A 52,304-nucleotide genomic window follows, 5' to 3' on the forward strand; every position below is an offset into this window, starting at 1 on the left:
TCACCATGGTCGGCGGGGTGATCGACGAAGAGTCTGGTCTGTTGACCTACGCGGTGGGTGGGCATTTGCCGCTGCCAGTGCTGCATACCCCGGCGCACACCCGTTACCTGGAAGGCCGGGGCCTGCCGGTGGGGCTGTTCGACGAGGCCACTTATCAGGATCTGGTTGTTGAGCTGCCACCGCAGTTCAGCCTTAGCCTGATGTCCGATGGCATTCTGGACCTTTTGCCGGGTGATACGCTCAAAGATAAAGAAGCCGCCTTGCCGGAGATCGTCAGGGCAGCAGGTGGCAGCCTGGATGGGCTGCGTCAACGATTCGGATTAGCTACGCTTGGGGATATGCCGGATGATATCGCCCTATTGGTGTTAAGCAGGAACCTTCAATGAGTACCGGTAGAATCCAGTTCGCCGAGCAGAGCGGCACCTTCGTACTGAAGTTCGTCGGTGAAGTGCGCCTGACCCTGTGTTCGGCCTTGGATGCGACGATCGAGAAAATTTTCACTGCGTTGAACTTCTCGGCGATTGTCATCGACCTCACCGAAACCGAGAGTATCGACAGCACTACCTTGGGCCTGCTGGCCAAGCTGTCGATCCTGTCGCGGCAGAAGGTCGGCCTGTTGCCGACCGTGGTCACCACCAACCCGGACATTTCCCGGCTGTTGCAGTCGATGGGCTTCGATCAAGTGTTCAACATTGTCGATCGCCCGATTCCTTGCCCTGAGTGCCTGACCGACCTGCCGTCGCAGGACCAGAACGAAGACGTGGTGCGTTCCAAGGTACTGGAGGCGCACAAGATCCTCATGGGCCTGAACGACTCCAACCGCGAAGCCTTCCATGACCTGGTCAATGCGCTGGAGCGGACCTGATCGTTAACCTGCGCCGGCCCATTCGCGGGCTTGCCCGCTCCCACAGGTGCTGCGTAGTTTTCAAGCGGTACACCGCCCCTGTGGGAGCGGGCAAGCCCGCGAAAGGGCCGGCACAGGCAGCAGAATTTCTCGAGCAGACTATTTTCCGCCAATAAACTCGGTAGCCTCACCCCCACCAGCATCCAGCTGATACACCCGTGCCGGCCGCCCCTGCTCATCAAAGAACACCTGCCCCAACCCCGCACCGTTCCACAACCGCTCCCCGGCCTTGCTGTGGCTCGGCGTACGTGGCACTACTTCCATCTCCCGACGCTTGGTAAACCAGTTCAGCGGCGAGCGTGGCGCATACAGCCAGCGGTTGAGCCGGTCGAGCACGTCGAGCAGGCGCCGGGGGAACTCGTTCTTGATTCCGCTGCTGGTCACCTGCCACAAATGCGGGCTGCGCTGGCGGTGGCGGATCATTACTTCATAGACAAACGAGTAGTGCACATCCCCGGACAGCACCACGTAGTGGCCCGGCGTACGCGAGTGGCGGAAGATGTTGAGGATGACCTGCGCCGCACCGCGGTGGGCCATCCAGTTTTCGGCATCCACCAAAAGCGGATACCCCAGCCAGCTGAACACCTTCTGCACGGTCTCGATCAGCTTTACGCCAAAAATCGGCGCAGGCGAGACGATGACCGCTGATGGGTGGTCGAGCAGCGCGTGCTGCAATTCGCTAAGCGCTTCCCAGTCGAGCAGGCCGGATGGCTTGGCCAGGTTGCTTTCGCTGCGCCAGCGCCGGGTACGGGTGTCCAGCACCAGCAAGGGTGGGTTTGTTGGCAAGCTGAATTGCCAGCCCTGAAAGCGCAGCAGATCGCCGATCAGTTCATCGCGGGTTTGGCTGTTCGACGCCTGGCATTGCCTGACCAGTGGCTTGCAGCCGTCCGGATCGTTGCCCCAGGCTTGGCACAGCAGGTAGCCGAGCAGGGCATTGCCGATGATCCGCCGTGAAAACGGGTGGCCGTAGGCGGTTTCTTCCCATTGTGCCGAGAGGTTCCAGTCATCGGTGATGTCGTGGTCGTCGAAGATCATCAGACAGGGCAGGTGGGCCATCACCCGCGCCACCTGGCCGAGGTTCTCGGCAAACGCCTGAATCAGCGGCAGCTCCTGCCGGTAACGCGCCTGGCGCTGGTCGCTGAGCCCGTCGGGCATGACCATGTCCACCCACTGCCAAGGCACGGGTGACCAGACCAGCAGGTACATGGCCATGACTTCGGCGAACGTCACCAGGTGGTTGTCGGCATTGCTGGACGAAAAGATCGGCTTGCGCTTGCCGCCGAAAAAGCGCTCGCGCAGGGTGTCGTTCGTTTCCTGCGCCGGCAACAGGTCGGCGCGGTGGTAGTAGCTGGCCGGGTGCTGGTACAGCGCCTGGCTATCAGGCACCACTGCGCCATCCAGTTGCTCGTCGAACAGGCCCAGGCGCTCGATCAGGCGATGGATAGCACGCAGCATCGGGCCGGCAACATCGTCGGCGTACACCTGGTCGCCGGTCATCAGTAGCACGGCCGGGCGATCTTCGGGTTGCTTGCAGGCTTGCAGCAAGCGGTCGGCGCACAGCAGGCCATCGATGGCGGGGTGGTGGGGCTTGCGGCAGGAGCCGTGCAGCAAGTGGTCGAGCCGATCGCGCAGCACCAGGCTTGGGCGCTGGGTGCCGGGGTAGAGCAGATGCGGCCCCCATCCAGCGATGCCCTGGCCATTGATCAGCAGGTCATAGTCGAGCTGCTGGTTGCGGGGTAGGGCATTGTCGAAGTGGATATCCAGCAGGTGGATGAAGGCGTGCTGGCCGACCGGGACGACCTGGCAATCCACCGTGGCCTCGCTTGCCGGGAGGATGAATTCGGGTTGCAGCGGTTGGGTAGCGACCAGCCAGATGGCCAGGCGCTGGGGTTCCAGGCGGCGCAGTACCGGGCCGGCGAGTACGAGGGGCAAGGGGGTAGAGGAGGTCATCGACAGCTCGGGTGGCTTATCGGGCCCCTTCGCGGGTAAACCCGCTCCCACAAGTACAGCGCCAATTTCAGGCCTGCGGGTATGCGTGTGGGAGCGGGTTTACCCGCGAAGAGGCCCTGGAATTCAATTCACAACTAAAGCTTGGCAAAACAAAAACGGGCGGAAAATGCTGAACACTTCCCGCCCATCAGGCAAACCGGATATGTATCAGGCTTTTTCAGCCATCAACTTCTCCAGCTTCTCCTGGTCCCGGGCAAACTGGCGGATACCTTCGGCCAGCTTTTCGGTGCCCATGGCATCTTCGTTCATCGCCCAGCGGAACTGGCTTTCACTCAACTGCTGCTTGGCCTCACCGGCATTGCCCGGCTTGAGCACGCGCGGCAGTTCACCCTGATCGTCGCTCAGTTGCTGCAGCAGTTCGGGGCTGATGGTCAGGCGGTCGCAGCCGGCCAGTTGTTCGATCTGGCCGAGGTTGCGGAAGCTGGCGCCCATCACCACGGTGTTGTAACCATTGGCCTTGTAGTAGTTGTAGATGCGCGTCACCGATTGCACGCCAGGGTCCTCGGCGCCCACGTAATCCGTGCCGGTGCTCTTTTTGTACCAGTCGTAGATACGACCCACGAACGGCGAAATCAGGAACACCCCGGCATCGGCACAGGCCTGGGCCTGGGCGAAGGAGAACAGCAGGGTGAGGTTGGTCTGGATGCCTTCCTTCTCCAGCTGCTCGGCAGCGCGGATGCCTTCCCAAGTGGAGGCCAGCTTGATCAGCACGCGGTCTTTGGAGACCCCGGCTGCGTCATACAGGCCGATCAGCTGGCGGGCTTTGTTCAGCAGCGCCGGTTCATCGAACGACAGGCGTGCATCCACCTCGGTCGAGATACGCCCGGGAATGACCTTGAGAATGCCCGAGCCCACGGCCACCGCGAACTTGTCGCAGGCCAGGTCGACATCGCCCTTGGCATCGGCCTTCACCTGCTTGAGCAGGTCGGCGTAGCCCGGGATGGCGGCAGCCTTGAGCAGCAGCGACGGGTTGGTGGTGGCATCGACCGGCTTCAGGCGGGTGATGGCATCCAGGTCCCCGGTGTCGGCGACCACGGTGGTGAACTGCTTCAGTTGTTCCAGCTTGGAAGTCATGGGCGTGCTCTGTCCTGTGCATTTACTCGACATTACCCGAGCCCCGACAGCCGCTCAAGGGCCTGTAGAAGCGGGCTTGCCCACGAAGGGCCGTACGTAAGGTGAAGATTCGAGTGCCCGGCTGCCTTGAGGTTCCACATACTCGTCTGAGCGGCCTTGTGTCGCGACAGGGCGCTCCTACAACGGCCGTGTCGCGTGCACGGGTAGTATCACCGTCCTTGCAGCAACTCCACCGCCTGGTCAAACACTGCCAGCGGCTGCGCCGCCTTGTGAATGTCTGCCGAGAGCAACTGACGGAAGCGCCGCGCCCCCTTGAACCCTTGGGCCAGCCCCAGAATATGCCGGGTAACGTGGTGCATCGCGCCGCCACTTTCCATGTGCGCCACAATATAGGGCCGCAATTGCGCCAGCACTTGGCTACGGCTGACCACCGGCGCATCGCTGCCAAACAGCCGCTGGTCCACCTCGGCCAGCAGGTAAGGGTTGTGATACGCCTCACGCCCGAGCATTACGCCATCAAAGGTTTCAAGGTGTGCCTGGCATTCTTCCAGGGTCTTGATCCCGCCGTTGAGCACGATCTCCAGGTCCGGGAAGTCTGCCTTCAACTGCGCTGCTACTTCATAGCGCAGGGGCGGAACCTCGCGGTTCTCCTTCGGCGACAGTCCTTCCAGAATCGCGATGCGCGCATGCACGGTAAAACTCCGGCAGCCGGCTTCGCGCACCTGGCCGACGAAGTCGCAGAGTTCGGCATAGCTGTCGCGGCCATTGATGCCGATGCGGTGCTTGACCGTCACGTGTGTCGACACCGCATCACGCATGGCTTTCACGCAATCGGCCACCAATGCCGGGTGAGCCATCAGGCAGGCACCGATCATGTTGTTCTGCACCCGGTCGCTCGGGCAGCCGACATTGAGGTTGACCTCGTCGTAGCCCGCGTCCTCGGCCAGGCGTGCGCAGGCGGCCAAATCGGCGGGCACGCTACCGCCCAGTTGCAGGGCCAGCGGGTGCTCGGAGGCATCGTGGCGCAGGAAACGGTGGGCGTCGTTGTGCAGCAGGGCACCGGTGGTGACCATTTCGGTGTAGAGCAAGGTTTGCTTGGACAGCAGGCGCAGGAAGAAGCGGCAGTGGCGGTCTGTCCAGTCCATCATCGGCGCAACAGAAAACCTCCTAACTACCGTATTGCCTGAGTTTCCGGGGTTTTCTGCTTGTTTCTGTGGCATTTCTCTATCTCTGTTTTTTGCTACTTTGTTCCGGTTTTTGCTGGTTTTACTACTGCTGTTGCTACAATGTAGCAACTCCAATCAGCCGTGTAGCAAATCATGGGAACCATCACGCAGCGCAAGCGCAAGGACGGGTCTTCGGGCTTTACGGCCCAGATCCGGATCATGAAGGAAGGGAAGGCAGTTTATCAGGAAAGCCAGACGTTCGACCGGAAGGCGACGGCGCAGGCCTGGATCAGGAAGCGTGAGGCCGAACTGTACGAGCCGGGCGCCATTGAGAAAGCCAAACGGAAGGGCGTGACGGTCAAGCAGATGATTGACCAGTACCTGGCCGAGTACGAGAAGCTGCGGCCGCTGGGCAAGACCAAGCGTGCAACCCTCAAGGCTATTGGTGAAAGCTGGCTTGGCGAGGTTGCAGACCAAGACCTGACCAGCCAGAAGCTGGTTGACTACGCCATGGACCGGATCGAGAAGGACGGCATCCAGCCACAGACGGTTGGCAACGATCTGGCGCACCTCGGTGCCGTACTGTCCGTGGCCAGGCCGGCCTGGGGCTATGAGGTTGATCCGCTGGCCATGCCTGACGCCCGGCGCGTATTAAAGAAGCTGGGCGCCGTGACCAAAAGCGTTGAGCGCAACCGCCGACCGACCAGGGATGAACTGGAAAAGCTGATCAGGTACTTCCAGAAGGTGCGCGATGCCAGGCGCCAAGAGATCGACATGGTGCGGGTGGTGGTCTTCGCGCTGTTCTCCACCCGGCGCCAGGAAGAGATCACCCGGATTCGCTGGGCTGCGCTCGATGACCAGGAGCAATCGGCGCTGATCACCGACATGAAGAACCCGGGCCAGAAGTACGGCAACGACGTGTGGTGCCACATGCCCGACGAGGCATGGCGCATTTTGCAGTCCATGCCAAAGGTTGCCGACGAGGTGTTTCCGTACAACTCCAGGTCGATATCGGCGTCCTTCACCAGGGCCTGTCATTTCCTTCAGATTGAAGACCTTCACTTCCACGACCTGCGCCACGATGGCGTAAGCCGTCTGTTCGAAAAAGGGTGGGATATTCCGCGTGTGGCCAGCGTGTCGGGCCACCGGGATTGGAACTCGATGCGGCGCTATACGCACCTGCGGGGGAAGGGAGACCCCTATGAGGGGTGGGAGATGCTGGAAGAGGTTGTAACGGGCCCCGTTATCGAGGCCCAAAAGAGGGTCAAGAGACACGCCTGAGGCCGCGACCCATGAGCTTGTCCTGCTCAGCTTTAGCCTTCTCGCGCTGGTTGTCGATGTAGGCGGCCAGGTCCGTCAGGTGCACACCGCGTGCGCCTTTCTGGCTGGGCTCCATCCACACCAGCGGCAAGTTGATTTCGCCCCGGGCCACCTTGGCCTTGAGCTTGGTTGGGGTGATATCGAAGTAGTCCTTGCAGACCAGGTCGATTGGGATGATGGCCTGGCCGTTGTACTGGGCCATCAGCAGGAAGGCGGTATTCATGTTGGTCTCCACGCCGCCGGTGGCGGCAGGTTGGTTATTCGTCTTCGTCTTCGTGTTTGTCGGAGCGGCCTGTTACTTCAATGGCGAAAGCTCGCCACTTCTGTTGATCGGCCTCACTCATTTCGCCCCATGGCCCTGCGCAGTCCTGCTCTACCAGCTCGCCCGCCTTGAGCTTCAGCGTCCCGCAGTTGCTGCCGATGTCCTCGTCAGCGAACACGACAGTGATTTCTTCGGTCGGGTGGAGGGCAGAAAGCGCCTTGAAGACCGGTAGCGGCGAGCTCCAGGCCGTGTCGAAGCGCAGTCGGCAGCCTTCAACGTCGATCTTCTGGCTATAGGCGTTCCATTTGGTGCCCCAGGCTTGCCGGGCGAAGTCCATGCAGTGCATGAATCCGGTCTTGCGGTGGTTGCGCAGCATCTGCACAAACTGCTCAAAGCTCTCGTCGCTGAGCTTTGTAACCGTGGAAGTTTCGCGACTGTGCCGCTGCATGTCCGCAACCAAGGGGTGGTCGCTCAGGGGTAGATTGATAGCTGCCTCAGCCGCGGTTTCTGCTGCGCCGCATATACCGTCCCAGGCGAACTCACCTTCAAACTTGATGATCTTGCCGAAGTCGATCCGGCCTTCTTCGTTGATCAGCGACGTGAGGACGTGATCTGGCGCGCTGACTTTGTTGGTAACGTGGTTTGGCATGGCAATAGCTCTCCATGCCCGCGCATGTCGGCGGGCTTGAGTTGTAGGGGGGAGGGGGGGTTAAGGCTGGGCGTTTCGTGAAAGCGCGTGCGCCAGGTGACGGGCATACGTGGAAACGGCGCGCCAGTAGGCGGCCATCGGACCCTTGCGGCGCAGCCAGGAATTTTCAGCCTCGGCGTCGGCCTGGGCGCGCAGTTCGCGGAGCACTGCTTCTATCCGCGCACGATCTTGCGCGGGAAGGTCCAGCAGGGCTTGGCCTGCTGGCAGCTTCAGCAGCGGGTTGATATAGCCCATAGGGCCTCTTGGCTGATTGTGGCCTGGTGAGCGCTCATCGCGGCCCCCTGTAGATCAGGTAGGCCATGAGTAGTGGTGCTGCGATCGGTATCAGGAACATGGCATCAGCTCCTTCGGCACCTGGACGGTATCGCCGCGGATGAGTTCGACGATGGACCGGCACACCGCTACTGGCGTCGTATCCCCCCAGCCTTCACCCTCACGGCACGAGCCAGTCCGCCACGTGATGGCAACACTCTCGCCGTCCGCGCTACGCTCCACCAAGCGCACGTACTTGTCTTGCAGGGCGCCGGCCAGGGACCAGTCCTCCCACGGGTTGTAGCGTTTGGTGTGCTCGATGGCCTGGCCCCGGTACCGGGCGAACACCCGCCAGGGCACACCGTTGTACCCGGGGGGCTCCAAGTACACGTCCAGCCCTTCAGCCTTGCCGACTGCCCATCCGAGCGCCTCGCCGACCAGGTCTGCCGTCTTCACTTCGATCAGGTCGTTCATGGTCGCATTGTCTTTGCCGCATCACGATCCGTTACGGAAAACAGCTTGTATCCCTCCGGCGTGTTCTCTGGTGAGCGCGCGGCATCCATTACAGCGAGGATGTCGGATGACCCGATGTCATCCGAGCTGACGCTGAAAATCCGCTTGCCCGCCTTGGGGTTGGTCGAGAAAGCGTGGGCCAGCGAGTAGCCGATCACGCGGTATTCCATGATGAATGTCGTCACAGCTGATACCTCTCATCAATCCAGCGCCCAGGCGCCAATGCGGGTGTAGGTTCGGGTTGTGTTTCGTGCGGGGAGAGCTGGCGCTGGTTGCCGGCCTGCAGCTGGCTGTCGGGGATGATGCAGCTGATGCCGACGCCGTTGAGCACGTAGCAGGTGACGCCGCGCTTGCTGTCGTGCTGCACGTCGATGAGGTTCTCGGTTGCGCTGGCGCCGGTGGCCAGCAGCAGGAGGCAGAAGGCGAGGCGGATCATGGCTGAACCGCCGGAAACTCTATCAGCGTCGTGCTTCCTTCCTCCGGGTATTCATCGGTCGCGATGTGCAGCCCGTGGACTTTGTTCCCATCGTCGTCCAGCACGTAGCCGACCCACAGCCGGCCATCGGTGTACTGCCCAAATTGGCCACCTTCTTCCTGGTCGGTGTCGCCGCAGTGGAAATTGATGACGCCGATGAGGTCCTTGCTGAGCAACATGCTTTGCGGTACTAAAGCGAAGCCGTCCGGCACGCGGGGCTGCTGCAGTATTTGGCGCAAGTTGCGTACCTCTTCGATCAGGGCCAGAGCTACGGCCGGGTCGGCCAGGACCAGGTAACGCTCATCGGTTCCCAGCAGGTCGGCGTCTTCGATCATTCCCTTCCAGCCGTGGGAGCGGATCACATCCTCGGCAGCGGCCTTGGCGGCGACATGCAGAGCGTCCAGATCGATGGAGTCGAGAGCAGTTTTTTCTACAGGCAAGGTCGTTCCTTGGCCGCCATATCGCGGCAGTGAATAGAGGGGAGAGGGGTTAGGAAGAATGGTGATGGCCAATAGTCTGATTCAGATCACGAAACAGGCAGGTGCGGTTGCTAACCGCTTCGGTTTGGCTATGGTAGGGTGATCCATACAACTAACGTCGAAGGAGGACGGCATGAGAATTCGCGGTGATGTTTTTTGGTCTTGGGCTGACCCGACGCTTCACCATAGGACTCATGACGAAACACTCGACGATGGAACGTTCATAGATGTCCAAGTGCGACTGTCGCGCACGGGCAACACGCAGATGTTCCTCGGCGTTTATGCGGCGGGTGGAGCTCCCCTCCACGAAGAGGCGTTCGACTCTCGTCCAGGCGAATCGATGACCAGGGCATTAGCGTGGGGCGTGGGGCGTGCTCGCCGAATCGCCACCGAGGGCCTGGCTGCAACGAATAAGCTTGCGGCCTGCTCGAAATAGAGGAGCGAGGGGTTACAGCTGGCGGAGTACAAATGTGCTCCGCTCAGGGATTGGCGCCGGCCAGTTCGGTCTTGCCGCCACACGCATCGCACGCGCGGTCAGTTGGTTGCTCCACCTGGCATGCTTGGCACGACCAGGTCGGCGAGCTTGGTCCTGCGCTGGCGGATAGGGCGTCAGCGATTCGGCGGGGTCCGTAGGCTGCGTCCTTCAGCCTGGCGTCTGCGGTGTCGACGCCTTGTCCACTGGGGCCCGGGTCATTTTCTTGTCTTCGTCCTGCAGGTCTGGCAGGGCGAATAGCGGCGCGCCGATCAGGTGAGCAGCCATCCGGATCAGCTTGCGTGAGTTGTCGCGCAGCAGCGTATCCCGCTCGGCCAGCCTTGCGAGCAGTTGTTCAACTTCAGTGGCAGCTCTGACAAAGGCGAGGTCCGACTCTACAAGCTCCGTTCGGAGCCTCTCATGATCGCCAAGGCCCGCGCATGGGCCCAGGGTAACCACTGGCAGGCCCATAGCAGCTGCATCCCGCTCTGCCTCTTCTTTGGTCCACCAGAAGGCAGTACCAACCATCCAGGCTATAGGCTCGGGGTGGGGCTGCGGGGCTGGCTCATTGCAGGGCTCGCAAAGATGCTGGATGGCTTGTTCCTGAAGTTCGTCGAGCGGCATCTGCAGAAGGGCGACGCTGTTAAGCCACTCGCGCGGCACGCTTACCATATCGATGATCCCCTCGATATGGTCATGCTGCTCGATGGTGCTGGATCGGTTTTCTGTGGGCATGGGTATCTCCTGCTGGCAGCGTCAGGCCGCCAGGCGCTGGTAGAGTTCGATGAGGTCGGATGCGTTCGCCGCGACAAGGGCCCGGGCTTCGTCCTTGCAGACACTGTTGCCCAGCAGCTTCACCTGGTCAGTCTTGCTGATGGCTTTCCAGTACAGCTGGCCGGTCACTTCATCGAGGAACAGGCCTCGGTCGATGATGTAGTCCGGTCGGAAGCCTTGGGCGCGTTTCAGCTCGTGCGGTTGCAGCATGCGCAGGGTAATGTCGATCAGCACGTAGTCACCGACCATGACGATATCGGCGTGCTCGGTGAAGTGCTGCGGCAGGTATTTTCGGAGGAACGCCGCGCACTTGCGGGCACCGGCCAGTTGCTCATCTGTCAGCGTGTGGCTGTGCAACTGGACGACTTCGACCACAGCCATGCGATCCTTCGACGGGATCGTGTGGACCGGCTCACGAAGTGAGATCCCGTCCTTCTCGGCACCGTAGTACTTCACCATGTAGGCAGTGACCAGACGCTGATTTGAGCCTTTGCCCAGGACGGTCGAGAACGGATCGTCCGCTGCACGGCCGTCGCCCTTGTAGAAGCCGCCGTTGGCCTGCTCCAAGTGGGCGGATGCAATAGCGTGGTGACCGCTGTTTTGCGTGATGCAGCTGAGAGGGCCGTTTGCGGCAGCACCCACGCAGCCTTTGCGTAACGTTCCCAGGGAGGCCGAAACCAGTGCCTGCTCGCCGCGATTGGCGCCTGTCACCGTCATGGCAGGGTCCGTGGCAGGGTAGCCTGATCGATCGCCATGGTGCGTCAGGTGTGTCAGATGGGCGCCGACCAACGCAAAGTGGCCTCCCTTGACTTGAGCAACTTGGGTTCGCAGTGGCTCAAGAGTGTCGAAAGTGCGCTGGGTCGACCCATTCGCATGCTCAGTAAGGCATCCCGCCATCGCCATCGTCGGCTGAACTAGGGCGTGATGGGTGCCGCCACCGCTTATGGTCGAGGCCGGCTCAGCGACGCTGTGCGTGCTGGTATGCGACTTCGAGGTTCCGCGTAGCGGGACTATGAACGGGTCGTTGCAGGCCAGGGTGTGCCGCCACAGGCCTTTGGCGATACGGTTCATTGTGTTTTCGACCAGAGCGTCGTCCCGGAATATCGTGCGGCCCTGCAGTTCCCAGTCGATGCATTCGGCGGCGGATCGCCAGGCCTGCTGACCCTTGCCGGGGGTCTTGTGATGCGTCGGCGCGGGCCAGACGATTGGCTTGCCGTCGCGCCGGGCGATGCCGTACAAGCGCTTGCGAATCGTAGGCGCGCCTTGGTCGGCTGCGACGCGCACCTGGTGCTCGAAGTTGTAGCGCAGGCCGCGCACCAGTGCTTCCTTGGGTACGTGGTCGCCGATCTCGGCCAGGATTTCGGGCAGGTCCGGGTGATCCTCGGGTATACCGCTGCCCAGCACGTTCACGAAGGCCTGGAACGTCCTGCCTTTCTCGGCCTTGATCGGCAGTCCTTCGTCGTCGAGCGGCCCCCAGTCGGCGAACTCCTCGACGTTTTCGAGGAAGATCAGGCGCGGGCTGGTCTGGTAAGCCCAGCGGATGATCACCCAAGCCAGGCCGCGAATTTTACGGTCGCGTGGCTTCCCGCCTTTGGCCTTGCTGTGGTGCCGGCAGTCGGGCGATGCCCACAAGATGCCGACCGGCTGACCTTTGGTAGCCAGGATCGGGTCAACCTCGAATACGTCCGCGACGTAGTGCTCGGTCTTCGGGTGATTGGCACGGTGCACAGCCAGGGCGATTGGGTTGTGGTTCACCGCCACATCCGGCTGGCGGTACGCCTCAGCGATTCCGCTGCTGGCGCCGCCGCCGCCAGCGAAGAGATCGACAACCAGCTCCTTTTCGAAGGGCAGGGCGAGGGAGGTCATACAGGTCATGTTGTGGTCCTTGCGTGCAGGCGCCGCCCTCGCCGGGGAGGCGTTATCGTTGAATAGGGGAAGGCGCTGGCGGACAGCGCCACGTAGTGAATGAACTTTTGCGGAAGTTGATGGCTCTGAGCGATTCCCGCACTGCACAGGGCAATGCGGCCTCTCAGAGATCCAGGCATGTTTTCGGATGAGTTCTTCGTTGCTTACGTTGTGGCAGAGGTAGTCCTGGTCATGGCGGCCTTTGCTATTGGCGTTCATCTGACGGAGCGCTAGCAGAGGATGCGATGCGCTGGCGGGTCAGCCGGCGGCGCGAACCTTACATGCATGTGCCGCCCATGCGGGGCCGTTACGCTATAGTGGCAATTTGGTGTCAGTTGGAGTATTTGTGGTCCTCCAGTACAAAGAGATGAATCCCCGATGGACCGTGAGCCAACAAACCAGGAAGTCGCAGCAGTTCTCGGAATTGATGAGGATCAGGTTGATAAGTACCGTCAGGAGGCTGTGCTATTGGGCGACGGTTCCTGGCTGATCCACTTTTCCTACGACATGCCGCGAGAGCTGCGGCACAGCTTCACTGGTAGCTTCACGGCGATCGTCGAATGCGTGACATCCTGTGTGGATGCTCGCTCAGTCGACTGAGGCTGGCGGGCAGCCTTGGAGGTCAGGCTGCGGCGCGAACCTTGAAGGTCAGCATGGCGGTGGCGTCGTCGTTGAAACACTCAGCCAGTTCTTGATAGGCCCGGTACTTGGCCTGGCTACGAGTGGCTGCCCAAATGCGCCGCACGTAGTGGCGGGCATCGCCCAGCATGTAACGCACGTCATCCCAGTCGTACATGCCGTTTGTTAGGACCTCCCACTGCTTGAGAGGCAGCTCTTCAGCCATCTCGCCGTACTGCATCTCCCAGGTGGGGTGGTAGTTGCGGATGCGCTTCTTCGGGTCGCTGTCGAGGATGACGCCGATGTAGTGGCCGCGGTCGGCCATGATCACGCCTGGCTCGCCATTGGCAATCACGCGGCGCCCAATCTCGGCCGGAACGTCGTAATGGCGGCGAACGTAGTCGCAGTTGTAGTCGCTCATGGCTTTCTCCATGCATGCGCCGCCCTCCGTGGCCGGATGCGGTGCGAGTTGAATAAGAAATGGTGGCCGCGTAATATCGCCGCTAATTACGACATCGCTTTGCAGTGATGCTCAAAGAGCACGGGCTAACAGCTCGCATGAAACACAAGCTCTTCAGCGGTTTGTCTGTCGCATCGGGCCTAGTGACATTGGTGGGAACTCCATTACTTGGTGGTGAACCCCTTATCAACCATATTGACCTAGGAGCGGCGTTGATGGTTATGACAGCAGGATTTGGGTGGGGCGGGGCGGCGCTGGGAGCGATCGATATCCAAATTGCGGAGGGTGAGGAGAGTAGTGCAGCTGCCGGACAGTTCCGCAGGGGGTTAAACTCCTCCCGCTCCCACCAATTTCAATCTGGGGCGACAACCTCGTCGCCCGGATCCTGCTGAATCATCAGCATGCTCTTCCGGTTGAACCCAGCGCCACAAATGCCACTTACAGGCTGTGGCGCTGGCTCTTGTCACTTAGCGTCGAAGGTACCCAGGGACAGCTTCGCGGCGGTACCGACCTTGGCGTCGAGCACGGCCTTGAACTCTTGGGCGATGGCTTCGCGCTGGGCCTCTTCGCCGATCCAGCGCAGTTTGAGCACTGGTTGCGCGCCGCCGGTGATGACCGAAACGCGCAGGCGGATCACTTGCTCGGCCAAGCCTTCAAACGGAATTACCTTGAAGTCCAGCCAAGCCGGCAGGGTCTCTTTGCTGCTGGCCTCAATCTGGTCCATGGTGCTGCGGCTGGCGCGGGTCTCGCCGACTGCGTGATCGCTTTCCGACGAGGCCTTCACGGTGATAGTGCGAACTGCGGCGATCGCTTTGGCGATGGTCATGGTCTGTCCATTCTCATCGGTCGCCGACAGGTGCTGGTTCCAGTCTTCGATCCAGTCGCTCATGGCCTTCTGCACCAGGCTCTGGCCGCACACCGCCTGAACGGCGGCGAACGCAGCAGAAGCCTTCAGGCGCAGCACGGCGCGGTCATCGGCATGGCACGGCTCTTCGGCGGTGCCGATGTTGAACAGCACGATGCAGCTCATGTTGTCCTGGTCGATGAAGCCGCGGGCTGCTGGGGCGGAGCGCTCAACAACGTAGGCGCTGTAGTCAGCCAGCGAGTGGGTGGAGTAGGTGCCACGGAAGCGGTTGCGGCCTTCCTGATAACGCTCGAGATCAACCACGTTGAAGTTTTGCGGCACGACGACCACCGGGCCCAAGGCCGGCAGATCGCGGCCTACTGCGGCAATGGTGTTTTCCTGGATCAGTTCGAGAGCTTCTTTGCTGAGGGACATGCGCTATTCCTTGTAGGTGCAGTGAGTTAGGAGCGTGGGTGTACTGGTGCTTCGTCCCGGTTGAAGAGCTGGTCATGCTTTTCGGGGAAGAGGGAAATGTTGCCGCCGGTGCCGACGTACATCGGCGTGTCGAGGCTGGTGTTCTCGCTGCGCGTGCCGCGCTTGGTCGGCACTTTGTAGTCGAGCTTGTGCTTGATCTTTACCTGGTGGGAGTCGCCGATCTGGCTGAAGTCCAGGGTTATGGTGATCTTGCCGGCCTTCCCATGGTCGACAACCCCAGCGGCTACTTCCGAAAGGGCGTGACCAATTTGGCTGGCGAAGGCGCCGCCGTTGAGCTCCTGCAGGAACTCGGTGGTGTCAGTGGGCTTGGACATTGCTGCGTCTCCTGATGGGCGATGCCGCTGGGCGGCAGAGTGATGTGCTGCTGGCGCCGGCCGTGCCGGACGCGCGCGTTGATACGTTTCATGCTTTCTTTGTTGCTCGCTTCTCGGCAGTAGTTGGGAAATCGATATCGAACTCCCGCAGTAGCCGGCCCAGCTGCTTGAAGGAAATTTGCAGCTCGCGCACAACGTCTGCCCTGGACATCCCGACATTGCGGTAGGCAATGATCTTTACTGCCTTCGCCCGGTCTTCAACGGGGTCGCTTAGTTTCTTGCCCAGGTTGCTCATGCCGTAGTTCGGATCGCGCTGGAACTTGAACTTGCCTTGTGCGGCAGCCCGCCCGAGCGTTGCTTGGGCGAGGCCGGTGTGAGCCATTGCCTCTTTGTAAGTCATGGTCTTCGCCAGCTCGCGAAGCTCATCAAGCTGCTTCAGCCGAGCAGCCACCAGCTTGTTGACTGGGGCCGCGACCGATGCGCGCATTGGCTCAAGGTCGCGATGAGGTCGGTGAGGCACGTACTCGAACCCGGGCAGGGTTTCGACGGAGCCTCCGCTGCCAAAGAAGCTGTCGATGCTGGCGGTGAGCTGGGCCAGAATTTGGTCGCGGCTGTTCGATTGTTCAATCATTGCAGGCCGCCTTGCTTGCTTGCTGCGCCTGCCTCCATCGCATCCACAAAGCGCATGGCTGTCCGGTAGCTGTAGGCGAAGCCCTGCTTGGCGCCGGTGGCGATCTCCAACACATCCCACGTCGCGCCGTTGCCGCATGCCTGGTAGCGGGGTGCTGTCTGACTGATCTTGGCATGGGCCTCGGCCCTCACTGACTTGCTGCGCTCGAGCAGGGCCGCGAGCACGGCAAGCTTCTGCTCGAAAGCAGGGTGCATTGCTGTCTGCATGGGGTGATCCTCGGGTGGGTCAGGCGTGGTATTCGAAGGCCTCGGCCTTGCGAACGATTCGAACTTGGGCGGTGCGGCGCTCTGGCGCGCGGCGGTCGCGGCGCATCGGGTCGCTATCGTTGATTGCTGCATGCATCGCAATGAGGCAGGCGAAGAAGATGCAGAGCGGGCTGATTATTTTCTTGTCCCAGGCCTTCATCACCGCGTCCAACCGCCGCTTGGCTTTCAGCTTGTAGATCGCTCGTTCAATGCCGTTCGCGACGGTGCCTGGCGACACATTCATTAGTCGTGCGATTTCCTTGGTGGTGAGGTCCTGGGCAACCCAAAGCAGAGCTTCCAGCTCGCGAGGAGCCAAGAGCATGCCGAGGTGGCCAGTCCATTTGCCGCGAGTGATCGTTTCCATGAAGTGTCCTCGGTGGGCTGCATTGGTCGTGACGCTCGCTGCCGCGTACCTCCCGGACCAGGGGAGGGCGAACGCCACGACCGATGCAGCCTGGTGATGGGGGACCAGGTGGATCGTGCCGTCTTTCCGGCTGTCTGGGAGTCAGATGATTGCTGCCAGTGTCCGCGTACCGTCGGCGTGCTCGGTGGCGATGTGCAGTGCTGGAGATGCGTACCGGCCGCGCTTGATTAAGTTTAATGCCTGCTGGAATGCCGGATTGGGATTGCCTTTGTCGTCTGGTGTCAGGCTCGAGCAGAGAAGGCCTGTGCAGTCTTCGCCGTTTGGCCCTACTCCGTCGTGACCAATATCGAAACTGGCGATCATCGCGATGCCTTCTGCCTTGCAGATCTCGATGATCTGAAGCATCAGCGGGCTGATTTGGCTGTCGTAGATTTCTTCTTTGTTCACGGTAATGCCCTCGGGTTGATTTCCCGCCTGGCCCTGTCGCCAAGGCCAGCCAGTGAAATCTGATTTCCGCTCCATGCTTGTTGCCGCGGCTATCCCCACCTGGCCGGGTCACACATTTCGTGTTCGGTGTTCTTCCCGGCTGGCTGCATGGTTTGGCGTCCTCCCATGAGGGGAGTCCGGCAGCTATCCAGAGGCTGCGTGGTCGACGACTTAGCTTGTCCCGACCCAGGTGATGGCCTGGGTGCGTCGAGGTGGTCACGTCTGGTTGTGTAAAGAGCGGTCGACCCTAGGGTCTTCTGGAGGACTTCGCAGTGCCTCGATGGGTAAAATATGCACCAGTGCAATTACCGTGTCAATGCACTGGTGCATAAATTATTTTCAACCGATTGGGCTCCTCCGATATCTGGCTAGGGATTAACTTTTCCTACATGCTCGGTTATGATCTAAATGTGCTGGATGGATATACAGTAAAAGGAGTAGCGACATGACCAAGCAGAAAAAGTCGACAGCACAAGCACGCCAAGAGATGACCGCGTTGGAACGCCTGGGCCTGAGAGTCTCATCGATGATCAATCACCCGATCGCGCAGGCTCAGCGTTGGGTGACGATCCATCGCCTAGACACGGATGGAGACATGGAGTGGGAGGAGGTGATGGGACTGCTGGCCGAAACGCCGGAATTAGACCTGACGTTCAACGACGATGAAAGCGTGACGGTTCGGTGGGAGCCGCAGAGCGCCGAGGATCGTGACGACCTGGTCGTTGAAAAGGATAGGGAGGAGGAAAGGGTAGAGGAGGAGGCGCCTTTCTAGCGGCCGGAATCTATAGCCTGCCCACCCATCCAGCATGGATGGAAAGCCAGTAGCGACTTCTATGGTGGCGTAGTACGGTCCGCCTTCAACAACCCACCCGGTTCGTTGCCTCCAATCCCACGGACCGGGACTCTCATGACCTGGGAGGTCGAATGGAAGTCGCTCGAAAGATCAGCCAACAAGAATTGGATAACGCCCTAGTAGCCTTCGCTCGCTACAAAATTGGAGAAATCAAAATCTTCGACTTGGAGCAGGCGATGAGCTTTGAAGCTGGCGAAGCCTTATCCCAAAGCGGGCTGGTCCGGTTCTCGATAGCCAAGATGGTATCCGGACGGTATCGCATTAGCGATGAAGGGGAGAACGCCATCACACCGGCTGGTCGGGATCGCCTGGAGGTGATCCGCGTCTGATTAGAGGCAAGCTTGGCAACGGCCGCAGATAGCTCCTGCGGCCATCTGCAAAACACAGGCAAAGAAAAGCCCGCACTGCTATGCGGGCTAACGTAGGGAAGCGGATGAGCCCTCACTGTGCAGGGTAGGGCGCGAAAAAAGCGTGAAGGCATGAAAAAGCCCGCCTCGGCGGGCTCAGTCTCCTTTGGGCTGCAGTCGCTTCAGGAGGGCTGCCTTTTGCTTTCGCTCATTACTTCGATTGATGACATATGCTTCAAAGTCAGTGGTTCGCTTGCTTTCTGCTAGAAGCATCCACGAGCTAACAATTGCGAACGTAAAAGCCGCCCCGGCAAACCGATAAATCCACAGTGAATACTCTGCGCCAGCCTCAATTGAAGAGAAGAAGAGAGAGGCCCCGACTGCAATTGACAGCAATGAATAAAGCATTACCAGCTTATGTATTGCTGAAACTTTCCTGTCAATTTTGGGCTCAAGCCTGCGTTTCTCCTGGCGACTGAAGCTTTTCAGCTTTCGAACATCTGCTAGCTTGCTCAATACGCCCATTGCAATTGGAATTGGCGAGGCAAGCACCGCTATCACTCCGACTGGGATTATGCTTTTGTCTTGAGGTATATATGGCTGGCATAAACCAAGCACATAGGCGCCAAGCACACAGGCCGGTACAAGTACCGTTAGGCGCTGAGCGTTAGTCTGTGCTTGAGTTATGATTTTCACTACTCGGTACTCTCTGTGGTTGAGTCGATTTCACTAGAAGAAATTTTAGTGTTCAGCCACCTGTGCATTTCGTGGAACAGAGAACTTTCATTTATAAGGCCGCTTGGAAGGTACTCAACACTGACATTGCCCGACAGCTTGAGTTCATCCCCCGTAATTTTGCCTCCACCTTGCAGATTTATCACCACATCGCTGGCTGGGCTGTGGCGCAAGCTGGTTGCAATTGAGTCTATCACCTCTTGTCCTGTCTTGGTCGTCCTTCGATTGTAGGTGATCTCCAAAGCGAGGTGGATATTGGCCTCATCCAGCGACTCTTGCAGGTTGAGCCTATCCAACAAGCCAGGTGCTACTGCGCTTATGATAGCAGCTGCTACCCCTGTCGGTTCAAATCGTACCTTGCTCGCATGGACCTCGTCGACCGCCATGTTGGGGCCAGCCGGAGGAGTGGAGCTCTGTACGGGATGGGACGGATCGACCGAAAGCTCGGTCGTTAGAGGAGCTCCAAAATGGATACTTTTTGCGGGGGTCTTCTCCATTTTTTGGAAGACAGACTCGGCAGGCTTGTCACTGAGTACCAGCATTGATCCCGCCGCCAGCGTAGACGTACAGCTAGTAAGCAGCCATGTCAGGTGGGCCTCAAGATGGCGGCTTTGTAGAGCGGAGGACTGTAAGATAACCATGTGGTTATCTAATACGCCGAAATAAAGTATAGACTCGACAAACTCGCGGCGTTTTCTAATCGAATCGTCTTGATGCGAAGGAGTGGAATTATCATCGGCTTGATCCTGTTTTTTCTCGGGGATTTCATCAGACGATAAGGAGGCAATAGAGTAAAATTCAGCCTCGTCGTCTACAGTTATATATGGTTGCTGCCTACCTTTTTCAAGGTATACCAGCTGGCCCACGCTCATGCCATTGTGCTTAGTAAAGCGGTTGACAAAAATTACAACTGTATCTTCTTCGTTTGCCTTTTGTTGTCTTTGGTTTGGCCTCTTTATTGATCCCGATTCTCCGAGAGCACCGTCAAGCAGTGACTGCAGGTTTGGCGAGCCAGAAATTACAACATTCTTATAATGTATAGTCTTCTGTTTTTTTACAGTGCTCATAGGATCCCTCCCCAGGTCTCCATAAACAGTAAGTGGCCACTCTAGGAATACTTACAGTTGAGTTTTGATTTCGTGGGTGATTTTTTTGCATCTTTTACCTTCTGGCCTAACCAGAAGATTTTCCCCTGCCCGCTAAGTCAGGTGGCTGAGCTCAGCAGCAACCATCTGTGCTTGCCAAAGCCTTCGCTTAGAGAAGATCATCAACGCCAAGTGCGGCAGCTGTCGCGCGCCTGTCCTCATCCCGTACGACAGAAACGTCAATTCCCGCGCCCTCCGCGAGCATTAGCTGGTAAGTCCAGGCGTCCAAGCGATGCGAGCGTGCCTGTTTCTCCAAGGCCTGCGTCAATCGCAGGTACCGAAATTCAGCCAGGCTCATCCCGCAGAGACCATCTTCGCTAATTTCGTCGCATTCCCTGGTGATCTGCGGGTTAGCTGCGAGGATGATGGCAAGTGCGTTTTGGTGGATCTGTTCTCTGATAGTCATTCCTTTGTCCTTATCACTCGGCCGGACTTCACTTCGTCCGCATACCCTACCAGCCGATCAGCCAGCTCATGCAGCTTGCCCACGCGTTTCATCGCCTCCAGGAACTGGGCTTCCTCACCGCCTTGGGCCTTGTGAAAGATCTCCAGCGCCGCGCTTTCCAAGGCGAAGGCAGCATCCTTCAGGTCTCGGCGCAGCTGCTGGTTGGGTTTGGTAAGGGTCATGGTAGGGACTCTGCCTATCGGCAAGCTTCTGCACCGACGTAATCGGCGATGGAGCCGGGCACAATGGCACCCATTCGAGAGTCAGGCTGAGAGGTCTTCATCTGCTCCAAGGTTTCGCCGGTACCAAGATACTTCACTGTGCGATCTGCACAGTTATAGAGGCGACGAGAAAAGGATGTGCCACTTGATCCGACGCGCTTCGTAGTGATCGTACGCTCATTGCCCGAGGCATCCCGGGACAAGACCGTGTAGGAGGCCTTGGAGTCGGATGGCACGTACAGTGATGCTGCAGCTGAAACCGCGGGAATCAATGCAAAGCCAAGGACAGCCAAAATCATTCGCGACATACAATTCCCTTTCTAGTGGAGCGTGCAACAGAGCTGCATGCTCGCTAATTCCTTGCCGATGGTCGTGTCTCGCGGAAGGTTCATACCAGATGTGCGTTCCAGACCAGCAGCACCCGGGCCTGGATGTAGGTCTCATCAACCCGAATGTCTTCAGGCGGATGATTCGTGTTGTCCGAGATCATCTTGAAATGGTCGCGACCCTTCTTCTGAAGGCGCTTGATGTACTGATGGCCCTGGTGGGAGAAGTAGTAGATCCCATCGCCCACGAACTCACGGATGCTGATGTCAACGACCAACGGGTCGCGACTCTTGATGGTTGGGGCCATGGACTGACCGACACCCGTTATGAGTTTCAGATGGAAATGCTCTTTGAACTCGACCCCCATCTCTCGCAGGTGAGTAGGGCTCACGCGGATGTCCTGAAGCATTTCAGGGAAGTCGTGAGCCACCTCACCATCGCCCATTGCTCCGCGCACGTCGTAGTGAGCGATCCAAACTTCGTCCCCAACCTGTCCCGGGCGATCGAAGTCGACGGCAATGACATTGGAAGCGGCTTGCTCGGCAGACTTCTCCTCAATGGCTTCAGCAATTTTCTGCCGAGCATCCAGAGAAAGGCCTTTGCCATGCTTTGCGAGCATCTGCTTAACGATCTCGGCAGTAGACAGGTTTTTGCGGTCTCGGGCCTCAGGCTCGGCCTCGCCTAAAGGCTCGTAGCCTCGCAACTGATCTGTGGTGATTCCAAAAAAATCGGCAAGAGGTCGCACCTGCTTGTCAGTCGGCTCTTTGATCCCTTTTGGGCCTTGCGGCTTGAGAATTCGGGAAATGGTCGACTGCCCGACGCTAGTCCGGCTCGACAGCTCAATCTGGGTGATGCCGTCTCTGGCCATCAGTTGAGCAAGGATTTTATCTATCGATTTATGCATAGGTGCAATGCTGCCTCCCAGCAGTGCATAGAGCAATACAGCGGATCGTTGACATGTATGCACTGGTGCATGATGATGTGCATATCTACAAAGGAGGCAGCCATGAGTGCTACCGATCTTCCGAAAAAACTGGATGCATTGCTTGGCTCTGGCATGACCTACAAGGCCATCGCAGAGCGTGCCAAATGCGACATATCGACAGTCTTTCGCATTCGCAATGGGCAGATCAGCAACCCGAGCTACTTAGCCGGTACCGCGATAGACCAAATGCACGCTGAGCTGACCGAAAGTGGCAAGCACAGCCCAAAGAAATCCGTCGCCTAACCATCCCAACCGCAAGGAGCAGTACCCGTTGGGCCTGTGGAAGCGGAAACCAGATGTTGCTTGGAGTGGTTTAGGCCTCGACTGGTCGTGAGTCGAATTATCCGCTAGCTGGCATTGCGCCAGTAGATGACCGAAACACCTGCGAATCCATCCAGTACAGGAATCGCAGGCGAAAAAAAACCGCCTGGCAGGGCGGCTTTCTCTACAACTTGACACGAGTTGAAGCATGACAAACATCGTCCCACTTGACAAGTCCAGGGGGTTCACCCGGATGGACAACCAGCTCATGGATGGCCTGCTGGCTATCGATCTCCCTGCTCGGGAGATGAAGATTGTGCTGTACGTGGCCAAGGCCACAATCAACTTCGGGGCTGGCGCCCAGCGCCTCCCGGCTACCGATATTGCGAAGGCAATTAACGTTCACCCTGACTCCGTCTCGAAGGCTGTTTCTAGCCTGCTGCGCCGCCGCGTGCTGTTCCGTGAAGGTGGCGCACGGGGTGACATCGGCTTGAACGACCCGAAAGACTGGGTCTACGTCATTGAGCCGAAACAGACCAAAACAGCCGACTCGGCTGAAGTGGTCCGAATCGGCTCAGAGTCGAAACAGACCAAAACCGCCGACTCCCTTCTTTATTCTAAGAAAGAAACCCCCTATGAAAATCTTCCTTCGGAAGATGTTTCATCCCCCCCCGAAGGGTCGGTCGAGGGCAATCTCGAGCCTGAGCCAAAACCTGACCGCAAGCCGCCATTCGGCTTGACCCAGCTGATGGCCGACAACCCGCATCAGATCCCCAGGCAGCTCCTGATCGACTGGCTTGCCCTGCGCAAAGCCAAGCGCGCCGCTGTCAGCGAAACAGTATGGGCGACCGTGAACGACGAGTTGGCCAAGTGCGCTGAGGCTGGGCTCACGGCGGTAACCGCTATCACTGAGGCCCTATCCGCCGGCTGGCAGGGATTCAAGGCCGACTGGGTGATCAACCGCGTGAACGACAGTCGACGCAAGGTTGCCCCTGCCAAATCTAACCACCACGGCTTCTCTGGCCGCGATTACACCGATGGCTTGATTCCTCGGGAGGACGGTTCTTATGCGTTCTGAGAAGGTAGTTCATTTGGCCAGCATGGCCACGCCGCAGACCACTGCGATGGCCATGTGCGAGGATCACGGCGAGTATCTGGCGACCGTTACCCATGTCCTGAGTCGCACATTTCGGTCGCCATGCCCGGAGTGCAAGCGGCTGCAAACGGAGAAGGAAACTGCGCTGGCGGTGGAGCGTCAGCGTCATGAGCTGGCCTGGAAGCTTGGTGATGCCTTGATCCCCAAGCGTTTCAAGGACAAGACGTTCGCGGCCTACCAGGCCAACAACCCCGGTCAGATCAAGGCCAAGGCCCGCTGCCACCTGTACGCCGAAGAGTTTGAGCAGAACCTGGAGGCTGGGCGCTGCATGATTCTGGTTGGCAACCCGGGCACTGGTAAGACTCACCTCGGTGTATCCATTGCCCAGGCGGTCATGGCTTCAACCGGCCACACAGCGGTGTACCGCACCATTGGCGGCATCCTGCAGTCCATCCGCGCGACGTTCGACGGGAGCTCCGGCCAATCCGAGGGCAGCATTCTCGATGGTCTGATCAAGCCCACTCTTCTGGTACTGGATGAGGTTGGAGCGAGCAGAGAGACTCCGAGCGAATTCGAGCTTAGCCGCCTGTTTTCGATCATCAACGGCCGCTACGAGAAGATGCTGCCGACCATCGTGATCTCCAACTTGGGTGTCAAGGAACTGCCCGCAGCGATGGGTGAGCGCTCTGCCGATCGACTTCGCGAGGGTGGGGTGATCGTGCTTCCGTTCACTTGGGAGTCGCAGCGCGGCAAGGAGGATCTGTGAAGATGCGGCAGACCAAATTGACTAAGGCCGCGCGCGGCCGGGAGTGCCAGGTACGCATTCCTGGCGTGTGCAACGGAAACCCGGAAACCACCGTTCTGGCGCACTACCGCCTGGCCGGCACCTGCGGCGCGGGTATCAAGCCGAACGACCTGCAGGGCGCCTGGTCTTGCAGCGCGTGCCATGACGCTGTCGATTCGCGCAGGAAGACCACGTTCAGCCACGAAGAGCTGCGGTTGATGCACCTGGAAGGCGTAGTGCGAACGCTCGCCATCCTCGTGAGCGAAGGGAAGGTGACCGCATGATCAGTCCAGCCATGATGTTCAGCGGCATCCCGATCTATGTCAGCGAGCACCTGCCAAGGACGAAAACCGTTCGCTGGCAGACAGAGCGGAAGTGGTGCCACTGGAAGAACGCTCCGGCCCTTCGTTACCGGAAGCGTGCGAAGGAAGTCCCTTGCGACACGATGATCATGTTGGGCGGCCGGGCGTTCGTCTCACCTGAAGCCCTGGCGAAGATCCAAGCCCAGCTGGGGAGGGCTGAACAGTGAAGCCGGCGATCATGAAGCCTGTACGGGCCAAGAAGCCTCGGGCGAAGCCTGTAGACCGGGAAGGCCCAGAGCAGGCCGCGTTGATGGAAGAAATCGCGCTTCGCTACCCGGACGTATTCGAGCTGATCTACCACGTACCGAATGGCGGCCACAGGCACAAGAAGGTTGCTGAAAAGCTGAAGGACCAGGGCGTGAAGGCCGGCATCCCTGGTCTGGTGCTGCCGATGGCCCGGGGCGGCTATTTCGGCATGTACATCGAATTCAAGGCGACGGTTGACCCCGCGCCCGTCTCGCCCAGTCAGCAGGCGTGTATCCGGCGCCTAAATGATCAGGGCTATCTCGCCATCGTGTGCCGAGGGCACTTCGACGCTATGGAGCAGCTGCGGGCCTACTTGCTGCTGCCGAAAACGGAGGTTGCAGCATGACCAACACCGCCGCTGTGAAAATCAGCGATGCAGAGATTCGCCGGCAGGCCGCCGGCCAGGTGCGTGACCTGCGCGCTCTGGGCAACCACGGCCTGTATTTTCGCTTTCACCGTTCCCGGGAGCGCGGGTCTTGGTACCTGATCCACAAGGGCAAGTGGAACCTGATCGGCTCATACCCTGAGCTGAGCGCTGCCAAGGTGGCCGCTGCGCTGCCTGATATCCGCCTGCGGCTGGAAGCGGGTGAGGGTTCCAACCTATCGAGCTGGGTGCTGACCGGCGAGTTGCTGGCCTGGTTCGCTGAGCGCATGTCCCGCGACCGCAACCTGTCGACCAAGCGCAAGAGCACGGCGGCGTCGGCTATCAAGCAGCACCTGGTGCCGCGGCTCGGCCAGATCCCGCTGGCCCAGATCGACAAGGCGCTGCTCGACCGCGAGCTGATGTGGCCGCTGCAAGAGTCGTTGTCGATCGACTACGTGCGCCTCGTGTTCCAATTGCTGGCCTTGGCTTTCCGGCAGGCTCGCAAGCTCGGCAAGATCAGCTCGAACCCCATGGCCGGCATCCGCTTTGGTGATTTCTCCAAGGCCAAGGTCAAGGTCAAGCCGTCGCGCCTGCGTGGTGTGCACCTCGACGACCTGATGGCCCGCATGAAGAGCACGCTGGCCAACCGGCCGCAGCATGGCGTGCTGGCCCTGATGATGTTGTGCCACGGCACCCGACTGGGCGAAACCCGCCTGGCCCGCTGGAGCCACATCAGCCTGGCCGAGCGAGAGTGGTTTATTCCCGCCGAGCACACCAAGACCAGCGTGCAGCACCGTCTGCCACTGACCGACCAGGTGCGTTTCCTGCTGATGGCCTACCGCGAGATCCAGCGCAACGAAGGCTACGACGGCGAGTTTCTGTTCCCGGGGCGCAAGGGCAAGCCCATGAGCGAGGCCAAGGCATCCGCCGTGTTCACCGTGATGGGGCAGGGCGAATGGACCAGCCACGACCTGCGCAAGCTGGCCCGCACCGGCTGGGCTGACCTGGGTGTTGACCACCTGGTGGGTGAGCTGCTGATCAACCACGCGATGGGCCACAACGTAAAGGTGTACATCCAGTCCGACGTCATGGCTCGCAAGCGTGAGGCCCTGGAGAAGTGGCACGCCCACCTTGATCAGAAGGGTTTCGCCTCGGTTCACGGCTTGACCGGTGATAGATCAACGGATTCATGGATTCTCTGCAAGGCCGCAGAGCGAGCGGGCTTCGACGGACTTCCGGTATCCACCATAAGCGAGGATTCAAAATGAGCAGCGGCAACAGGATGCGCAATGACCTCCCGGCGCTGGTAGAGCAGGCAATCACTGGGCACCCAGGGTATGCAGAGTTTGCTGCCTGGTGCCAAAGCCAGCTGATTCACCCTTACCAGATCTATTTCTTGGTTTGGCAGGCCTCCCGGGAGGCAGTGGTGGTGGAGCTGCCACTGGCCATGGATGGGCAGATGTGGGTATCCCAGGTAGTTGAGTCCATTACCGCCCAAGGACTGAAGGTAGCTAAGTGATGAAGAACCACGGCCCAGCCTTCAAAAAGGCCGTGATCGAGCTGGACAAGTGCCCTTTGTGCCGTGGGAGAGCGGTCACCAAGGGTGTGTTCTACGAACTGCCATGCGACCACTGCAACGCCTCGGGCTTTGTGGCGGCTGCAACAGGCGAGGGTCTGGCGCTGGATGAGCTGGTGACCCAGCTGAGCATGGCCCTGCGGGCCGCGCATCGGCAGATCGAGCAATTGAAGAACCCTCAGGCATCCGGGCCTGAGGCTACATATCAGGGAAGCAACCGGCGCGGCGCCGGCGGCACCAACTACACCGGCGATTGAGGGGGAAGGACATGAGCAACGTAGAAAAGTCGGCTGAATACCTGCTGGAGCACTGGGGTCGCTGGGTTGTACTGGGCTCCGGCGTTTCGTGCTGCGCATCGCGGGAGAACACCATCCTCGATCCAATGATCACGGATGACGATGCCTTGTTCATTGACCGTCTGGTAGGCCGGCTCAGTAAGCGTTACCCAGAGTGCGGCCAGGTCATCATCAAGTACTACACCTCCCGCGACACCTCGCTCAGGGATGTTGGCAAGAAGCTTGGCTTTGGTGAGGAGAAGACCCGCCAGCTGTGGAAGGCAGGTGTGGCCTGGATCGATGGTGCGATCGATATTCGTCGTGAAGCCGCTTGACAGCCCCGGTCCTCACCCGTATCTTTCGTGGTACTTTGCGGTAGGTGCGCGAGAGCAAACTCGCCATCCCCAGCAGCCTCCTTAGAGCCTCGGCATTCGCCGGGGCTTTTTCGTTTTCGGCTCCACCACACCCATCGCCCCGAGCTGGGAGTGCTGTTGGGGCCAAATCTATTCGCTCCCCAAAAGGGAGGAACCGAGATGCCAAACATGCCCGAGAAGGATCCTGGCCTGTGGGCCGCTGTGCTCACCTGGGTGCTGGCCCATCAGCCCCAGCTGTATGCCGCTGGCTTGTCGGTCGCGATCGCCGTCCTTCGGGTGGTGTATGGCGGCGGCACCCGCCGGCAGATGTTCTTGGAGGGCGCCTTGTGCGGCCTAATCACCTTGGCCCTGGTGCCGCTGCTCGAATGGATGGGCCTGCCACAGGGCATGGCCACCTTCGCCGGTGGCATGGTTGGTTTCATGGGAGTGGAAAAGCTTCGCGGCTACTCCGATCTGTTCCTGTCTCGCAAGGCGCAGGGGTAAACGATGAACCGAGACCAGATTGCGACAGCGAACAGCCTGTTCTTCAAGCGCGACCAGGTGCAGCGACGGTTGGATACGTTGCTGAGCGGTTCCGGTGTTGCACTTGCGATTACTGGTGACTACCAGACGCCAGAGGTTCTGGCGACGATTATAACGCCGCTGGCAGATCACTTCAGGAGCGAGCTGACCGCCATAGACGATCAGCTCAAGCTGATGGGGTGGAGCGGCGAGTAAGCGGCCGGCCTTCTGAGTCGCGCCACGACTTGGTGAAGCGCCATTTCGTGGCGGTTCAGTCTGTGCGCAGCAAAGGGAATAACTCCTCTGGGTTTCGTGATTCGGCATTCATCTTGTTGCACGTCTCTGCGGCTTCAGATCTGGTTTTAAAGCTGAACTTCCGTCTTTCCTTCTCCTGATTGTCATAGATATCAAAGCCGCCCGAAATGGTGGCGGCATAGAACCGGTTACCAATTTGGAAGGACTCGCCTTCGATTGGCACAGCCGGAACGATAACGAATCTTGGTTGCATGTTCGAGCCTCCCCAGGCAGATACCTAAGTATTAGATGCAATCATGAATGATCGCAGTCTGACTCATATAAGGTCGACGAATGGCAGGACGGCTCAAGACCCTCGATTCTCGAATCAAAGAGAGTATCGGTACACGAATCAAAGTTGTATCGCCGGGGAGTTGGCGAAGTGGCATGACCAGCTCCCAGCGTGGCTACGACTACAAGTGGCAGAAGGCCAGAGAGCAATACTTGCGCGACAACCCGCTATGCGTCTACTGCGAGCGGAGTGGCCGCACAACAGCGGCAAGTGTTGTCGACCACATCGTTGCTCACCGTGGAGACATGATTCTCTTCTGGGATCAGGCCAATTGGCAGAGCCTCTGCAAGCCCTGCCACGACTCGGTCAAGCAGGCCGAGGAGGCTGCCGGCCTAGGTGGCTGAGGCGTCAGCAGATCGTCGCGAGGCGGCCGGGCGAACTCATGAAGCACGTCAGTGACATGCTTCGAAAGGGGAAGGGGGGGAAAAAGCTAGGGGTTCTCATCTAGCTAGACCGCCTCCGACCCCACGTAGACATTTTTCTCCCCCCTAAAGGTTTTTGTTAATGGTGTTAACAGACAAACAGCGACAGTTTGTTGACGCTAAGGCTCGGGGCGCGTCCAACAAAGAAGCAGCGGAAGCCGCGGGCAGTAAGCCCTCTACTGCTGCCGCAGCTGGTTCGCGCTGGGCCAATGATCCGAAGATCGCATCCGCAATTCTGGCTCGTAGAGCAGAGCTCAGTGTTAACCCTGAGCCGAGAAAGCGGCGCAGCAAAGCGAAGGCCGATGAAGCCAATGAAGACCCCGTCGAGATGAACGAGGCCGACGGAGAGTTCCTTAGCTGCCTGCCTTCAACCAATGATCCATTGGTCTGGCTGCTCGCGCTGATGAACGAACCCCGGGCGAAAGTCTTCGACCGGCGCAACGCTGCGCAGACCGCCGTGCCGTATATCCACGGGAAGAAGGCCGAGGCGGGCAAGAAAGAGCAAAAGGCGGAGGCCGCGAAAGAGGCCGGCAAGGGCAAGTATTCCCAAAGCAAGCCGCCGCTTACTGTCGTCAAGGGGTGACGCATGCTTTGGACCACGGCCTGCCCTGACTGGTGGCGGCGCCTGGCTGCCAGCGAATCAATCATCCCCGAACCGCTTTTTCCCCAGGAAGCAGAGGAGAGTCTGGAGGTTTTCAAGGGGCTGCGCATTGTCGATGCCCCAGGTAGCCCAACCATTGAAAGTGCATGTGCCCCATGGGTACTGGCTTTCGCAGGGGCTGTTTTCGGCAGCTATAACAGCGAAACAGGCGAACGCCTGATTCGGGAGTTCATGCTTTGCATCCCGAAGAAGAACAGCAAGTCGACCATCGCTGCTGCAATCATGCTGACGGCCCTGGTCCGCAACTGGCGGATGTCAGCGGAGTTCATCATCCTCGCTCCGACTAAGGAGATTGCCGACAACGCCTTCGTCCCAGCCAAGGACATGGTCAACAACGACGAAGAGCTGAAGGACCTGCTGCACGTGCAGCCACACCTTCGGTTGATCACTCACCGCGAGACGGGCGCCACGCTGAAGGTCGTCGCCGCTGATAGCGACGTGGTGGGCGGCAAGAAGGCCGTTGGGGTGTTGATCGACGAGGCATGGCTGTTTGGCAAGAACCCGAAAGCCGCCGACATGATTCGGGAGGCCACCGGTGGCCTGCTGTCCCGACCTGAAGGCTTTGTCATCTGGCTGACCACTCAATCGAACGAGCCGCCGGCCGGGGTGTTCCGGTCGAAGCTGAATTATGCCCGTGGCGTGCGTGATGGCCGCATCAACGACAATCGGTTCCTGCCGATCATCTACGAATTCTCGAAAGAGATGATCGACAGCGGCGCCGCGCGCAAGCCCGAGAATTTCCACCTGGTGAACCCAAACATGGGGTTCTCGGTGGATCGCCCCACGCTTGAACGCCTGTTCATGCAAGCGGAAATCGACGGCGAAGCTGAGTTGCGTGGTTTCCTGGCCAAGCACCTAAACATCGAGATCGGCCTGGCCCTGATGTCGGACGCCTGGGTAGGGGCAGAGTTCTGGGAGCCGCAGGCGGCCACCTGGCTCAACCTGGAGCAGATCCTTGAGCGGTGCGAGGTCATTGATGTGGGCGGTGACGGTGGCGGCCTGGACGACTTGCTCGGGCTTGCCGTCATAGGTCGAGAGGCTGGTACGCGAAGGTGGTTCCACTGGGCGCATGCCTGGGCCCATCCCTCGGTGCTTAAGCGGCGCAAGTCCGAAGCACCCAGGCTAAAGGATCTCGAAGCGATTGGCGATTTGACCATCGTCAAGCGGATCGGCGATGACGTCGAGGAATTCGCTGCCATCGTCAAGCGCATCAACGAGACGGGGCTGCTCGACAAGGTCGGGCTCGACCCCGCGGGAATCGGTTCTGTTCTCGACGCCCTGGCTGATGCCGGTGTCGAGGAAGACAAGATTGTTGGCATTTCCCAAGGCTGGAAGCTAACCGGCGCGATCAAGACGACAGAGCGCAAGCTTGCCGAGGGCACGCTGCTGCACTGCGGCCAGCCGCTCATGGCCTGGTCGTGCGGGAACGCCAAAGGCGTCCCGTCGGCCAACGCCTTCTTGATCACCAAGCAGGCCTCGGGCACGGCCAAGATCGATCCGCTCATGGCTACTTTCAACGCCGTTTCTCTGATCAGCCTCAATCCTGAAGGCCGCGGGGGAATGGACAACTTCATGGCAGGCATTCGGGATCCACTGATCGCATGAACGCATTTCATATTTTCATCGCCTGCTCAGTGGTCGCTTTCTGCTTGGCATGCGGGGGCGTCTGGATGCTGGCTGGTACCGGCTGGGCTTTGCTCGCGGGATCGCTGAGCTTTTTCTGCATCGCCGGCTTCATCCGCAGAGGGCTTGTCAGTGATTAAATCTCTATCCCAGGCATTGGGAGCTGCTGTCACCAAGCCTTCAGCCAGCATGAGTGAATGGCTCGGCAAGACCATCAAGCTGTCGGATGGAGGTTTCTGGAGCGGTTTCAACGGTGCCCAGTCCAGTAGTGGGAAGTCAGTCAGCGTCGACAAGGCCATGCGCCTGTCCACAGTGTGGGCATGCGTCCGGATTATCTCGACCTCGGTGGCCGGCTTGCCGTTGAGCATCTACCGGCGGATGCCGGACGGAAGCCGGGAAAGTGCCCGGGACTTCCCGCTGTACGACGTTGTGCATAACAGCCCCAACGAGGATATGGCCGCCTTCCATTTTTGGCAGGCAGTCGTCGCTTCGATGCTGCTCTGGGGGAACGCCTATTGCGAGATCCACCGATCTGCTGGTCGGGTCATCGCTCTGGACTTCCTGATGCCGTCGAGAGTCGACCTCGAGTTCGATGATGACGGACGACTCAGATACTTCTTCAGGCCCCGTAAGGGCGCACGTCGAGAGATTCAGCGGCAGGACATGCTGCACATCCCAGCCTTTACCCTGGATGGTCGAGTCGGCCTTTCTGCTATTCGGTACGGAGCGGATGTGTTCGGTTCTGCGATGTCTGCAGATGATGCTGCCAACAGCACCTTCCGTAACGGCATGATGCCCACGGTCGCGTTTTCGGTCGACAAGACGCTGAACCCGGCCCAGCGCGTTGAGTTTCGTGAGTACGTGAAGACGATCTCCGGGGCGTTGAATGCCGGCAAGAGCCCTGTGCTCGAGCAAGGCGTGAAGCCGGAAATGATCGGCATCAACCCTGCTGATGCGCAGTTGCTGGAGTCGAGAGGACACAGCATCGAGGAAATCTGCCGCTGGTTCGGCGTCCCACCCTGGATGGTGATGAAGACCGACAAGGGCAGCAACTGGGGCACTGGCCTGGAACAGCAGCAGATCGCGTTTCTCACCTACTGCATCATGTCCTTCACGGCGCCTATCGAGCAGTGCGTAAACAAGTGGTGCATGACGGCTGTTGACCGGATCAAGTTCTACGCAGAGTACTCACTTGAAGCGTTCTTGCGTGCGGATAGCGCTGGTCGCGCGGCCTATCTCAGCACGATGGGGCAGAACGGCTACATGACCCGAAACGAGGGCCGGCGGAAAGAAAACCTTCCGAGCATGCCGGGTGGCGATGTACTGACCGTGCAATCCAACCTGGTGCCACTTGACCAGCTGGGCAAGCAAAACGATAGCCAGGCCGCACGGGCCGCACTGATGAACTGGCTCCAACAGCCGGAAAAGTAAATCAAGGGAGCAATCCATGAAGCACAAGATCCAGTCTCGCGGCCTGCGCAGCGAGATGAGCCCGCGCGCGCTCGAAAAATGGAATCCCGCGATCCAGGCGGCAGTCGAGAACACCTCGGACACCATCACTGTTTACGGAGTGATCGGCGAAGACTGGTATGGCGAAGGCGTCACGCTGAAACGAATCGATGCCGCTCTGCGGGCCATCGGCGAGCGAGATGTCACCGTCTACATCAACTCGCCAGGCGGCGACATGTTCGAAGGCATCGCCATTTACAACCGTCTGCAAGAGCACAGCCATGAGGTCACCACCAAGGTGCTCGGCATGGCCGCCAGCGCGGCTTCGATTGTCTTCCTGGCTGGCAAGAAGCGTGAGGTGGCCAGTAGCGCCTTCCTCATGATCCACAACTGCTGGACCTGGCTCGCTGGCAATCGCAATTACCTGCGTGATATCGCCGACGACATGCAGGAGTTCGACGCCGCGATGGCCGACCTCTATGCCGAGACCAGTGGGCAGTCGGCAGAGGACATGGCTGAGCTGATGGACGACGAGACCTACATCCGTGGCAAGCGCGCCGTGGAGCTGGGCCTGGCCACCGGGCTGTTGTCGTCGACAGAGGTCACCGAGCGCGAAACCGAAGACGCCGCGCAGGCCAATGCACTCAAGGCCATGGATGTAGCCCTGGCCAAGGGCGGCATGCCTCGTTCCGAGCGCCGTGAACTATTCGCCAGTTTCAAGTCCGGTATGCCTCGCGCTGCCGGCGGGGGTACGCGTAACGCTGCCCCGCCCGATAAGCCCAGCGCTGTCGCGCCAGACCTCTCCGCCTCTCTGAGCGCGGCAACCAACCTCCTCAATTCTCTGAAAGGAAAGTGACCATGGACTTTGAAGCCCAAGTCAAGGAACTCAACGCCAGCCTCAAGGGCATTGGCGATCAGATCAAAAGCCAGGCCGAGGCGACCGAGAAGCAGATCAAGGCCTCCGGCGAAATGAATACCGAAACCCGCGCCAAGGTTGATGAACTGCTGACCAAGCAGGGCGAGCTTCAGGCGCGATTGGGCGAGGCCGAGCAAAAGCTCGTGAACGCAAGCCGGGATCGCAACCATCAGGAGGAGCCGCAGAAATCGGTAGGCGCCTTCGTGATCGAAAGCGAAGAAATGAAGGACATGAACTCGTCCTTCCGCGGTTCTCGTCGTGTCTCCGTGCCGCGTGCGGCCATCACCACCGCAACCGGCGGTGACCTGGTGCAGACGCAACGTCTGCCGGGGATTATCGCCCCGGCTCAACGTCGACTGACCGTTCGCGACCTGGTCGCGCCGGGTACCACCGAATCGAACTCCATCGAGTACGTCCGTGAGACTGGCTTCACCAACAACGCCCGCACCGTAGCGGAGACCACTGCCAAGCCGTACTCCGATCTGACCTTCGGCCTGACCACTGCGAACGTGCGGACCATCGCTCATTTGTTCAAAGCCAGTCGGCAGATGCTGGACGATGCCAAGGCCCTGCAGAGCTACATCGACGGTCGTGCACGCTACGGCCTCAACATGGCTGAAGAGGCTCAGTTGCTGTACGGCAACGGTACCGGTGTGAACCTGCAGGGCCTCATGACCGTTGCTCAACTGTACGCCGCCCCGGCTGGCGTTGCAGTAGTGGGCGAGCAGCGCATTGACCGCCTGCGTCTGGCTCTGCTGCAGGCCGAACTGGCCGAGTTTCCATCGGACGGCATCGTGCTCAACCCGATCGACTGGGCGGCCATTGAGCTGACCAAGGACGGGGAAGGCCGCTACATCATCGGTCAACCGCAAGAGGGCACTAACGCGAAGCTGTGGAATCGTCCGGTGGTTTCCACCCAGGCCATGACCCAGAACGACTTCCTGGTTGGTGCCTTCAAGCTCGGCGCTCAGATCTTCGACCGCATGGAAATCGAAGTGTTGATCTCGACCGAGAACAGTGATGACTTCGAGAAAAACATGGCAACGATTCGTGCTGAAGAGCGCCTGGCCTTTGCCATCTATCGCGACGAAGCGTTCGTTACTGGCCCGTTGGTCACCCCTTAACCATCCCGCAGATCGGCGCCAGAAATGGCGCCGCAATGGAGTAATCCAATGGCACGTAAACAGGAAACACCAGCCTCCACGGCTGATGCGAAGAATCCGGTCTCGACCGTTGACTCCACTGATGGCCCGCCTGAAGGTGACTCGCTTCTTTCGCCGGCCGCGGCACCCCCTCCAGCAAGCGGTGACCCGGGCGTTTCGGGCGACTCGGGGGCTCCTGCAACCGCTCGAGCTCCAGCGGAAGGCTCGGGCGTTGTGCCGGCACAAGGACAAGCAGTCGCTGGCACTGGCTCGGATGTCGTCACGGGCGATCAGGGTGCTAGCTCCGGCATCGCCGCTACTGACGCTGCGTTATCCGAAGACGCCAGTCAGGCCGCTTCAACCTTGGCTGATAGCAGCACCAGCGCTGATCAGTTGGCACAAGAGGGCCAGGCCAACCCTAACCCTGCGACTCTTCAGATTTATCCGCTGCGGTCTTACATGGATGAAGGCGAGCTTCGTCGTCGTGGCGGGCCTGCTTATACGGTCCCGCGCCGGCATGCGGAGGAACTGGTGCAGCGGAATCTGGCATCGCTCGAACCGCTGAAGGAGTAAGGGTATGTCGGTCATCAGCTTGACCATTGCCCGGCATCATCTCCGAGATCCCGACGATGATGACGAATACCTGGAGCTCCTGATCGAGGCGGCAGAAGGGCAGGCTATGGACTATCTGAACCGTCGCTTCTACGCAGATCAGCAAGCGCTGGACGAAGCTGTCGCTGCCGACGATGCCGGCGAGTCCCCCATGGTCTGCAATAAGCAGATCAAGGCTGCCTGCTTGCTGATCCTCGGCCACCTTTACGCCAACCGCGAGGACGTCGTGATCGGGACCATCGCCACCGAACTGCCGCAAGGTTCGAAGGCGCTCCTGACGCCACATCGTATCGGGTGGGGCATATGAGGGCCGGTCCGCTGCGTCATCGGCTGCAGGTGGCTCATCGACACGAGGAGAGGAATAAATCCGGGGGCGCCACAGTGACGTGGCTGCCAGCTACTCGCCCTGAAATGTGGGGTGAGGTTCGTACCCCAAGCGGTCGGGTCATTGCGGTGGCTGAAAAGCTGAGTGCTGTTGTAACCGCCGAAATCATCGGCAGGCCGCGCCCAGATATCGTCGCAGGATCGCGCCTGACACGCCGGGGGATCACCTACCAGGTTGAGGCCGTTTTGCCGGACAACGAAAACTCCTTGATGAGGCTTCTCTGCTCATCGGTACCTAACCCATGAGGTGAATGATGAAAATTAGAGCACTAGGCCCTCTGACGGGCGCATCTGGTGAGCGTGAGAAGGGCGAAGAATTCGAGGTCGACAAGGCCTATGGCGAAGGCCTGATTGCCCGGGGCTACGCCGAGGCGGTCACCGACAAGGCCGCGAAGCCAGCGAAGGCCGATGCGGCCAAGGAGTAGGGAATGGCGCGCCGGTCGAGCATTCGCGGCGACATCCGTCTACGCCGGACGCTGCGCAACATCCACAAGACGATGGACAACGAGTTGCAGCCCGCGATGCTAGAGGCGGCGAACCGCATCCTGGAGACCCAGCGAGAGTTGATGCCCAAGGACACCGGAGCGGCTGCTGCCGCGCTCAGGGTTTACGTTTCGCCCAGCGGTTTAGATGCCCAGATCGGCATTCGTGGCAAGCGCGACAACCGGCGGTTTTTCTACCTGCGCTTCATCGAGTACGGCACCAAGGGCTATACCGGCGGTAAGCGAGCCGGTGATCGCAACCGGCGTGTCACCAACAAAAGCGACGGCACCCACTTCTTCGGCAAATACCCGGATATCCCGGGCAGGCCGGCCCACCCGTGGCTGCGTCCATCTATCCAGGTAAACCGCGAGTATGTCATGGCTGACATCAAGGCCGCCGTGAACCGTACGCTGCTCAAAGCGAGCCAGGGGGTCGGCAATGGCTGATCCATCTGTGGCGCTGCAGGAGGCCATCTTCGCCAGGCTTCAGGCCGAGGTCAGCTGCCCGATATACGACGGCGCGCCCTTGAATGCTGAAATGCCCTACGTATCCATCGACAGGGAGGTATCGGTCAACAGCAGCCCAATCGCTGGCCGCAAGCGCGAAACGCGCCTGTTGTACCTGTCCGTCTGGTCCGATGCCGTGGGTCAGGCCGAGGTTAAGCGCATCAACGGCGAAGTCATCGCCGCTTTGGACGAGCGTCGTCTCCCATTGGAGGTGGGGCGCGCGGTATCCATCCGGGTCGAGCAGGTCGACGCTCAGCGCGACGCCGACGGCATTACTTACCAGGGCTCGATCACCTTCCGCGTGATCACTACCCACTGAACTACCCATCTGCCGCGCCGCGGCTTTTATCCAATGTGCCTTTTGGAGGAACCCTCATGGCCGACGACAACCTCAACACAGCCGCGGGCTGCCGCCTTGCCATCGGCGGAAAGACCGGTGCCGATAGCGAAACCAAGTACCAGGCCGACACGTACGTACAGGTGGGCGAGATCGAAGACCTGGGCGAATTTGGCGACACCTTCAGTGCCGTAAACTTCACTTCCCTGAGCGATGGTCGCGTGCGCAAGTACAAGGGCACCGCCGACGCGGGGAACATGACCATGACCGTGGGCCTGGACAGTGGCGATGCTGGTCAAAAAGCCGTGGCGGTGGCGCACAAGGACCGCTCCAAGGGCAACTACAACGTCAAGGTCACGCTCAACGATGGTGACCCAGATGCAAGCCCTGTCATCCTGCCCACCACCTTCTATTTCGGGGTGAAGGTGATGAACAACACCGTGGCTCCAGGTGCGGCCGATAACGTGGTGCGTCGCAATATGACGTTCGCGATCAACACCGACATCATTGAAATCCCTGCCGGCCCGGCAGTCCCTTGACCGAAGGGGCTGAGCCCCTTCCTTCGTTGCGAGAATCCCAATGAGCGAAGCCTTGCATGGCACCGTCACGCTGATGATCGGTGCACGCAGCTACACCCTCAAGCCGACGCTGGATGCGGCCCTGCGCATTGAGGCCCGCTTTGGCGGGTTGCGCGCAGCCCTGGAGTCCATGCGCCTGATGAGCATTGCTGCTTGCGCAGACATCATCATCGCCGGCGCCGACCTGAAGCCCGATCAGCACCCGGCCATCGCCGGTGAAGTATTCCACTCCGGTGTAGCCAAAGTGTCCGGTCAGCTGACCGAGTTCATCACTGTCCTACTCAACCCTGTGCCGCCGAGCGTTGCCGCCCGGGGAAAGGACGAGGCGGCCAGCACAGCGCAGTGAAGAACGGCAGCTACGTCGATTATCTATTCGGCGTGGCCACCGGCTGGCTTGGCTGGCCGCCTGACACCGCGTGGCATACCCCCATCCCGCAGATCATGCTTGCGCTCGATGCCTGCCTCGACTGGACAGGGCGCGGGCAGGCTGGCCAAGGACCAGCCCCAACTGCGCCCCAGAAGCGGGAGAGCGTCGCCGAAAAGCTCAAGAACTTCCTGCGGGGGAGGCCTAAACAGTAGATAGCGTGCCGCCTCCGGGCGGTTTTTTTGTGCTTGGAGATTTGCATGGCCGACCAACAAGTCCAGGGGATGCTGGTCCAGATCGAGGCCACAACGGCTCAGCTGCGCCGGGAGCTGGCCAATGCTGACCAGGTGGTGGCCCGCACCACGGATTCGATCGACCGCAATCTGGCCCAAGTCGACTCCGCGTTTGATAGCGCAGGTGGCGCGGCCCAGCAGGCTGGCGTGCTCATCCGCGGCGCCTTTGCCGCCGTGGCCGGTGCAGGCATCATCGGCAGCATCATCAAGCAGGTCGACGCCTACGGGCAGATGTCGGACCGGATGAAAGCTGCCGCTGGCAGTGCTGGCGAATACCAGATGGTGCAGGAACACCTGCTGCGCACGGCCCAGGAAACCTACCGCCCCCTGGCCGAGGCCCAAGAGCTGTACATTCGCACTGCCGATGTCATGCGCAGCCTGGGGTTCAACACCCAGCAGACGCTCGACATCACCGACAGCTTCAGCTTCCTGCTGGTGACCAACGCCGCCGCCGCCGACAAGGCAGGCTCAGCGCTGGATGCCTACTCTAAAGCGCTGCAAATCGGCAAAGTCGAGGCCGATGGCTGGGTGTCCATTCAGGAGGCCATGCCGACGATCGTCACGGCTATCGCCAACGCCACCGGCAAGAGCGCTGAAGAGATCCGGAAGTTGGGGGTACAGGGCAAGCTATCGCTTGACGACATCAATACCGGGCTGCTGCGCACCGTTGAGGCCAACCGTAAGGCTGCGGCTGATATGTCCACCAGCGTACAGGACGCCTTGGTGAACATCGGCAACGCCGTGCAGACCTTCCTCGGAGGGATGGAAGAGCAGACCGGCGCCGTAGCAGGCCTGTCGAATGTGCTGATTGCGCTGGCCGACAACGTCGACCTGGTGGCCGTGGCCATGGGGGGAGCTGGCGTCGCCGCGTTGACCAACTACGTCGCTAAGTCTGGGTTAGCCGTAAAAGCGGCGCTGGCCGACCGCGCCGCGCGTATCGCTCAGGCCGAAGCGGTGTTACAGGCGGCCTTAGCCGATCAGCACAAAGCCGAAACCGCTACCATCCTGGCAGCTCGCGAAGCAGTGGCGGCGCGTGGCACTGCTGTACAGACCCAACTGTCCATCCAACTGGCGCAGGCGCGGCAGCGCGAAGCAGCTGCTACCACCGCGGTAGCAACTGCACAGGCCGGCCTTCGGACAGTCAGTGCAGGCCTGCTCAGCGTTCTGGGCGGTCCGATGGGGCTTGCCCTGTTGGCCGGCACGGCGGCTGCCAGCTTCCTGCTACTGAGCAACAACGCCGATCAGGCAGGCGTTAGCCTGGAGGATCTGCGCAAGCCGGTCGCCCAGCTTCGGGAGGAATTCGCAAAGCTCAACAAGGACCAGCGCGAAGCATCGCTGGTCAAGTGGCAGCAGGAACAGATCTCCTCGGCGGAAAAGGTCAAGGATGCGTATGGCGAACTGGCCCAGTCCATCCGCTCTGCCGTGGTCACTGCGCCGGCGCGTGACTCCGGTGGTCAGTACAACAGGCAGTTGGCTGAGTACCAAGGCCTGGTTGATCGGCTCAACGAAGCGCGCACGGCGGGCCAAGGGCTTTCACCGATCCTGCAAGAGGTCGGCAACCGTCTTCAGCTGCCGTCCAGCACGGTGCAGCAGTGGATTACCCAGGCCGGTGCGGTCAGCGACGCCGACCAGCGCTCGAACCTGATCGCCGAGACGCTGCGGGTGCTCACCGGCGTCACCCAAGAAAACACCTCGGCCACCCAGGCGAACAACGCCGCGAAGGTTGGCATGAGCTCGGCGGGGCAGACCTACCTGGAGACGCTGCAGAAGCAGCTAGCCGGCCTCCAGGACAACGGCGATGCGACGAAAATCGCCAACCGCTACATCGCGGAAAACGCTGACCTCACCGAAACAGATCGTCAGGCGATTCTTTCGGCGGCCAGCGCGATCGAGTCGCAGAAGAAGGCCAACAAGGATGCTACTGAGGGCAGCAAGGACCGCACGAAGGCGCTGAAGGATGAGATCAAGGCCCTCGACGCGATCATCGACCGCGCGTTGCCGGAGAAAAAGCGGCTGGAGGATCTGGCGGAGGGTGTGCAGGGGCTGCGCAAGGCGCAAGCCGCGGGCAAGATCACCGCCGCCGAGATGGAACTTGGCATCAAGAACCTGAACACGGCCTACGCCGACCCGGTTTTGCAGAAGCGTGCCGAGGAGGAGAAGAAGCTTGCAGAGATCCGCCGCAACAGCGCGGAGGCCTATCGCAAGGCTATGGAAGTGGTGCTGCAGACCCGGCAAGACGCCATCGACGCAGACGTGTCCGGCGTCGGCATGGGCGACGACCAGCGCGAGGAGGCCGATCGGCTGAACGCGGTGCGGCAAAAGTATGCCGAGTCGCGCCGGCAGTTGGAGGAACAGCAGGAGGATGTCTCGCGCCGGCTCAGCCAGGACGCCTATCAGCAGCGGCTAGCTGATCTCGCCGACTACCAGGCACGGGAGCTGCAAATGGAGGTCGACGGCTTCGAGGCCCGCCTTGAAGCTCAGCGCGACTATCGCAACGGCGCCAAACGCGCCTGGGCGAACATCCAGTCGGACGCCGCGAACGTGGCGGGGGCAACCGACGACATGCTCACCACCGGCTTCAACTCGGCTCGCGATGCTGTGGCCGAGTTCGCCATGACGGGTAAGGCCAACTTCAAGAGCTTCGCCGTAAGTGTGATCTCTGACATGGCCAGGATTGCAAGCCAGCAGGCAGCTAGCTCGCTGCTAAGTGGGTTGGTCGGGCTGGGCGTATCTGCGGTGGGGAGCTACTTCGGCGGTGGTGGGGGTAACGGCATGGCACCGGGGTCTGCAGGCGCCGTCTCGTCGAATCTTGGTGCGTCACAAGCTGGCTATGGCAGTGCGTATTTTCCGCAGGCATTGGGCGGCGCTTGGTCTGGCGGTGTGCAGCTTTTCGCCAAGGGCGCAGGGTTCGCTACCAATTCCGTTCTCAACACCCCGACGATGTTCGGCATGGGCAACGGTGGACTTGGTGTCGCTGGTGAAGATGGGCCCGAGGCAATCATGCCACTGGCGCGGGGTCCCGATGGGTCTCTTGGTGTGCAGATGGTCGGGGGCGCCGGCGGTGGTTCGACAGTGCTTCAACTCAGTATTCCGGTTGCCGTGACTTTGGAAGATCGGAGCGGGGATGGCATGGAGTTGGACAGCGCCGCGCTGCAGCAAAACATGGAACGGCAAATGAGAGGAGTAGCGGAAAGGGCTATTTCCGATTCCTGGCGAGCCGGGGGTTTGAGCCATCGAAACAGTAATGGGAGGCACTGATGGCGATCGAAAGTTTCACCTGGACACCTGACGATGAAGCCGGTGGCGACAGCACCCTCCGGACCCGGAAGTCGCAGTTTGGCGATAACTATGTGCAGGTCTCCACCAATGGTTTGAACGCTGAGTCGGACAGCTGGGCGCTGTCATTCGGCGGCTTGGCTGACGAGATCGCGCCTATCCTGGCCTTCATCCGTCGCCACCGCGGTGCCAAGTCATTTTTATGGACCAATCCCGAAGGCGTGCTCGGTTTGTACCGGTGCGAGTCCTTCCGTCAGCAGCGTAAGCCGGGGGCCGTGATCCTGCTCACTGCGACCTTTGAAAGGGCGTATCACCCATGAGCTTGATTACACAGCTGCAGAAGCTTGAACCGGGCGCGGAGATCCTGCTGTTCGAACTGGATGGCTCGGATTTTGGCGCCGACATGCTGCGGTTCCATGGGCATGCAATACCGCACACTGCACAGGAACTGGCCGCTGCTGGCGCGAACGCCGACCAGCTGCCGGCCAAGTCGATCTGGTGGCAGGGCAACGAATATGGTGCCTGGCCCATGCAGATCGACGGCATCGAGGCGAACTCGGACGGCACCGCCGTTCGGCCCACGCTGACTGTTGGTAACGTCAACGGCAGGATAACGGCGCTATGCCTGGCCTTTGACAACCTGCTCGAGTTCAAACTGACGATTCGCCACACCATGGCGCGCTACTTGGACGCGGCAAACTTCCCCTCGGGTAACGCGGAGGCCGATCCGGCAGAGGAAGCGATCGAGGTTTGGTATATCGATCAGAAGGTGTCCGAGAACGGCACCACAGTGGCTTGGGAGCTTGCCAGTCCCGGGGATGTCGGCGGGGAGACGATCGGCCGGCAGATGACGCAATTGTGTCACTGGGCGATGACCGCTGGATACCGTGGGCCGAACTGCGGCTACACCGGTTCCTATTTTGACCTAGACGGCAACCCTACTGACGATCCTGCCAAGGATCAGTGCAATGGCTGCCTCGACACTGGGTGCACAGTCCGTCACGGCCAAGGCAACCAACTGCCCTTTGGCGGCTTCCCGGCCGTTTCCCTTATCGCACGGAGCTGACCATGCGCAAACACATCCTCGCCGCGGTGCAAGCACACGCCGCGGCTGAGTATCCGCGCGAATGTTGCGGGTTGATCATCGCCGTGGGCCGCTCCCAGCGATACCTACCGTGCGACAACACTGCGACCGATCCGGCCGAAGAGTTCCGCATCTCGCCGGAGCAGTACGCTGCCGCTGAGGATCAGGGCGAGGTAATCGGTATTGTGCACTCGCATCCGGACGCGACCAGCAGGCCGTCGCCGCGCGACTCGGCCATGTGTGAAGCCACGGGCTTGCCCTGGCACATCCTTTCGTGGCCGGAAGGCGACCTGCGAAGCATCATCCCTACCGGGCACACGCCTTTGCTTGGCCGACAGTTCGTGCATGGTGCCTGGGACTGCTGGCAGGTATGTGCAGATTGGTACAAACGCAAGTGGGGGCTGGAGTTCCCGGCCTATGCACGGAATGAGGGGTGGTGGGAGCAGGTAGACGGCCCGAGCCTGTATGAGCAGGCATACGAAGCGGCCGGCTTTTATCAGGTGAGCCAGCCGCAGCGAGGCGACATGATCGTCATGGCAGTGGGCCGCACTGCGCACCCGAATCATGCCGGCATCTACCTGGGCGCCGACGCACAGCTACCCGAGGAGCACGCCCAAGTCTTCGGGCCTGGCCCCTTCATGCTGCATCACCTGCTCGGCAGGCCATCAGAAATCATCGTGTTCGGCGGGCCATGGCTCGACCGGACGCGCCTTGTGTTGCGTCATCGGGACGCGAAATGAAGCGGCTTGGCCGCACAGGAGCTTACATGAACGCTGCTCATCAGAAACTTCAGTCCCTGCAGGGGCAAATCAATTCCTTGGCATCGGTCATTGCCTCCCTTCAGCAGCAGGTAGAAATCCTGCAGCAAGCCAATCAAGGGCAGCGAGAGCGCTCACTGCCCGAGGCAAATTAAGCGTTAGTTACCAGATGTTTAGCTGCCGCTCGGGCGAGCCTGTCGATTTCTTCGAGGTTGAATGCTTCGACGGGCTTCCCTTCCAGCTTGATGTTCACGCTCACGTTGCAGTTGTGCTCATCCATGAGGATCACTTGGGCAGTTACTGGTTGGGCGGCGCGGTTGAAATTGATGTTCTGTAGCTTGAGCCCCATGGGGTTCTCCTTGTGGTTTGGCGCCCCAGTCCATGGGCTTTCCGGCAACGGACCGGGGCGGTTCGGTGGAGGTGCAAAACTACTATGGCGAAATGCTGGCGCGGTACTGGTATTTCATCCAAATTGGCACAGTAGATAGGAACTGTGTCAGTTCTGTCCCCATGCTTAAGCGTCGTTTTTCTTGTGATTTAGCTGTTATATTCTGGATCTTGCAGGCAAACGGCCGCCAAGCTACCAGGTGTTCTATGACTATAAACTCTACTAATGTGGGGCTTTCCAATCTGCCTCTAGGAGATATTCTCAACGCTCCAGGAGTTTGGGTAGAGCCCCCGAACGTACGTAGAGGGGGTGAGAGCGGTGTGTTGCGGATAGAGCTAGACGGTCTGACTTTTTACAAAAAGCAGCAAGTCGGGCATGTCTATCGGAGTTTGCGCCACCCTTTAGGCTATCCAACAGTCGCCCGCGAGGCAAAAGCCCTTCGTGCGGCCGCATCATTGGGAGTCGCTACCCCGGCACTCCTGCACAGCCATATACATAAACTCGACGGTGAGTGGCAGGCGGTGATGTTGACGGCGGCTCTTGACGGCTATCTGTCGTTGGAGGATTTCTACGCCCAGAAGGTAGAAAGAACGGTGGGACGCCATCGGCATCTCGAGATTTTAGAGGCGTATGGCCGAGTACTGGCCAAGCTAAACCATGGAAGGTGGCAGCATGGTTGCTTGTACCTGAAGCATGTCTTTGTTGATTTCAGCGAGCCATGCGTGAAGGTAGCTTTGCTCGATCTTGAGAAGGCTAGGAAGCGTTTCACCGCGAAACAAGCTGCCCGTCATGATCTCAGGCAGGTCAAGCGTCGGTCTGGATGGGGTGACGAAGAGTGGAGCGCGTTCTGGCTGGGCTATAGCTATTCGTTCGGCCAAGGTGCTGAGCTGCTGCTTTGAAGGCTTGCTGTAGTTATTGCAGGATCAAATGCGAACTCTGATCTTCGTCCTGCGAATCTGTATGCTTGCAGGCTGCTCTTCGTCCGAGGCCTCCAGGGTTCGTGGTGAACCCCGCGAATGCATTACCTACCGCTCCATGATGACTGCGCCAATGATGCCGGATGTGATGGAGAGGATAAGAGCGGAATGCGAGGAATCGCGTCGATGATCAAGGGGGTGCTGTGGTAGATTCCCGCCATCAACAAGGAGGGGTCACATGCGAATTCTGATCGGTGTGGTGGGACTGGCGTTGCTGGCAGGGTGCGCAACATCTCCGGTTCCGCTCACAGAAGCTGAGCAGGCCCCAAAAAGTCGGGTCACCGGTTATCAGTCTGAGGTAGGCGAGGGCGGGAGGATCATCGTCACCCGTGATAGTGGATTCGCAGGAGCAGGCTGTTATGCGACTGTATTTATCAACGGTGAGCCCGTCGCCCGGCTCAATCCCAAAGAAAAAGCTTATTTCAACGTGCCTGCCGGTGAGTGGATGGTTGGCGCGGCGCTTGAAGGCAAAGCACTCTGCGGAATGAATGCGGAGCGACTAGAAGCGGAGGCTCTCGTAAAGCCAGGGCAGACCAAGAAGTACCGAATCTACACGTCCGCAGATGGGGACGTGAGCGTGAAACCAACGACGTTCTAAACAGCCGCCTCCGGGCGGCTTTTTACTGCCCGGAGGAAACATGGCAGCAACAGTAGCTCACAACGCTTCGATGACAGGAATTCGGTTGGGCGGGTTCTTGGGTAAAAAATACGGCAAGAAGCATAGTTTTCTTCTGGATCGGGGCGATCCTAAAGAAGCAGCCAAAGCGCTCGACGCAAACTACCCCGGATTTGCCAGAGATCTCATTGAGGCAGAAAGCCGAGGCCTGAGGTTCGCAGTATTCAAAAACGGCAAAAACATCGGAGAAGGCGACCTTGATATGGGCGGGGCGCGTGAGCTCTGGTTTGTTCCGATTGTTGCAGGCAGCAAGCGTGCCGGGTTGCTGCAAACTATCGTTGGCGCTGTTCTGGTTGCTGCAAGCTTTTTCGGTGCGCCGACTGCCCCGCTGGGAGTCGCACTGATGGCTGGCGGTGTCATCCAGATGCTCAGCCCCCAGGCCAAGGGGCTATCGCAGAGCGCAGCGCCCGAGAACCTACCGTCATACGCCTTCGGCGGCGCCAAGAACACCACAGCCAGCGGTAACCCCGTCCCGATTTGCATCGGCGAACGCCGCTGGGGCGGGGCGATCATCTCAGCCTCGATCGAGGCGCAAGATAAGGCCTAGCGCCAACTCAGTGAACAGACCGCCTCCGGGCGGTTTTTTATTGCCCGGAGGAAAGCATGGGCCTAGCAGATCACGTTGATATCACTGGCGCCAAGGGCGGCAGCAGCAAACCGAAATCGCCGGTTGAGGCTCCGGATAGCCTCCAGTCGACCAACATCGGCAAAATTCTGATTGCTGTTGGGGAGGGGGAGTTCGATGAGGAGCCGACGGATCGCGATATCTACCTCGATAACACCCCGATCATGGATGCCAACGGCAGCGTGAATTTTCCTGGGGTGCGGTGGGAGTGGCGCTCGGGCTCGATCGAGCAGGACTACATCCAGGGTATCCCTGCGATCGAGAACGAGACCACCGTTAATGTGGAACTGCGCAGCGACAACCCATTTGCCCGAGCCCTGAGCAACATCCAGCTCTCGGCCGTGCGCGTGCGAATGGCCTGGCCGCGCCTGGCGCAGCAGGACAGCAGTGGCAATACCAATGGCTACCGCATTGAGTACGCCATCGATATCGCCACCGATGGTGGCGCCTACGTCGAGGCGCATCTGGGGGCGGTGGACGGCAAGACCACCAACGGCTATCAGCGCTCGGTGCGCGTGAACCTGCCCAAAGCAACCTCCGGATGGATGCTGCGCGTGCGCCGTATCACTCCGAATGCCAACAGCGGCACCGTGGCCGACACGATGACCATCGCTGGCTACACCGAGATCATCGACCAGAAACTGCGATACCCAAACACTGCGTTGCTGTACATCGAGTTTGACGCCCAGCAGTTCCAGAACATCCCTGCGGTAACCGTGAAGTGCAAGGCCAAGCGCTGGCCGGTGCCGACCAACTACGATCCCGTTGCGCGCACCTATGCCGGCGTATGGGACGGCACCTTCAAGCAGGCCTGGACCAACAACCCGGCGTTTGTGACCTACGGTCTGTGCGTCGAGGACCGTTTTGGCTTGGGCAAGCGCATCAAGTCGTGGATGGTCGATAAGTGGGAGATGTACCGCATCGCCCAGTACTGCGATCAGCAGGTGCCGAATGGTCAGGGCGGTCAGGAGCCGCGTTTCCTGTGCGACATGAACCTTCAGGGCCGCGCCGAAGCCTGGACCTTGCTGCGCGACCTCTCCGCGATTTACCGGGGCATGGTGTACTGGGCTCACGGCTCTCTGTACATGCAGGCAGACATGCCGCGCGCCCAGGATATCGACTACGTGTTCACCCGGGCCAACGTCATCGACGGTGAGTTCGTTTACGGCGGTGCCGAGCGTAACACGCACTACAGCCGGGCTCTGGTCAGCTACGACAACCCGGCCAACAACTATGACACCGATGTTATCCCGGTCACCGACAACGCTCTCCAGCGCCGGTACCGGGACCGTCCGGTGGAGATTTCAGCCATCGGCTGCACCCGTGCATCCGAGGCACAGCGACGCGGCAAGTGGGCGCTGCTGAGTAACAGCCAGGACCGCACCGTCACTTTCAAGACCGGCATGGAAGGGCGCATTCCGCTGCCTGGTTACGTCATTCCCGTCGCAGACGAACTGGTTGCCGGCCGTCCAAACGGCGGTCGGATTTCGGCGGCTGCCGGCCGCGTTGTGACCCTGGACCGTGACACGCCGATCAAGGCTGGCGACCGGCTGATCTTGAACCTGCCGAACGGTACCGCCCAGGCACGCACGGTGCAGTCGGTGGCCGGCCGCGCGGTGACGGTAACCACCGCGTATGGCGTGCAGCCTGAGCCGGAACTGCAGTGGGCAATCGATTACCACGACCTGGCGGTGCAGCTGTTCCGGGTGCTGAAGACAACGCGCACCCAAGAGGGCGAGTACGAGATCACCGCGCTCGAGTTCAACCCTAGCAAGTTCGCTGCGATCGACACCGGCGCCAAGTTGGACGAGCGCCCGATCAGCGTTATCCCGGTGACCACTGTGCAGCCCCCCGCAAGCGTGACCTTGTCTTCCGCCCACATGATCGACCAGGGTATTGCGGTCAGCACGATGACCATCGCCTGGCCGGCGGTGGAGGGCGCTGTCGCCTATGACGTGGAGTGGCGCAAGGACAACGGCAACTGGGGTCGCCTGCAGCGCACCGGCGCAACATCGGTGGACGTGGTCGGCATTTACGCGGGTGCCTACCTTGCACGCGTACGCGCTGTGAGCTCGTTCGACATTACGTCGATCTGGAAAAGCTCGACCCTCACTCAGCTGAATGGCAAGGAAGGCCTGCCGCCGGCTGTTTCCTTCCTGGATACGGAAAGCCTGCTGTTCGGCATCGGCATCAAGTGGGGCTTCCCTGCTGGCTCCAGCGACACCCAGCGTACCGAGCTGTGGTACAACGAAGGTACTGACTTGGACAAGGCCACCAAGCTGGCAGACCTGGCCTACCCGCAGAACGAGTACGTGATGCAGGGCTTGCGCGCGGGCCAACAGTTCTACTTCTGGGCTCGCCTGGTCGATCGTTCCAATAACCTTGGCCCATTCTTCCCGGTAGCCCCGGCAGTGGTTGCCGGAATGGCCAGCGCAGATGCTGGCGCGATCCTCGAGCAGATCAAGGATCAGATCACCGAAAGCGAACTGGGGAAGGAACTGCTCAGCCGTATTGATCTGATCGACAAGAATGGCCCCGGGTCGGTGAACGAGCGTGTGGACGAGGCGCGTAATAAGCTGAGTGAGCAGGTTTCCGAGGTCAATAACGCGGTCGAGACGGTCAAATCGTCGGTATTGACGGCTCGTGATGAATTGCAACAGCAGCTTGCGGCAGTTGATCAGGAAGTCGATGCGGCCCGGTCCGAGCTGCAGCAGCAGATCAATACCGTGTCCGCGTTGGCCGGCTCGTTGCCGTACAACAAAGACAAGACCTACACCCTGAATCAGGGCGTACTGGGCGCCGACGGCAAGCTGTATCAGGCATTGAAAGCGGTGCCGAAGAACAACCCGCCGCCGAATGCGACCTACTGGACCGATGTTGGCCAAGCCATCGTGACGGCTGCCGGCACCGCCGCGCGCGTGGGCAAGGTCGAAACGGACGTTTCTACCCTCAACGGTACGAGCACGGCGCAAGCCTCCAAGATTGAGGGCCTGCAGTCTGGTTTGACTACCACCAATGGCAACGTGACGGCCGCCCAGCAGGCCGCGCAGGCGGCCGCCACGGCAGCCGGCGCCAAAGGTGAGGTGATCTATGGCACAACGGCGCCGGCGGCCGATAAGCGCTTGGCGCAAAACCTGTGGATCGACACCACCGGCAATGCGAATACGCCGAAGCGCTGGAACGGCAGCACCTGGGTGGCGGTTACGGACAAGGTGGCCACCGATGCCGCTGCGGCCGCCGCCAATGCCCTGGCTGTGGCACAGACCAAGGCGGATGCCCAGGCCGTTCAGAGCGTGACCACCCGGGTAACCGATGTGGAAGGCGCTGTGAGTGCGCAGGGGCAGGCCATGACCGGCCTGCAATCCAGCCTCACCACGACGAAGCAGGATGTGACGGCCGCCCAGCAAGCCGCGCAGGCAGCCGCTACAGCGGCCGGCGCCAAAGGGGAAGTGATCTATGGCGCTACGGCGCCGGCCGCTGACAAGCGCCTGACGCAAAACTTGTGGATCGACACCACGGGCAATGCCAACACGCCGAAGCGCTGGAACGGCAGCACCTGGGTGGCGGTGAGCGACAAGGTGGCCACCGATGCCGCCGCCGCTGCCGCCGCCGCCAATGCGCTGGCCGCGACCAAAGCCGACGCGTCGGCGGTCAATCTGCTGACCAACCGCGTCAGCAATGCCGAGGGTGTGCTGACCAGCTACAGCAGCGATATCACCCAGCTCAAGAACAGCCTGAGTGCCGCGCAGTCGTTCGTGGCCGGCAAGGCTTGGGAATTCACCGGTTCGACGCGGGGTTGGTTCGGTACCCTCAGCGGTTCGACCTTTGTTGCCGGCCCACTGTTCGCCACGTCCGGCAACTGCCCTAACCTGCAGTGCAACTTCACCCCGACGTTCCCGGGCGCCGAGGACCCTTTCCTGCGCATCCGGCTGCGTCGACGCAACACGGCCCGCGCTGGCGCGCAGATGTACTGGGCGAACGAAGATGGCGGGTTGGCCGAAGCCCGGCGCATGCCCTGGACGATCAATACCACCACGACCGACTGGCAGGATATCGAGATTGACCTGTCTGGCCACGCCGGCTGGAACGGCAAGAACATTCTGGCGATTCGTCTGGACATGATGAGTGCGTCGGATACCACGGGCGAAATCGACATTGCCTATATCGCGGTGGGGCGTCGTTCGATTGCGGCCTCGGCGGAAGCAGTATCCAACCTGAGCAGTGCTGTCAGTGACGCCGATGGCAAGCTGGTCACGCAGGGCCAGTCGATCGTCAGCTTGCAGAACGGTCTGACCACGACCAATCAGGGCGTTACTGCTGCCCAGCAAGCCGCGCAGGCGGCTGCGACGGCGGCGGGGGCGAAAGGCGAGGTCATCTATGGATCGACCGCACCTGCAACTGATAAGCGCCTGGCGCAAAACCTGTGGATCGACACCACCGGCAACGCCAATACGCCGAAACGCTGGAGCGGTAGCGCCTGGGTCGCAGTGAACGACAAGGTTGCCACCGATGCAGCTGCAGCAGCCCAATCGGCGCTGACCGAGGTGGCCAAGAAGGCCGATGCGTCGACGGTGCAAAACCTGTCCAACACGGTCGCGCAGCATGGCCAGGACATTACCGCCCAAGGTCAGGCGATGACGGCGATTGACGCCGCGATCGCTGAGGTGGGTGGGGAAAACCTGCTGTACAACCCAACGTTCAATCGTGCCAGCGCGGCCGATGCCAATGTGCCTGACGGCTGGTTCTTGGAGGGCGCCGCGACCAAGAACCCGAGCATGGTGGCTTCCTGGTTGAATTCGGGGGAACAGGCGTTTCGGGTCGCAGTCACTGGCGTGACCAACGCAAGCCCCTATCTGTCGCTGGTGACCCATACCAGCCAGCGGCCAAAGGTTGCGGGCGGGCAGACGGTCACTTCGTCGGTTTACGCCCGACGCATGGCGAATTCGGGGTTGCTGGCCCTGCGGCTGATTCACCAGTGGTACGACGAAGCCGGCGCAGTTATTTCGGCCCCGGCCAACGGCTTTGTGCCTATTGCGGTCGAAGGAGGGCGGGTAGCGTTCACCTCTATCGCCCCAGCGGGTGCTGTTCGCGTCAACGTCTATTTCCGCATTCATGGCCAAACTGCAGCGGCTGCAAACGGCACGGTCGAGCTGGCCAGGCCGCAAGCTGAGTACGGTTCCCGTGCAACGGGTTGGCGGGATAATGGCCAGGTCACTGCAGGCGAGGTCGCGGCGAACGTCTCGGCCACCAATCTGCTGAGCGGCCGGGTTAGCCAGACAGAGCAGGGGCTGGTGTCTCAGGGGCAGTCGATCGTCTCGCTTGAAGGTGGGTTGACCACCACCAAGCAGAACGTAACAGCCGCGCAGCAGGCCGCCCAGGCGGCTGCGACGGCCGCCGGCGCCAAGGGTGAAGTCATCTATGGATCGACCGCACCTGCAGCCGACAAGCGCCTGGCGCAAAACCTGTGGATCGACACCACGGGCAATGCCAACACGCCGAAGCGCTGGAACGGCAGCACCTGGGTGGCAGTGAGCGACAAGGTGGCCACGGACGCTGCTGCAGCTGCAGCCAATGCTCTGTCGGTGGCACAGACGAAGGCCGATGCGCAGACCGTCAGCGCGTTGACCAACGAGGTGTCCCGGCAAGGCGCAGACATTTCCGCCAACGGCTCGGCCATCGTGGATATCAACACGTCGATCGCACAGGTTGGCGGTGAAAACCTACTGTACAACCCATCGTTCGATATACCTTCGGCGGCTAACCCCAACCTAGCCGAGGGCTGGGGATGGCGTAAAAGCAATGCTGTGGTAGTGACCCCCACGCTTCGGAACTCAGACCTTGGCGCTGAAGGTAAATGTCAGCGGCTGGACGTGACAGGCCTGGTCGCTGGGACAGGTGACCAATATGTTGATTTTGTAGCGGCCACAGGCTCGCCTGACCGGCGTCCGCCGGTTTACGAAGGTGTCGTCGGTACGGCCTCAATTTTTGCCCGTGGCAATACTGGGCTGATGCTGCAAATTTTCATGCAGTACAAGGATGCCAGCGGCGCCACTTTGGCCACCCACGGGCCTGTCAACGTGGGGCTTACGCCGACGTACAGCCGCATCGTGCTCACCGGCCTGGCTGCGCCGGCCAACTCGGTGCGGGTCGATATCCTCTTTCGTATTCGTTCGGCTCCCGGGTCCAGTCTTACCGGTGGTTTTGTCGATCTGGATAAAGCCCAGTACGAGCACAGCCCTGTAGTAACCGGATGGCGCGATAACGGGAAAACGAACGCTGCGGCTGCAGACGCTAACGCCTCGGCCACCAGCGCGCTGGCCGGTCGTGTCGGGACAGTTGAGAATGGAGTTATCTCGACTTCCAGTCAGCTTACCCAGTTGGAAAACAGTATCGGGGATGTTGGCGGGGAAAACCTGTTCTATAACCCGACGTTCT

The 52,304-nt window shown here is 60.2% G+C and carries 69 protein-coding genes (2 of these 69 running past the window's edge); 43 read left to right on the top strand and 26 right to left on the bottom strand.

The window, feature by feature from the left end; genetic code table 11:
• On the top strand, positions 1–386 hold the end of the coding sequence (gene rssB / locus CKW35_RS21460; protein ID WP_095116890.1) for a two-component system response regulator RssB. The gene continues 796 nt to the left of window position 1, outside the view; the window shows 386 of its 1,182 coding nt (coding positions 797–1,182); the start codon falls outside the window, past its left edge; it ends in the stop codon at positions 384–386.
• A complete protein-coding gene (gene rssC, locus CKW35_RS21465; protein WP_013971741.1) occupies positions 383–865 on the top strand; it encodes an anti-sigma factor antagonist RssC in 483 nt (160 codons plus the stop codon). Before rssB ends, rssC begins: the two co-directional genes overlap by 4 nt.
• 138 nt (positions 866–1,003) lie before the next feature.
• Here the strand turns inward: rssC and CKW35_RS21470 are convergent, their stop codons facing one another.
• The 3 genes from CKW35_RS21470 to dusA form a co-directional block, all read right to left on the bottom strand.
• A complete protein-coding gene (locus CKW35_RS21470; RefSeq protein WP_095116830.1) occupies positions 1,004–2,854 on the bottom strand; it encodes an alkaline phosphatase D family protein in 1,851 nt (616 codons plus the stop codon).
• A 207-nt stretch (positions 2,855–3,061) separates the two neighbouring features.
• Entirely contained in the window at positions 3,062–3,988 is a 927-nt protein-coding gene (tal, locus tag CKW35_RS21475) for a transaldolase (protein WP_023048541.1), read from the bottom strand.
• A 209-nt stretch (positions 3,989–4,197) separates the two neighbouring features.
• Complete coding sequence (dusA, locus tag CKW35_RS21480) at positions 4,198–5,208, bottom strand: tRNA dihydrouridine(20/20a) synthase DusA (protein WP_095116831.1); 1,011 nt, start codon at positions 5,206–5,208, stop codon at positions 4,198–4,200.
• 99 nt (positions 5,209–5,307) lie between these two features.
• Here dusA and CKW35_RS21485 point away from each other — a divergent pair, with 99 nt between their 5' ends.
• Positions 5,308–6,435 (top strand): site-specific integrase, encoded by a 1,128-nt coding sequence (locus CKW35_RS21485; protein ID WP_016485669.1) that lies wholly within the window; start codon positions 5,308–5,310, stop codon positions 6,433–6,435.
• On the opposite strand, the gene CKW35_RS21490 is transcribed toward CKW35_RS21485, so the two are convergent.
• From CKW35_RS21490 to CKW35_RS21520, 7 genes are all read right to left on the bottom strand, one after another.
• A complete protein-coding gene (locus CKW35_RS21490; protein WP_016485670.1) occupies positions 6,419–6,697 on the bottom strand; it encodes a pyocin activator PrtN family protein in 279 nt (92 codons plus the stop codon). The two genes, CKW35_RS21485 and CKW35_RS21490, sit on opposite strands and share 17 nt — an antisense overlap.
• A gap of 34 nt (positions 6,698–6,731) precedes the next feature.
• A complete protein-coding gene (locus CKW35_RS21495) occupies positions 6,732–7,385 on the bottom strand; it encodes a hypothetical protein (protein WP_095116833.1) in 654 nt (217 codons plus the stop codon).
• Between the two features lie 60 nt (positions 7,386–7,445).
• Positions 7,446–7,679 (bottom strand): hypothetical protein, encoded by a 234-nt coding sequence (locus CKW35_RS21500; protein ID WP_016485672.1) that lies wholly within the window; start codon positions 7,677–7,679, stop codon positions 7,446–7,448.
• Positions 7,680–7,769: 90 nt separating this feature from the next.
• Positions 7,770–8,171, bottom strand: coding sequence for a phage protein NinX family protein (locus tag CKW35_RS21505; protein ID WP_016485673.1), 402 nt, complete (start codon positions 8,169–8,171; stop codon positions 7,770–7,772).
• On the bottom strand, positions 8,168–8,395 hold the full coding sequence (locus CKW35_RS21510; protein WP_016485674.1) for a hypothetical protein: 228 nt from the start codon (positions 8,393–8,395) through the stop codon (positions 8,168–8,170). The genes CKW35_RS21505 and CKW35_RS21510 overlap by 4 nt, the downstream gene beginning before the upstream one ends.
• Positions 8,392–8,646, bottom strand: coding sequence for a hypothetical protein (locus CKW35_RS21515; protein ID WP_016485675.1), 255 nt, complete (start codon positions 8,644–8,646; stop codon positions 8,392–8,394). The genes CKW35_RS21510 and CKW35_RS21515 overlap by 4 nt, the downstream gene beginning before the upstream one ends.
• The gene (locus CKW35_RS21520; protein WP_016485676.1) at positions 8,643–9,125 is read right to left on the bottom strand and encodes a hypothetical protein; all 483 of its coding nucleotides are present in this window, start codon (positions 9,123–9,125) and stop codon (positions 8,643–8,645) included. The genes CKW35_RS21515 and CKW35_RS21520 overlap by 4 nt, the downstream gene beginning before the upstream one ends.
• A gap of 172 nt (positions 9,126–9,297) precedes the next feature.
• On the opposite strand from CKW35_RS21520, the gene CKW35_RS28645 reads away from it, so the two are divergent.
• Complete coding sequence (locus CKW35_RS28645; RefSeq protein ID WP_016485677.1) at positions 9,298–9,600, top strand: hypothetical protein; 303 nt, start codon at positions 9,298–9,300, stop codon at positions 9,598–9,600.
• A 207-nt stretch (positions 9,601–9,807) separates the two neighbouring features.
• Here the strand turns inward: CKW35_RS28645 and CKW35_RS21530 are convergent, their stop codons facing one another.
• Both CKW35_RS21530 and CKW35_RS21535 read right to left on the bottom strand, forming a co-directional pair.
• Positions 9,808–10,371: a hypothetical protein gene (locus CKW35_RS21530; RefSeq protein ID WP_016485678.1), complete on the bottom strand. Its 564-nt coding sequence runs from the start codon at positions 10,369–10,371 to the stop codon at positions 9,808–9,810.
• Positions 10,372–10,392: 21 nt separating this feature from the next.
• Entirely contained in the window at positions 10,393–12,285 is a 1,893-nt protein-coding gene (locus tag CKW35_RS21535) for a DNA cytosine methyltransferase (protein ID WP_016485679.1), read from the bottom strand.
• A gap of 408 nt (positions 12,286–12,693) precedes the next feature.
• Between CKW35_RS21535 and CKW35_RS21540 the strand changes: the two genes are divergently transcribed.
• On the top strand, positions 12,694–12,915 hold the full coding sequence (locus CKW35_RS21540) for a hypothetical protein (RefSeq protein ID WP_016485681.1): 222 nt from the start codon (positions 12,694–12,696) through the stop codon (positions 12,913–12,915).
• Positions 12,916–12,937: 22 nt separating this feature from the next.
• On the opposite strand, the gene CKW35_RS21545 is transcribed toward CKW35_RS21540, so the two are convergent.
• From CKW35_RS21545 to CKW35_RS21575, 7 genes are all read right to left on the bottom strand, one after another.
• On the bottom strand, positions 12,938–13,354 hold the full coding sequence (locus CKW35_RS21545; RefSeq protein ID WP_016485682.1) for a hypothetical protein: 417 nt from the start codon (positions 13,352–13,354) through the stop codon (positions 12,938–12,940).
• 502 nt (positions 13,355–13,856) lie between these two features.
• Positions 13,857–14,672, bottom strand: coding sequence for a DUF2303 family protein (locus CKW35_RS21550; RefSeq protein WP_095116834.1), 816 nt, complete (start codon positions 14,670–14,672; stop codon positions 13,857–13,859).
• A 26-nt stretch (positions 14,673–14,698) separates the two neighbouring features.
• Entirely contained in the window at positions 14,699–15,046 is a 348-nt protein-coding gene (locus CKW35_RS21555; protein WP_016485684.1) for a hypothetical protein, read from the bottom strand.
• Between the two features lie 88 nt (positions 15,047–15,134).
• A complete protein-coding gene (locus tag CKW35_RS21560; RefSeq protein ID WP_016485685.1) occupies positions 15,135–15,677 on the bottom strand; it encodes a hypothetical protein in 543 nt (180 codons plus the stop codon).
• Positions 15,674–15,943: a hypothetical protein gene (locus CKW35_RS21565; protein WP_016485686.1), complete on the bottom strand. Its 270-nt coding sequence runs from the start codon at positions 15,941–15,943 to the stop codon at positions 15,674–15,676. Before CKW35_RS21565 ends, CKW35_RS21560 begins: the two co-directional genes overlap by 4 nt.
• 19 nt (positions 15,944–15,962) lie before the next feature.
• Positions 15,963–16,346, bottom strand: coding sequence for a response regulator transcription factor (locus tag CKW35_RS21570; protein ID WP_095116836.1), 384 nt, complete (start codon positions 16,344–16,346; stop codon positions 15,963–15,965).
• Between the two features lie 141 nt (positions 16,347–16,487).
• Complete coding sequence (locus CKW35_RS21575; RefSeq protein ID WP_095116892.1) at positions 16,488–16,793, bottom strand: hypothetical protein; 306 nt, start codon at positions 16,791–16,793, stop codon at positions 16,488–16,490.
• A gap of 484 nt (positions 16,794–17,277) precedes the next feature.
• Here CKW35_RS21575 and CKW35_RS21580 point away from each other — a divergent pair, with 484 nt between their 5' ends.
• Both CKW35_RS21580 and CKW35_RS21585 read left to right on the top strand, forming a co-directional pair.
• Positions 17,278–17,604: a DUF1654 domain-containing protein gene (locus CKW35_RS21580; protein ID WP_095116837.1), complete on the top strand. Its 327-nt coding sequence runs from the start codon at positions 17,278–17,280 to the stop codon at positions 17,602–17,604.
• 152 nt (positions 17,605–17,756) lie between these two features.
• On the top strand, positions 17,757–18,014 hold the full coding sequence (locus CKW35_RS21585; RefSeq protein ID WP_023047623.1) for a hypothetical protein: 258 nt from the start codon (positions 17,757–17,759) through the stop codon (positions 18,012–18,014).
• A 174-nt stretch (positions 18,015–18,188) separates the two neighbouring features.
• Here CKW35_RS21585 and CKW35_RS28075 read toward each other — a convergent pair whose 3' ends face one another.
• The 5 genes from CKW35_RS28075 to CKW35_RS21615 form a co-directional block, all read right to left on the bottom strand.
• A complete protein-coding gene (locus tag CKW35_RS28075) occupies positions 18,189–18,728 on the bottom strand; it encodes a hypothetical protein (RefSeq protein ID WP_134792766.1) in 540 nt (179 codons plus the stop codon).
• Positions 18,728–19,834, bottom strand: coding sequence for a hypothetical protein (locus CKW35_RS21595; protein ID WP_031311906.1), 1,107 nt, complete (start codon positions 19,832–19,834; stop codon positions 18,728–18,730). Before CKW35_RS21595 ends, CKW35_RS28075 begins: the two co-directional genes overlap by 1 nt.
• Positions 19,835–20,021: 187 nt before the next feature.
• Complete coding sequence (locus tag CKW35_RS21600) at positions 20,022–20,318, bottom strand: DUF6388 family protein (RefSeq protein ID WP_023047626.1); 297 nt, start codon at positions 20,316–20,318, stop codon at positions 20,022–20,024.
• Entirely contained in the window at positions 20,315–20,539 is a 225-nt protein-coding gene (locus CKW35_RS21605; RefSeq protein ID WP_023047627.1) for a hypothetical protein, read from the bottom strand. The genes CKW35_RS21600 and CKW35_RS21605 overlap by 4 nt, the downstream gene beginning before the upstream one ends.
• Positions 20,540–20,966: 427 nt before the next feature.
• Positions 20,967–21,809 carry a LexA family transcriptional regulator gene (locus tag CKW35_RS21615; RefSeq protein ID WP_021784926.1) on the bottom strand — a complete coding sequence of 281 codons (843 nt, stop codon included), beginning with the start codon at positions 21,807–21,809 and terminating at the stop codon, positions 20,967–20,969.
• Positions 21,810–21,911: 102 nt separating this feature from the next.
• Here CKW35_RS21615 and CKW35_RS21620 point away from each other — a divergent pair, with 102 nt between their 5' ends.
• The 12 genes from CKW35_RS21620 (at position 21,912) to CKW35_RS21675 (ending at position 27,945) form a co-directional block, all read left to right on the top strand.
• On the top strand, positions 21,912–22,133 hold the full coding sequence (locus tag CKW35_RS21620; RefSeq protein ID WP_021784925.1) for a helix-turn-helix domain-containing protein: 222 nt from the start codon (positions 21,912–21,914) through the stop codon (positions 22,131–22,133).
• Between the two features lie 226 nt (positions 22,134–22,359).
• Positions 22,360–23,229: a replication protein gene (locus CKW35_RS21625; protein WP_095116841.1), complete on the top strand. Its 870-nt coding sequence runs from the start codon at positions 22,360–22,362 to the stop codon at positions 23,227–23,229.
• Positions 23,219–24,013, top strand: coding sequence for an ATP-binding protein (locus CKW35_RS21630; protein WP_023047629.1), 795 nt, complete (start codon positions 23,219–23,221; stop codon positions 24,011–24,013). The genes CKW35_RS21625 and CKW35_RS21630 overlap by 11 nt, the downstream gene beginning before the upstream one ends.
• Positions 24,014–24,015: 2 nt before the next feature.
• Positions 24,016–24,315 carry a DUF1364 domain-containing protein gene (locus tag CKW35_RS21635; RefSeq protein ID WP_095116843.1) on the top strand — a complete coding sequence of 100 codons (300 nt, stop codon included), beginning with the start codon at positions 24,016–24,018 and terminating at the stop codon, positions 24,313–24,315.
• Positions 24,312–24,560: a hypothetical protein gene (locus CKW35_RS21640; RefSeq protein WP_023047631.1), complete on the top strand. Its 249-nt coding sequence runs from the start codon at positions 24,312–24,314 to the stop codon at positions 24,558–24,560. Before CKW35_RS21635 ends, CKW35_RS21640 begins: the two co-directional genes overlap by 4 nt.
• On the top strand, positions 24,557–24,985 hold the full coding sequence (locus tag CKW35_RS21645; RefSeq protein WP_095116844.1) for a VRR-NUC domain-containing protein: 429 nt from the start codon (positions 24,557–24,559) through the stop codon (positions 24,983–24,985). Before CKW35_RS21640 ends, CKW35_RS21645 begins: the two co-directional genes overlap by 4 nt.
• Positions 24,982–26,271: a site-specific integrase gene (locus CKW35_RS21650; RefSeq protein ID WP_095116846.1), complete on the top strand. Its 1,290-nt coding sequence runs from the start codon at positions 24,982–24,984 to the stop codon at positions 26,269–26,271. Before CKW35_RS21645 ends, CKW35_RS21650 begins: the two co-directional genes overlap by 4 nt.
• Positions 26,268–26,522 carry a hypothetical protein gene (locus CKW35_RS21655; protein ID WP_016485698.1) on the top strand — a complete coding sequence of 85 codons (255 nt, stop codon included), beginning with the start codon at positions 26,268–26,270 and terminating at the stop codon, positions 26,520–26,522. Before CKW35_RS21650 ends, CKW35_RS21655 begins: the two co-directional genes overlap by 4 nt.
• Positions 26,519–26,836 carry a hypothetical protein gene (locus CKW35_RS21660; RefSeq protein ID WP_042914264.1) on the top strand — a complete coding sequence of 106 codons (318 nt, stop codon included), beginning with the start codon at positions 26,519–26,521 and terminating at the stop codon, positions 26,834–26,836. The genes CKW35_RS21655 and CKW35_RS21660 overlap by 4 nt, the downstream gene beginning before the upstream one ends.
• Before the next feature lie 11 nt (positions 26,837–26,847).
• A complete protein-coding gene (locus CKW35_RS21665; protein ID WP_010952642.1) occupies positions 26,848–27,189 on the top strand; it encodes an antiterminator Q family protein in 342 nt (113 codons plus the stop codon).
• Positions 27,190–27,387: 198 nt separating this feature from the next.
• Positions 27,388–27,711: a phage holin, lambda family gene (locus tag CKW35_RS21670; protein ID WP_010952643.1), complete on the top strand. Its 324-nt coding sequence runs from the start codon at positions 27,388–27,390 to the stop codon at positions 27,709–27,711.
• A 3-nt stretch (positions 27,712–27,714) separates the two neighbouring features.
• Positions 27,715–27,945: a hypothetical protein gene (locus CKW35_RS21675; protein ID WP_016485700.1), complete on the top strand. Its 231-nt coding sequence runs from the start codon at positions 27,715–27,717 to the stop codon at positions 27,943–27,945.
• A gap of 55 nt (positions 27,946–28,000) precedes the next feature.
• On the opposite strand, the gene CKW35_RS21680 is transcribed toward CKW35_RS21675, so the two are convergent.
• A complete protein-coding gene (locus CKW35_RS21680; RefSeq protein ID WP_016485701.1) occupies positions 28,001–28,237 on the bottom strand; it encodes a hypothetical protein in 237 nt (78 codons plus the stop codon).
• Positions 28,238–28,317: 80 nt separating this feature from the next.
• On the opposite strand from CKW35_RS21680, the gene CKW35_RS21685 reads away from it, so the two are divergent.
• From CKW35_RS21685 to CKW35_RS28285, 20 genes are all read left to right on the top strand, one after another.
• On the top strand, positions 28,318–28,659 hold the full coding sequence (locus tag CKW35_RS21685; RefSeq protein WP_070086602.1) for an HNH endonuclease: 342 nt from the start codon (positions 28,318–28,320) through the stop codon (positions 28,657–28,659).
• Between the two features lie 160 nt (positions 28,660–28,819).
• Positions 28,820–29,320 carry a terminase small subunit gene (locus tag CKW35_RS21690; protein WP_014756107.1) on the top strand — a complete coding sequence of 167 codons (501 nt, stop codon included), beginning with the start codon at positions 28,820–28,822 and terminating at the stop codon, positions 29,318–29,320.
• Positions 29,321–29,323: 3 nt separating this feature from the next.
• Positions 29,324–31,003, top strand: coding sequence for a terminase large subunit (locus tag CKW35_RS21695; RefSeq protein ID WP_016485703.1), 1,680 nt, complete (start codon positions 29,324–29,326; stop codon positions 31,001–31,003).
• A 150-nt stretch (positions 31,004–31,153) separates the two neighbouring features.
• Positions 31,154–32,452, top strand: a complete 1,299-nt coding sequence (locus CKW35_RS21705) for a phage portal protein (protein WP_095116847.1) — start codon at positions 31,154–31,156, stop codon at positions 32,450–32,452.
• A 16-nt stretch (positions 32,453–32,468) separates the two neighbouring features.
• A complete protein-coding gene (locus CKW35_RS21710; protein ID WP_016485705.1) occupies positions 32,469–33,326 on the top strand; it encodes a head maturation protease, ClpP-related in 858 nt (285 codons plus the stop codon).
• Positions 33,327–33,328: 2 nt separating this feature from the next.
• Positions 33,329–34,510, top strand: coding sequence for a phage major capsid protein (locus CKW35_RS21715; protein WP_095116849.1), 1,182 nt, complete (start codon positions 33,329–33,331; stop codon positions 34,508–34,510).
• 48 nt (positions 34,511–34,558) lie between these two features.
• Complete coding sequence (locus CKW35_RS28280) at positions 34,559–35,101, top strand: hypothetical protein (protein WP_159971692.1); 543 nt, start codon at positions 34,559–34,561, stop codon at positions 35,099–35,101.
• A 4-nt stretch (positions 35,102–35,105) separates the two neighbouring features.
• Positions 35,106–35,447 carry a head-tail connector protein gene (locus tag CKW35_RS21725; RefSeq protein WP_016485708.1) on the top strand — a complete coding sequence of 114 codons (342 nt, stop codon included), beginning with the start codon at positions 35,106–35,108 and terminating at the stop codon, positions 35,445–35,447.
• Positions 35,444–35,770 (top strand): head-tail adaptor protein, encoded by a 327-nt coding sequence (locus tag CKW35_RS21730; RefSeq protein WP_080641003.1) that lies wholly within the window; start codon positions 35,444–35,446, stop codon positions 35,768–35,770. The genes CKW35_RS21725 and CKW35_RS21730 overlap by 4 nt, the downstream gene beginning before the upstream one ends.
• 8 nt (positions 35,771–35,778) lie before the next feature.
• A complete protein-coding gene (locus tag CKW35_RS28405; protein ID WP_016485709.1) occupies positions 35,779–35,949 on the top strand; it encodes a hypothetical protein in 171 nt (56 codons plus the stop codon).
• Between the two features lie 3 nt (positions 35,950–35,952).
• The gene (locus tag CKW35_RS21735) at positions 35,953–36,453 is read left to right on the top strand and encodes an HK97 gp10 family phage protein (RefSeq protein WP_016485710.1); all 501 of its coding nucleotides are present in this window, start codon (positions 35,953–35,955) and stop codon (positions 36,451–36,453) included.
• The gene (locus CKW35_RS21740; RefSeq protein ID WP_016485711.1) at positions 36,446–36,832 is read left to right on the top strand and encodes a DUF3168 domain-containing protein; all 387 of its coding nucleotides are present in this window, start codon (positions 36,446–36,448) and stop codon (positions 36,830–36,832) included. Before CKW35_RS21735 ends, CKW35_RS21740 begins: the two co-directional genes overlap by 8 nt.
• Before the next feature lie 56 nt (positions 36,833–36,888).
• Positions 36,889–37,389 (top strand): hypothetical protein, encoded by a 501-nt coding sequence (locus CKW35_RS21745; protein ID WP_016485712.1) that lies wholly within the window; start codon positions 36,889–36,891, stop codon positions 37,387–37,389.
• A gap of 40 nt (positions 37,390–37,429) precedes the next feature.
• A complete protein-coding gene (locus tag CKW35_RS21750; RefSeq protein WP_016485713.1) occupies positions 37,430–37,774 on the top strand; it encodes a hypothetical protein in 345 nt (114 codons plus the stop codon).
• Positions 37,771–38,007 carry a hypothetical protein gene (locus CKW35_RS28650; protein ID WP_016485714.1) on the top strand — a complete coding sequence of 79 codons (237 nt, stop codon included), beginning with the start codon at positions 37,771–37,773 and terminating at the stop codon, positions 38,005–38,007. Before CKW35_RS21750 ends, CKW35_RS28650 begins: the two co-directional genes overlap by 4 nt.
• A gap of 45 nt (positions 38,008–38,052) precedes the next feature.
• A complete protein-coding gene (locus CKW35_RS21760) occupies positions 38,053–41,343 on the top strand; it encodes a phage tail tape measure protein (protein WP_095116850.1) in 3,291 nt (1,096 codons plus the stop codon).
• Entirely contained in the window at positions 41,343–41,681 is a 339-nt protein-coding gene (locus CKW35_RS21765) for a phage tail protein (RefSeq protein ID WP_095116852.1), read from the top strand. The genes CKW35_RS21760 and CKW35_RS21765 overlap by 1 nt, the downstream gene beginning before the upstream one ends.
• Complete coding sequence (locus tag CKW35_RS21770) at positions 41,678–42,427, top strand: phage minor tail protein L (RefSeq protein WP_095116853.1); 750 nt, start codon at positions 41,678–41,680, stop codon at positions 42,425–42,427. Before CKW35_RS21765 ends, CKW35_RS21770 begins: the two co-directional genes overlap by 4 nt.
• Before the next feature lie 2 nt (positions 42,428–42,429).
• On the top strand, positions 42,430–43,185 hold the full coding sequence (locus tag CKW35_RS21775; RefSeq protein WP_095116855.1) for a C40 family peptidase: 756 nt from the start codon (positions 42,430–42,432) through the stop codon (positions 43,183–43,185).
• A gap of 26 nt (positions 43,186–43,211) precedes the next feature.
• The gene (locus CKW35_RS28285; protein WP_016485719.1) at positions 43,212–43,358 is read left to right on the top strand and encodes a hypothetical protein; all 147 of its coding nucleotides are present in this window, start codon (positions 43,212–43,214) and stop codon (positions 43,356–43,358) included.
• Here CKW35_RS28285 and CKW35_RS21780 read toward each other — a convergent pair.
• Positions 43,355–43,552, bottom strand: coding sequence for a hypothetical protein (locus tag CKW35_RS21780; RefSeq protein ID WP_016485720.1), 198 nt, complete (start codon positions 43,550–43,552; stop codon positions 43,355–43,357). The two genes, CKW35_RS28285 and CKW35_RS21780, sit on opposite strands and share 4 nt — an antisense overlap.
• Positions 43,553–43,584: 32 nt before the next feature.
• Here CKW35_RS21780 and CKW35_RS21785 point away from each other — a divergent pair, with 32 nt between their 5' ends.
• The 4 genes from CKW35_RS21785 to CKW35_RS21805 form a co-directional block, all read left to right on the top strand.
• Positions 43,585–44,490 (top strand): lipopolysaccharide kinase InaA family protein, encoded by a 906-nt coding sequence (locus CKW35_RS21785; protein WP_016485721.1) that lies wholly within the window; start codon positions 43,585–43,587, stop codon positions 44,488–44,490.
• Positions 44,491–44,746: 256 nt separating this feature from the next.
• Positions 44,747–45,166 (top strand): hypothetical protein, encoded by a 420-nt coding sequence (locus tag CKW35_RS21795; RefSeq protein ID WP_016485722.1) that lies wholly within the window; start codon positions 44,747–44,749, stop codon positions 45,164–45,166.
• A 40-nt stretch (positions 45,167–45,206) separates the two neighbouring features.
• Positions 45,207–45,791: a tail assembly protein gene (locus CKW35_RS21800; RefSeq protein WP_024717333.1), complete on the top strand. Its 585-nt coding sequence runs from the start codon at positions 45,207–45,209 to the stop codon at positions 45,789–45,791.
• Between the two features lie 56 nt (positions 45,792–45,847).
• Positions 45,848–52,304, top strand: partial view of a DUF1983 domain-containing protein gene (locus CKW35_RS21805; RefSeq protein WP_095116856.1) — the 5' portion only. 2,432 nt of this gene lie beyond the right edge of the window; only the first 6,457 of its 8,889 coding nucleotides appear in the window; its start codon is at positions 45,848–45,850; its stop codon lies beyond the right edge, outside the window.

It is taken from the genome of Pseudomonas sp. Irchel 3F3, from assembly GCF_900187545.1.
GTDB lineage: Bacteria > Pseudomonadota > Gammaproteobacteria > Pseudomonadales > Pseudomonadaceae > Aquipseudomonas > Aquipseudomonas fortuita.

Coding starts and splice junctions, on each gene's coding strand:
- CKW35_RS21685 (WP_070086602.1), top strand. CDS start 28,318: ATGGCAGGACGGCTCAAGACCCTCGATTCTCGAATCAAAGAGAGTATC.
- CKW35_RS21735 (WP_016485710.1), top strand. CDS start 35,953: ATGGCGCGCCGGTCGAGCATTCGCGGCGACATCCGTCTACGCCGGACG.
- CKW35_RS21770 (WP_095116853.1), top strand. CDS start 41,678: ATGAGCTTGATTACACAGCTGCAGAAGCTTGAACCGGGCGCGGAGATC.
- CKW35_RS21545 (WP_016485682.1), bottom strand. CDS start 13,354: ATGAGCGACTACAACTGCGACTACGTTCGCCGCCATTACGACGTTCCG.
- CKW35_RS21600 (WP_023047626.1), bottom strand. CDS start 20,318: ATGACTATCAGAGAACAGATCCACCAAAACGCACTTGCCATCATCCTC.
- CKW35_RS21585 (WP_023047623.1), top strand. CDS start 17,757: ATGGAAGTCGCTCGAAAGATCAGCCAACAAGAATTGGATAACGCCCTA.
- CKW35_RS21505 (WP_016485673.1), bottom strand. CDS start 8,171: ATGAACGACCTGATCGAAGTGAAGACGGCAGACCTGGTCGGCGAGGCG.
- rssC (WP_013971741.1), top strand. CDS start 383: ATGAGTACCGGTAGAATCCAGTTCGCCGAGCAGAGCGGCACCTTCGTA.
- CKW35_RS21800 (WP_024717333.1), top strand. CDS start 45,207: ATGGCAGCAACAGTAGCTCACAACGCTTCGATGACAGGAATTCGGTTG.
- CKW35_RS21565 (WP_016485686.1), bottom strand. CDS start 15,943: ATGCAGACAGCAATGCACCCTGCTTTCGAGCAGAAGCTTGCCGTGCTC.
- CKW35_RS28285 (WP_016485719.1), top strand. CDS start 43,212: ATGAACGCTGCTCATCAGAAACTTCAGTCCCTGCAGGGGCAAATCAAT.
- CKW35_RS21570 (WP_095116836.1), bottom strand. CDS start 16,346: ATGGAAACGATCACTCGCGGCAAATGGACTGGCCACCTCGGCATGCTC.
- CKW35_RS21730 (WP_080641003.1), top strand. CDS start 35,444: ATGAGGGCCGGTCCGCTGCGTCATCGGCTGCAGGTGGCTCATCGACAC.
- CKW35_RS21650 (WP_095116846.1), top strand. CDS start 24,982: ATGACCAACACCGCCGCTGTGAAAATCAGCGATGCAGAGATTCGCCGG.
- CKW35_RS21635 (WP_095116843.1), top strand. CDS start 24,016: ATGCGGCAGACCAAATTGACTAAGGCCGCGCGCGGCCGGGAGTGCCAG.
- CKW35_RS28280 (WP_159971692.1), top strand. CDS start 34,559: ATGGCACGTAAACAGGAAACACCAGCCTCCACGGCTGATGCGAAGAAT.
- CKW35_RS21515 (WP_016485675.1), bottom strand. CDS start 8,646: ATGATCCGCCTCGCCTTCTGCCTCCTGCTGCTGGCCACCGGCGCCAGC.
- CKW35_RS21715 (WP_095116849.1), top strand. CDS start 33,329: ATGGACTTTGAAGCCCAAGTCAAGGAACTCAACGCCAGCCTCAAGGGC.
- CKW35_RS21500 (WP_016485672.1), bottom strand. CDS start 7,679: ATGGGCTATATCAACCCGCTGCTGAAGCTGCCAGCAGGCCAAGCCCTG.
- CKW35_RS21725 (WP_016485708.1), top strand. CDS start 35,106: ATGTCGGTCATCAGCTTGACCATTGCCCGGCATCATCTCCGAGATCCC.
- CKW35_RS21530 (WP_016485678.1), bottom strand. CDS start 10,371: ATGCCCACAGAAAACCGATCCAGCACCATCGAGCAGCATGACCATATC.
- CKW35_RS21485 (WP_016485669.1), top strand. CDS start 5,308: ATGGGAACCATCACGCAGCGCAAGCGCAAGGACGGGTCTTCGGGCTTT.
- CKW35_RS21615 (WP_021784926.1), bottom strand. CDS start 21,809: ATGCATAAATCGATAGATAAAATCCTTGCTCAACTGATGGCCAGAGAC.
- CKW35_RS21550 (WP_095116834.1), bottom strand. CDS start 14,672: ATGTCCCTCAGCAAAGAAGCTCTCGAACTGATCCAGGAAAACACCATT.
- CKW35_RS21490 (WP_016485670.1), bottom strand. CDS start 6,697: ATGAATACCGCCTTCCTGCTGATGGCCCAGTACAACGGCCAGGCCATC.
- CKW35_RS21745 (WP_016485712.1), top strand. CDS start 36,889: ATGGCCGACGACAACCTCAACACAGCCGCGGGCTGCCGCCTTGCCATC.
- CKW35_RS28645 (WP_016485677.1), top strand. CDS start 9,298: ATGAGAATTCGCGGTGATGTTTTTTGGTCTTGGGCTGACCCGACGCTT.
- CKW35_RS21580 (WP_095116837.1), top strand. CDS start 17,278: ATGACCAAGCAGAAAAAGTCGACAGCACAAGCACGCCAAGAGATGACC.
- CKW35_RS21680 (WP_016485701.1), bottom strand. CDS start 28,237: ATGCAACCAAGATTCGTTATCGTTCCGGCTGTGCCAATCGAAGGCGAG.
- CKW35_RS21555 (WP_016485684.1), bottom strand. CDS start 15,046: ATGTCCAAGCCCACTGACACCACCGAGTTCCTGCAGGAGCTCAACGGC.
- CKW35_RS28405 (WP_016485709.1), top strand. CDS start 35,779: ATGAAAATTAGAGCACTAGGCCCTCTGACGGGCGCATCTGGTGAGCGT.
- CKW35_RS21675 (WP_016485700.1), top strand. CDS start 27,715: ATGAACCGAGACCAGATTGCGACAGCGAACAGCCTGTTCTTCAAGCGC.
- CKW35_RS21665 (WP_010952642.1), top strand. CDS start 26,848: ATGAGCAACGTAGAAAAGTCGGCTGAATACCTGCTGGAGCACTGGGGT.
- CKW35_RS21495 (WP_095116833.1), bottom strand. CDS start 7,385: ATGCCAAACCACGTTACCAACAAAGTCAGCGCGCCAGATCACGTCCTC.
- CKW35_RS21795 (WP_016485722.1), top strand. CDS start 44,747: ATGCGAATTCTGATCGGTGTGGTGGGACTGGCGTTGCTGGCAGGGTGC.
- CKW35_RS21640 (WP_023047631.1), top strand. CDS start 24,312: ATGATCAGTCCAGCCATGATGTTCAGCGGCATCCCGATCTATGTCAGC.
- CKW35_RS21535 (WP_016485679.1), bottom strand. CDS start 12,285: ATGACCTGTATGACCTCCCTCGCCCTGCCCTTCGAAAAGGAGCTGGTT.
- CKW35_RS21760 (WP_095116850.1), top strand. CDS start 38,053: ATGGCCGACCAACAAGTCCAGGGGATGCTGGTCCAGATCGAGGCCACA.
- CKW35_RS21775 (WP_095116855.1), top strand. CDS start 42,430: ATGCGCAAACACATCCTCGCCGCGGTGCAAGCACACGCCGCGGCTGAG.
- CKW35_RS21780 (WP_016485720.1), bottom strand. CDS start 43,552: ATGGGGCTCAAGCTACAGAACATCAATTTCAACCGCGCCGCCCAACCA.
- CKW35_RS21620 (WP_021784925.1), top strand. CDS start 21,912: ATGAGTGCTACCGATCTTCCGAAAAAACTGGATGCATTGCTTGGCTCT.
- CKW35_RS21605 (WP_023047627.1), bottom strand. CDS start 20,539: ATGACCCTTACCAAACCCAACCAGCAGCTGCGCCGAGACCTGAAGGAT.
- CKW35_RS21560 (WP_016485685.1), bottom strand. CDS start 15,677: ATGATTGAACAATCGAACAGCCGCGACCAAATTCTGGCCCAGCTCACC.
- CKW35_RS21630 (WP_023047629.1), top strand. CDS start 23,219: ATGCGTTCTGAGAAGGTAGTTCATTTGGCCAGCATGGCCACGCCGCAG.
- CKW35_RS21765 (WP_095116852.1), top strand. CDS start 41,343: ATGGCGATCGAAAGTTTCACCTGGACACCTGACGATGAAGCCGGTGGC.
- CKW35_RS21470 (WP_095116830.1), bottom strand. CDS start 2,854: ATGACCTCCTCTACCCCCTTGCCCCTCGTACTCGCCGGCCCGGTACTG.
- CKW35_RS21625 (WP_095116841.1), top strand. CDS start 22,360: ATGACAAACATCGTCCCACTTGACAAGTCCAGGGGGTTCACCCGGATG.
- dusA (WP_095116831.1), bottom strand. CDS start 5,208: ATGCCACAGAAACAAGCAGAAAACCCCGGAAACTCAGGCAATACGGTA.
- CKW35_RS21540 (WP_016485681.1), top strand. CDS start 12,694: ATGGACCGTGAGCCAACAAACCAGGAAGTCGCAGCAGTTCTCGGAATT.
- CKW35_RS21695 (WP_016485703.1), top strand. CDS start 29,324: ATGCTTTGGACCACGGCCTGCCCTGACTGGTGGCGGCGCCTGGCTGCC.
- CKW35_RS21690 (WP_014756107.1), top strand. CDS start 28,820: ATGGTGTTAACAGACAAACAGCGACAGTTTGTTGACGCTAAGGCTCGG.
- CKW35_RS21595 (WP_031311906.1), bottom strand. CDS start 19,834: ATGAGCACTGTAAAAAAACAGAAGACTATACATTATAAGAATGTTGTA.
- CKW35_RS21710 (WP_016485705.1), top strand. CDS start 32,469: ATGAAGCACAAGATCCAGTCTCGCGGCCTGCGCAGCGAGATGAGCCCG.
- CKW35_RS21670 (WP_010952643.1), top strand. CDS start 27,388: ATGCCAAACATGCCCGAGAAGGATCCTGGCCTGTGGGCCGCTGTGCTC.
- CKW35_RS21740 (WP_016485711.1), top strand. CDS start 36,446: ATGGCTGATCCATCTGTGGCGCTGCAGGAGGCCATCTTCGCCAGGCTT.
- CKW35_RS21785 (WP_016485721.1), top strand. CDS start 43,585: ATGGGCTTTCCGGCAACGGACCGGGGCGGTTCGGTGGAGGTGCAAAAC.
- CKW35_RS21750 (WP_016485713.1), top strand. CDS start 37,430: ATGAGCGAAGCCTTGCATGGCACCGTCACGCTGATGATCGGTGCACGC.
- tal (WP_023048541.1), bottom strand. CDS start 3,988: ATGACTTCCAAGCTGGAACAACTGAAGCAGTTCACCACCGTGGTCGCC.
- CKW35_RS21655 (WP_016485698.1), top strand. CDS start 26,268: ATGAGCAGCGGCAACAGGATGCGCAATGACCTCCCGGCGCTGGTAGAG.